60 protein-coding genes and 1 other RNA gene (2 of these 61 only partly in view) are annotated in these 55,226 nt (G+C 57.9%); 31 read left to right on the forward strand and 30 right to left on the reverse strand.

Features of this window, described 5'->3' with window-relative positions:
• From AC2FFE_RS15380 to AC2FFE_RS15425, 10 genes are all read right to left on the reverse strand, one after another.
• On the reverse strand, positions 1-596 hold the 5' portion of the coding sequence (locus AC2FFE_RS15380; protein ID WP_496819535.1) for a DUF4147 domain-containing protein. Its footprint begins 508 nt before the window's first position; the window shows 596 of its 1,104 coding nt (coding positions 1-596); it begins with the start codon at positions 594-596; its stop codon lies off the left edge, out of view.
• The gene (gene dtd, locus AC2FFE_RS15385) at positions 596-1,033 is read right to left on the reverse strand and encodes a D-aminoacyl-tRNA deacylase (RefSeq protein ID WP_496819534.1); all 438 of its coding nucleotides are present in this window, start codon (positions 1,031-1,033) and stop codon (positions 596-598) included. Before dtd ends, AC2FFE_RS15380 begins: the two co-directional genes overlap by 1 nt.
• A 27-nt stretch (positions 1,034-1,060) precedes the next feature.
• Entirely contained in the window at positions 1,061-1,729 is a 669-nt protein-coding gene (locus tag AC2FFE_RS15390) for a nitroreductase (RefSeq protein ID WP_496819533.1), read from the reverse strand.
• A 67-nt stretch (positions 1,730-1,796) separates the two neighbouring features.
• The gene (locus tag AC2FFE_RS15395; RefSeq protein ID WP_496819532.1) at positions 1,797-2,885 is read right to left on the reverse strand and encodes a TFIIB-type zinc finger domain-containing protein; all 1,089 of its coding nucleotides are present in this window, start codon (positions 2,883-2,885) and stop codon (positions 1,797-1,799) included.
• Complete coding sequence (locus AC2FFE_RS15400) at positions 2,882-3,421, reverse strand: hypothetical protein (protein ID WP_496819531.1); 540 nt, start codon at positions 3,419-3,421, stop codon at positions 2,882-2,884. Before AC2FFE_RS15400 ends, AC2FFE_RS15395 begins: the two co-directional genes overlap by 4 nt.
• A gap of 3 nt (positions 3,422-3,424) precedes the next feature.
• Complete coding sequence (locus AC2FFE_RS15405) at positions 3,425-4,573, reverse strand: SPFH domain-containing protein (RefSeq protein WP_496819530.1); 1,149 nt, start codon at positions 4,571-4,573, stop codon at positions 3,425-3,427.
• 25 nt (positions 4,574-4,598) lie between these two features.
• Positions 4,599-5,537: a DUF2927 domain-containing protein gene (locus AC2FFE_RS15410; RefSeq protein ID WP_496819562.1), complete on the reverse strand. Its 939-nt coding sequence runs from the start codon at positions 5,535-5,537 to the stop codon at positions 4,599-4,601.
• Between the two features lie 29 nt (positions 5,538-5,566).
• A complete protein-coding gene (locus AC2FFE_RS15415) occupies positions 5,567-6,757 on the reverse strand; it encodes a toxic anion resistance protein (RefSeq protein ID WP_496847055.1) in 1,191 nt (396 codons plus the stop codon).
• A gap of 30 nt (positions 6,758-6,787) precedes the next feature.
• Positions 6,788-7,702, reverse strand: coding sequence for a 5-bromo-4-chloroindolyl phosphate hydrolysis family protein (locus AC2FFE_RS15420; RefSeq protein ID WP_480827790.1), 915 nt, complete (start codon positions 7,700-7,702; stop codon positions 6,788-6,790).
• Between the two features lie 174 nt (positions 7,703-7,876).
• Complete coding sequence (locus tag AC2FFE_RS15425) at positions 7,877-8,692, reverse strand: pseudouridine synthase (RefSeq protein WP_496847056.1); 816 nt, start codon at positions 8,690-8,692, stop codon at positions 7,877-7,879.
• Positions 8,693-8,753: 61 nt separating this feature from the next.
• Here AC2FFE_RS15425 and AC2FFE_RS15430 point away from each other — a divergent pair, with 61 nt between their 5' ends.
• Positions 8,754-9,206, forward strand: coding sequence for a nucleoside deaminase (locus tag AC2FFE_RS15430; protein WP_496847057.1), 453 nt, complete (start codon positions 8,754-8,756; stop codon positions 9,204-9,206).
• Here AC2FFE_RS15430 and AC2FFE_RS15435 read toward each other — a convergent pair.
• Positions 9,203-10,369 carry a M24 family metallopeptidase gene (locus AC2FFE_RS15435; RefSeq protein ID WP_496819525.1) on the reverse strand — a complete coding sequence of 389 codons (1,167 nt, stop codon included), beginning with the start codon at positions 10,367-10,369 and terminating at the stop codon, positions 9,203-9,205. The genes AC2FFE_RS15430 and AC2FFE_RS15435 overlap by 4 nt on opposite strands.
• Entirely contained in the window at positions 10,369-11,061 is a 693-nt protein-coding gene (locus AC2FFE_RS15440) for a metal-dependent hydrolase (protein WP_496819524.1), read from the reverse strand. The genes AC2FFE_RS15435 and AC2FFE_RS15440 overlap by 1 nt, the downstream gene beginning before the upstream one ends.
• 59 nt (positions 11,062-11,120) lie before the next feature.
• On the opposite strand from AC2FFE_RS15440, the gene AC2FFE_RS15445 reads away from it, so the two are divergent.
• Positions 11,121-11,798: a ceramidase domain-containing protein gene (locus tag AC2FFE_RS15445; RefSeq protein WP_496819523.1), complete on the forward strand. Its 678-nt coding sequence runs from the start codon at positions 11,121-11,123 to the stop codon at positions 11,796-11,798.
• Here AC2FFE_RS15445 and AC2FFE_RS15450 read toward each other — a convergent pair.
• From AC2FFE_RS15450 to AC2FFE_RS15460, 3 genes are all read right to left on the reverse strand, one after another.
• Positions 11,779-12,408 carry an SGNH/GDSL hydrolase family protein gene (locus AC2FFE_RS15450; RefSeq protein WP_496819522.1) on the reverse strand — a complete coding sequence of 210 codons (630 nt, stop codon included), beginning with the start codon at positions 12,406-12,408 and terminating at the stop codon, positions 11,779-11,781. The two genes, AC2FFE_RS15445 and AC2FFE_RS15450, sit on opposite strands and share 20 nt — an antisense overlap.
• Positions 12,409-12,561: 153 nt before the next feature.
• Complete coding sequence (locus AC2FFE_RS15455; protein ID WP_496819521.1) at positions 12,562-13,125, reverse strand: DUF4202 domain-containing protein; 564 nt, start codon at positions 13,123-13,125, stop codon at positions 12,562-12,564.
• Between the two features lie 154 nt (positions 13,126-13,279).
• Entirely contained in the window at positions 13,280-13,438 is a 159-nt protein-coding gene (locus tag AC2FFE_RS15460) for a hypothetical protein (protein ID WP_170531829.1), read from the reverse strand.
• Between the two features lie 229 nt (positions 13,439-13,667).
• On the opposite strand from AC2FFE_RS15460, the gene gatC reads away from it, so the two are divergent.
• The 8 genes from gatC (at position 13,668) to AC2FFE_RS15500 (ending at position 19,215) form a co-directional block, all read left to right on the forward strand.
• On the forward strand, positions 13,668-13,955 hold the full coding sequence (gene gatC / locus AC2FFE_RS15465) for an Asp-tRNA(Asn)/Glu-tRNA(Gln) amidotransferase subunit GatC (protein WP_170325838.1): 288 nt from the start codon (positions 13,668-13,670) through the stop codon (positions 13,953-13,955).
• A gap of 3 nt (positions 13,956-13,958) precedes the next feature.
• Positions 13,959-15,446 (forward strand): Asp-tRNA(Asn)/Glu-tRNA(Gln) amidotransferase subunit GatA, encoded by a 1,488-nt coding sequence (gene gatA / locus AC2FFE_RS15470; RefSeq protein WP_496847058.1) that lies wholly within the window; start codon positions 13,959-13,961, stop codon positions 15,444-15,446.
• A gap of 38 nt (positions 15,447-15,484) precedes the next feature.
• Positions 15,485-16,189, forward strand: a complete 705-nt coding sequence (locus AC2FFE_RS15475) for a hypothetical protein (protein ID WP_496819519.1) — start codon at positions 15,485-15,487, stop codon at positions 16,187-16,189.
• Positions 16,173-16,859 (forward strand): N-acetylmuramoyl-L-alanine amidase, encoded by a 687-nt coding sequence (locus AC2FFE_RS15480; protein ID WP_496847059.1) that lies wholly within the window; start codon positions 16,173-16,175, stop codon positions 16,857-16,859. Before AC2FFE_RS15475 ends, AC2FFE_RS15480 begins: the two co-directional genes overlap by 17 nt.
• A 123-nt stretch (positions 16,860-16,982) precedes the next feature.
• Positions 16,983-17,382: RNase P RNA component class A (rnpB, locus tag AC2FFE_RS15485), an RNA gene on the forward strand.
• 118 nt (positions 17,383-17,500) lie between these two features.
• On the forward strand, positions 17,501-18,208 hold the full coding sequence (locus AC2FFE_RS15490) for a DUF533 domain-containing protein (protein WP_496819517.1): 708 nt from the start codon (positions 17,501-17,503) through the stop codon (positions 18,206-18,208).
• A 125-nt stretch (positions 18,209-18,333) separates the two neighbouring features.
• Positions 18,334-18,501, forward strand: a complete 168-nt coding sequence (gene rpmG / locus AC2FFE_RS15495) for a 50S ribosomal protein L33 (RefSeq protein WP_005630270.1) — start codon at positions 18,334-18,336, stop codon at positions 18,499-18,501.
• Positions 18,502-18,708: 207 nt separating this feature from the next.
• Positions 18,709-19,215, forward strand: a complete 507-nt coding sequence (locus tag AC2FFE_RS15500; protein ID WP_496819515.1) for a hypothetical protein — start codon at positions 18,709-18,711, stop codon at positions 19,213-19,215.
• Between the two features lie 130 nt (positions 19,216-19,345).
• Here AC2FFE_RS15500 and AC2FFE_RS15505 read toward each other — a convergent pair whose 3' ends face one another.
• Positions 19,346-20,125 (reverse strand): Bax inhibitor-1/YccA family protein, encoded by a 780-nt coding sequence (locus AC2FFE_RS15505; RefSeq protein ID WP_496819514.1) that lies wholly within the window; start codon positions 20,123-20,125, stop codon positions 19,346-19,348.
• 183 nt (positions 20,126-20,308) lie between these two features.
• Entirely contained in the window at positions 20,309-20,518 is a 210-nt protein-coding gene (locus AC2FFE_RS15510) for a DUF1127 domain-containing protein (protein WP_496847060.1), read from the reverse strand.
• A 127-nt stretch (positions 20,519-20,645) separates the two neighbouring features.
• Here AC2FFE_RS15510 and AC2FFE_RS15515 point away from each other — a divergent pair, with 127 nt between their 5' ends.
• Positions 20,646-21,527 (forward strand): LysR family transcriptional regulator, encoded by an 882-nt coding sequence (locus AC2FFE_RS15515; protein ID WP_496819512.1) that lies wholly within the window; start codon positions 20,646-20,648, stop codon positions 21,525-21,527.
• Between the two features lie 6 nt (positions 21,528-21,533).
• Here the strand turns inward: AC2FFE_RS15515 and AC2FFE_RS15520 are convergent, their stop codons facing one another.
• A complete protein-coding gene (locus AC2FFE_RS15520; protein ID WP_496847061.1) occupies positions 21,534-22,490 on the reverse strand; it encodes an NADPH:quinone oxidoreductase family protein in 957 nt (318 codons plus the stop codon).
• A gap of 320 nt (positions 22,491-22,810) precedes the next feature.
• Here AC2FFE_RS15520 and AC2FFE_RS15525 point away from each other — a divergent pair, with 320 nt between their 5' ends.
• From AC2FFE_RS15525 to AC2FFE_RS15535, 3 genes are all read left to right on the forward strand, one after another.
• The gene (locus AC2FFE_RS15525) at positions 22,811-23,182 is read left to right on the forward strand and encodes a helix-turn-helix domain-containing protein (protein ID WP_170531851.1); all 372 of its coding nucleotides are present in this window, start codon (positions 22,811-22,813) and stop codon (positions 23,180-23,182) included.
• A 50-nt stretch (positions 23,183-23,232) separates the two neighbouring features.
• Positions 23,233-24,024, forward strand: coding sequence for a histidinol-phosphatase (hisN, locus tag AC2FFE_RS15530; protein WP_496819510.1), 792 nt, complete (start codon positions 23,233-23,235; stop codon positions 24,022-24,024).
• A 112-nt stretch (positions 24,025-24,136) separates the two neighbouring features.
• Positions 24,137-25,471: an 8-oxoguanine deaminase gene (locus tag AC2FFE_RS15535; RefSeq protein ID WP_496847062.1), complete on the forward strand. Its 1,335-nt coding sequence runs from the start codon at positions 24,137-24,139 to the stop codon at positions 25,469-25,471.
• Between the two features lie 60 nt (positions 25,472-25,531).
• Here the strand turns inward: AC2FFE_RS15535 and guaD are convergent, their stop codons facing one another.
• The gene (gene guaD, locus AC2FFE_RS15540; RefSeq protein WP_496847063.1) at positions 25,532-26,821 is read right to left on the reverse strand and encodes a guanine deaminase; all 1,290 of its coding nucleotides are present in this window, start codon (positions 26,819-26,821) and stop codon (positions 25,532-25,534) included.
• A gap of 139 nt (positions 26,822-26,960) precedes the next feature.
• Here guaD and mgtE point away from each other — a divergent pair, with 139 nt between their 5' ends.
• Positions 26,961-28,355 (forward strand): magnesium transporter, encoded by a 1,395-nt coding sequence (gene mgtE / locus AC2FFE_RS15545; protein WP_496847084.1) that lies wholly within the window; start codon positions 26,961-26,963, stop codon positions 28,353-28,355.
• Positions 28,352-28,915 carry a 5-formyltetrahydrofolate cyclo-ligase gene (locus AC2FFE_RS15550; RefSeq protein WP_496847064.1) on the forward strand — a complete coding sequence of 188 codons (564 nt, stop codon included), beginning with the start codon at positions 28,352-28,354 and terminating at the stop codon, positions 28,913-28,915. Before mgtE ends, AC2FFE_RS15550 begins: the two co-directional genes overlap by 4 nt.
• Here AC2FFE_RS15550 and AC2FFE_RS15555 read toward each other — a convergent pair.
• Positions 28,912-29,139: a putative hemolysin gene (locus AC2FFE_RS15555; RefSeq protein WP_496847065.1), complete on the reverse strand. Its 228-nt coding sequence runs from the start codon at positions 29,137-29,139 to the stop codon at positions 28,912-28,914. The two genes, AC2FFE_RS15550 and AC2FFE_RS15555, sit on opposite strands and share 4 nt — an antisense overlap.
• A gap of 88 nt (positions 29,140-29,227) precedes the next feature.
• Here AC2FFE_RS15555 and AC2FFE_RS15560 point away from each other — a divergent pair, with 88 nt between their 5' ends.
• From AC2FFE_RS15560 to AC2FFE_RS15570, 3 genes are all read left to right on the forward strand, one after another.
• Positions 29,228-30,040, forward strand: coding sequence for a TIGR00282 family metallophosphoesterase (locus AC2FFE_RS15560; protein ID WP_496819504.1), 813 nt, complete (start codon positions 29,228-29,230; stop codon positions 30,038-30,040).
• Between the two features lie 76 nt (positions 30,041-30,116).
• A complete protein-coding gene (locus AC2FFE_RS15565) occupies positions 30,117-31,895 on the forward strand; it encodes an SLC13 family permease (RefSeq protein WP_496847066.1) in 1,779 nt (592 codons plus the stop codon).
• A 97-nt stretch (positions 31,896-31,992) separates the two neighbouring features.
• Positions 31,993-32,724, forward strand: coding sequence for a YbaY family lipoprotein (locus AC2FFE_RS15570; protein ID WP_496819502.1), 732 nt, complete (start codon positions 31,993-31,995; stop codon positions 32,722-32,724).
• Positions 32,725-32,730: 6 nt separating this feature from the next.
• Here AC2FFE_RS15570 and AC2FFE_RS15575 read toward each other — a convergent pair whose 3' ends face one another.
• From AC2FFE_RS15575 to AC2FFE_RS15590, 4 genes are all read right to left on the reverse strand, one after another.
• Positions 32,731-34,392, reverse strand: a complete 1,662-nt coding sequence (locus AC2FFE_RS15575) for an FAD-binding dehydrogenase (protein WP_496819501.1) — start codon at positions 34,390-34,392, stop codon at positions 32,731-32,733.
• A gap of 11 nt (positions 34,393-34,403) precedes the next feature.
• Positions 34,404-35,261, reverse strand: a complete 858-nt coding sequence (locus tag AC2FFE_RS15580; protein ID WP_496819500.1) for a bile acid:sodium symporter family protein — start codon at positions 35,259-35,261, stop codon at positions 34,404-34,406.
• A gap of 73 nt (positions 35,262-35,334) precedes the next feature.
• Positions 35,335-36,069 (reverse strand): glutamine amidotransferase, encoded by a 735-nt coding sequence (locus tag AC2FFE_RS15585; protein ID WP_496819499.1) that lies wholly within the window; start codon positions 36,067-36,069, stop codon positions 35,335-35,337.
• Between the two features lie 16 nt (positions 36,070-36,085).
• Positions 36,086-37,858: an SLC13 family permease gene (locus AC2FFE_RS15590; RefSeq protein WP_496819498.1), complete on the reverse strand. Its 1,773-nt coding sequence runs from the start codon at positions 37,856-37,858 to the stop codon at positions 36,086-36,088.
• 111 nt (positions 37,859-37,969) lie between these two features.
• Here AC2FFE_RS15590 and AC2FFE_RS15595 point away from each other — a divergent pair, with 111 nt between their 5' ends.
• Entirely contained in the window at positions 37,970-38,710 is a 741-nt protein-coding gene (locus AC2FFE_RS15595; RefSeq protein ID WP_496847067.1) for a YebC/PmpR family DNA-binding transcriptional regulator, read from the forward strand.
• 58 nt (positions 38,711-38,768) lie between these two features.
• On the opposite strand, the gene AC2FFE_RS15600 is transcribed toward AC2FFE_RS15595, so the two are convergent.
• On the reverse strand, positions 38,769-39,458 hold the full coding sequence (locus AC2FFE_RS15600; protein WP_496819497.1) for a nitroreductase family protein: 690 nt from the start codon (positions 39,456-39,458) through the stop codon (positions 38,769-38,771).
• Positions 39,459-39,462: 4 nt separating this feature from the next.
• A complete protein-coding gene (locus AC2FFE_RS15605) occupies positions 39,463-40,380 on the reverse strand; it encodes a LysR family transcriptional regulator ArgP (RefSeq protein WP_496819496.1) in 918 nt (305 codons plus the stop codon).
• A gap of 86 nt (positions 40,381-40,466) precedes the next feature.
• Here AC2FFE_RS15605 and AC2FFE_RS15610 point away from each other — a divergent pair, with 86 nt between their 5' ends.
• The 4 genes from AC2FFE_RS15610 (at position 40,467) to AC2FFE_RS15625 (ending at position 44,048) form a co-directional block, all read left to right on the forward strand.
• Positions 40,467-41,066, forward strand: a complete 600-nt coding sequence (locus AC2FFE_RS15610; protein WP_496847068.1) for a LysE/ArgO family amino acid transporter — start codon at positions 40,467-40,469, stop codon at positions 41,064-41,066.
• A gap of 40 nt (positions 41,067-41,106) precedes the next feature.
• Entirely contained in the window at positions 41,107-42,015 is a 909-nt protein-coding gene (locus AC2FFE_RS15615; RefSeq protein WP_496847069.1) for a DMT family transporter, read from the forward strand.
• A 171-nt stretch (positions 42,016-42,186) separates the two neighbouring features.
• The gene (betC, locus tag AC2FFE_RS15620) at positions 42,187-43,695 is read left to right on the forward strand and encodes a choline-sulfatase (protein ID WP_496847070.1); all 1,509 of its coding nucleotides are present in this window, start codon (positions 42,187-42,189) and stop codon (positions 43,693-43,695) included.
• Between the two features lie 113 nt (positions 43,696-43,808).
• A complete protein-coding gene (locus AC2FFE_RS15625) occupies positions 43,809-44,048 on the forward strand; it encodes an HP1242/YdcH family protein (protein WP_496847071.1) in 240 nt (79 codons plus the stop codon).
• Positions 44,049-44,121: 73 nt separating this feature from the next.
• Here the strand turns inward: AC2FFE_RS15625 and AC2FFE_RS15630 are convergent, their stop codons facing one another.
• Positions 44,122-45,522 carry a helix-turn-helix domain-containing protein gene (locus tag AC2FFE_RS15630; protein WP_496819491.1) on the reverse strand — a complete coding sequence of 467 codons (1,401 nt, stop codon included), beginning with the start codon at positions 45,520-45,522 and terminating at the stop codon, positions 44,122-44,124.
• A 65-nt stretch (positions 45,523-45,587) separates the two neighbouring features.
• Positions 45,588-46,793, reverse strand: coding sequence for a multidrug effflux MFS transporter (locus AC2FFE_RS15635; protein WP_496819490.1), 1,206 nt, complete (start codon positions 46,791-46,793; stop codon positions 45,588-45,590).
• A 183-nt stretch (positions 46,794-46,976) separates the two neighbouring features.
• Between AC2FFE_RS15635 and AC2FFE_RS15640 the strand changes: the two genes are divergently transcribed.
• The 4 genes from AC2FFE_RS15640 to AC2FFE_RS15655 all read left to right on the forward strand — a co-directional run bounded on the left by AC2FFE_RS15640 (position 46,977) and on the right by AC2FFE_RS15655 (position 49,593).
• On the forward strand, positions 46,977-48,509 hold the full coding sequence (locus tag AC2FFE_RS15640) for an acyl-CoA carboxylase subunit beta (protein ID WP_496819489.1): 1,533 nt from the start codon (positions 46,977-46,979) through the stop codon (positions 48,507-48,509).
• Between the two features lie 111 nt (positions 48,510-48,620).
• On the forward strand, positions 48,621-49,106 hold the full coding sequence (locus AC2FFE_RS15645) for a DUF6497 family protein (protein ID WP_480547458.1): 486 nt from the start codon (positions 48,621-48,623) through the stop codon (positions 49,104-49,106).
• Between the two features lie 2 nt (positions 49,107-49,108).
• Positions 49,109-49,249, forward strand: coding sequence for a hypothetical protein (locus AC2FFE_RS15650; RefSeq protein ID WP_480547460.1), 141 nt, complete (start codon positions 49,109-49,111; stop codon positions 49,247-49,249).
• A complete protein-coding gene (locus AC2FFE_RS15655) occupies positions 49,243-49,593 on the forward strand; it encodes a hypothetical protein (protein ID WP_496819488.1) in 351 nt (116 codons plus the stop codon). Before AC2FFE_RS15650 ends, AC2FFE_RS15655 begins: the two co-directional genes overlap by 7 nt.
• 71 nt (positions 49,594-49,664) lie before the next feature.
• Here AC2FFE_RS15655 and AC2FFE_RS15660 read toward each other — a convergent pair whose 3' ends face one another.
• Positions 49,665-50,822, reverse strand: coding sequence for a DcaP family trimeric outer membrane transporter (locus tag AC2FFE_RS15660; RefSeq protein ID WP_496819487.1), 1,158 nt, complete (start codon positions 50,820-50,822; stop codon positions 49,665-49,667).
• A 650-nt stretch (positions 50,823-51,472) separates the two neighbouring features.
• Here AC2FFE_RS15660 and AC2FFE_RS15665 point away from each other — a divergent pair.
• From AC2FFE_RS15665 to AC2FFE_RS15675, 3 genes are all read left to right on the forward strand, one after another.
• A complete protein-coding gene (locus AC2FFE_RS15665; RefSeq protein ID WP_496819486.1) occupies positions 51,473-51,676 on the forward strand; it encodes a hypothetical protein in 204 nt (67 codons plus the stop codon).
• Positions 51,677-51,792: 116 nt separating this feature from the next.
• A complete protein-coding gene (locus AC2FFE_RS15670) occupies positions 51,793-53,838 on the forward strand; it encodes an acetyl-CoA carboxylase biotin carboxylase subunit (protein WP_496847072.1) in 2,046 nt (681 codons plus the stop codon).
• Entirely contained in the window at positions 53,838-54,698 is an 861-nt protein-coding gene (locus tag AC2FFE_RS15675) for a hypothetical protein (protein WP_496847073.1), read from the forward strand. The genes AC2FFE_RS15670 and AC2FFE_RS15675 overlap by 1 nt, the downstream gene beginning before the upstream one ends.
• Before the next feature lie 151 nt (positions 54,699-54,849).
• Here AC2FFE_RS15675 and AC2FFE_RS15680 read toward each other — a convergent pair whose 3' ends face one another.
• Positions 54,850-55,226, reverse strand: the 3' portion of a protein-coding gene (locus tag AC2FFE_RS15680) for a DUF4174 domain-containing protein (protein ID WP_496819483.1). Its footprint extends 76 nt past the window's final position; the window shows 377 of its 453 coding nt (coding positions 77-453); its start codon lies off the right edge, out of view; its stop codon occupies positions 54,850-54,852.

Consider the following 55,226-nt stretch of genomic DNA (forward strand, 5'->3'; position numbering starts at 1 on the left):
GGCAGGGCGCCGATGCCTGACCCGATCACATTCAAATCGTCGCCGGGCACATCCGAAATCGCCAGCACTGTGGCCTTCGCGCCGTTGAAGTGAGACAGCAGCCCACCCCCTTTGACCCGCGACAATTTCCGCCGTTCAGCGTTCATCGCCACGATATCCAACCCTTGAGCCAGCAGTTGGCGGTTCAGAGCGGCAAGGTCTTCAAGTGATTTTCCCGGCACCAGATCTTCAGCCAGCGACGACGCGCCCCCCGACACCAGAAGCAATAGATGAGAACCGGGTTTCATCGCCTCAACCGCTTCGCGCAAGGCGCGGCCACCGTTCAGGCTGCGTTGATCCGGCACAGGATGCGAGGCTTCGATCACCTCGACATCTACTGGCAGATCGCGCCCATGATCATCTTTGGTGACGACAAGTGTCGGCACGCCGCCAAACTGGTCCAATGCCGCACGCGCCATTGCAGCGGCGGGTTTGCCAACGGCAAGGATGCGATCTGGTCGCGCGATACCGGGCAGGGCAGTCTTGGTGGCTGTGAAGCCATCAACCGCTGCGACACCTGACTTCCAAAACTCGATTGCTTGTTCAGTGCGCATCATCAGTTTTCCATCCAGATCGTAACCGGGCCGTCATTGACCAGTTCTACCGCCATATCCGCGCCAAACTGCCCGGTCTCGACGGCAACGCCGTGCGACGACAGGTATCGGGCGAAGGCAAGATACAGTCGCTCACCATCCTCGGGTGGGGCGGCGTTGGCAAAGCCCGGGCGATTGCCGCGCGATGTATCGGCGGCCAGCGTGAACTGACTAACCACCAAAGCGGACCCACCAGTATCAAGGATCGAGCGGTTCATTTTGCCCGCCTCATCCCTAAAGATACGCAGCTTGGCGATCTTTGCTGCCAACTTTTCCGCATGATCTTGGGTATCGCCCTGCATGGCGCAGACCAGAATCATCAGCCCCGGACCGGATTGTCCGACAACCGCACCGCCCACTGAGACGCGGGCCCGTGAAATGCGTTGTAGAAGCGCGCGCAAAGCGTCCTCCCCCGTTTTTCAGTGGGTTTAACCGCGCCAATCGACAATGTCACTCAAAGCTGCACGATCAGTCCGAAAACTGTTGGCCGGGTGGTCTGTGTCGGAATATCCGAATGAGAGCGCACACAGGATCAGGCGATCTTCGGGGATATCGAAATAGCGATGCAGGAACGGCGCGTAAGCGGCAACGGCTGCCTGAGGAATACTAGCAATTCCAAGCGCTTCGGCTGCCAGCGTGAAAGCAGTGACAAACCCGCCGCAATCCATTGCGCCATAGGAGCCAAGCTCGGCCGGGCTGGACAGGATCGCGCAATGGGGTGCGCCGAACAGCGAATAGTTTTCCATCATTTGACGGACGGATCCTTCCCGGTCGCCACGTTCGACGCCAACCGCCTCGTAAAGAGCCCAACCGCAGGCGCGGCGACGATCCTGATAAGGGCCTGAATACGAGGCCGGGAAGGGAAGATCGGGGGCGGGCGATCCTGTCGCGACCTCGTTTTGCAAGGCATGCCGGAAGCGGTCTGTCTCCTCACCGCGCGTGATCACCAAATGCCAGGGCTGCGCATTGCACCAGCTGGGCACGCGTAAGGCGCTGGCTACGATCTGCTCTATGTGCTCCGTAGGGACTGGGTTCGGGCGAAAGGCCCGGCAGGAATGTCGCTGCTCGAGCAAATTATTCAAAGCGGACAATGTCATAAACGTGTTCTCCCTGCAGAGTTGCGGCCGAAGATGACTGCAGCCCTGAGAAGGCGCAAGGGGGATCCTACTGCTGACCCGTTGCCACCAGATACCCAACACCAGCCGCGACGATCAGGCCCAAACCAACGGCAATCGCAATCTTGACCGCAGACCAGGGCCGTTCGCCCTGTACCCGTCCGGTGCGCCCGTTGACGACAAAACGATAGGTTTCACCCCGGTATTTATAGGCGGCCATCCAGACCGGCAGCAGGATATGCTTGAAAGTCACATCCCTGACATCAGTGTCAACCGAATGGATACGCTGGCGGTCACCGCCGATGTCAAAACGCACATCCCGTTCGATCACCCGCGACATATGTTGGCGCGCTTCGGCGTACCCATCTCGCAACTCAACCGTGTAGGCCTCGGCCCGGAATCCGGCCAGATATTCGGGTTGATACGGCTCCAGGGCGGGTAGGTCCCAGGGCTCTAACGCATCGGTGTAGGTCTTGGGTAGGGAATGAGACGCCAGCACCAGAACATCGTCAAAGAACCGCGCAACCCGCCCGGATTTCGGAGTCCAGCGGACCTTTGGCACCTGTTGCTGAACCCGTTTTCCATCGCGCATAACAGTGCGGGTTTCATAATAGACCACGCCCCGTTCACCGCGATAGTTGGACTTAGTATCCGCATCGAAGGTCCAGTAGGGCACATAAATACCCTGCATCTTGCGTCCTTTGCGGGCGTATTCCTGTAACCCGTTCGGCGCAAACCACAGCTTGCCCAGCCAATCATTCATGGCCTTCTGGGCGGTACGTTCATCCAACGCAAAGGGGAGCACACCCTTTGGTTTAATATGGCGGTTCACTCCGGTATCCGTGACCACGGGTGTCGCGCAGAACGGGCACTCGGCGGCATGGGTGTTCGGATCAAACTCGACCTGAGCAGCGCAGTTGGAACAGGTCAGAACCCGCGTTTCTTCGATCTCGCTGTCCGGCAGCCGATCCGCAATCGCGGCGTCAAAGTCCAGCTCACGCAGGCTTGCGCCGCCCCACGGCCCCGAGCCAATCGGCTCGGAATGCCCGCAGTGATCACAGGTTAACGTGCCATCGCCCGGACTGAACCGATAATCCGCGCCACATTGGGCGCAGGGGAAGCGGTGTTCTTCGGTCATTCGTTCGTCTCAACAACGGAATGGGTACCTGGCCCGATCTGCCAGCGCACTACAAGAGCAATGAGTATGCAGGCTAAGATAAATAGTCCTGAGTTCTGCGCTAAAATCCACCATCCATAGGATGTCAGGATACCGTCAACGGATTGAACCGATCCGATGCCCCCGCGTGTAGAATCGAAATTCGGGTTCTTTGATTGGAGCCATCCCAGAAACCGTCCGACCGAGATGCTCAAGGTCACTAGGCCAAAGCCGATACATGTGCCCCACTTGGCCGCACGCATATAGCTAATGCGCCGACGCATCACCGCGCGCAAAGCGGGGGACACAAAAAGCCATGCCACGAGGAAGGCGAACGGGACACCAAGTAGAACAAACAACATCAACCAAGATTTCAGCGATGCGTCGAAACCATTTGTGCGGACAGTCAAACCAAATGGCAGACAAATAACAATGATCCATCCAAGAAATGCACTCAGATTGACTGCTCGTCGTATATCTCGTTGTGAGTATGGGGCTGGTTCAGCTTCAACCACCATAGTTTATGCGCCCGGTGGAGGTGGCGGCAAAATGGTAAACAACTGCGCCAGTTCCTGAACCTCTCCGGCTTTCTTCCAGCCGTCCTGCCCGGCGGTCCAGACATGAGTGTCGCGCGTCAACTCGCCTTCGGCGGCCATGCGTCCCATCTTGGCCTTGGAAAACGGCCCGCTTGTCTGACCATCCAATGCAATATGCCACACATGCTCAACCGGGGGTGGGGGTGGCGGGGCCATCTGTGCCGCCGGTTGTGGGGCAGCGGGGGCGGACGATCCCCACGGGCCGCTCGGCTGGCCCGCTGCCATGTTTGCCATTTGCTGCGCCATAGCCATACCCATGCCCATGCCAAGACCAGCGCCCATGCCGCCGCCCTGACCGGGATTATGGGCCGCTGCCGTCATAGCCTCGGCTGCCGAATACTGGGTGAATTTACCCAGATCACCAGCCAACCCCATCGAGGTCCGCTTGTCCAACGCGGCTTCAACGGCAGGCGGCAGAGAGATGTTCTCAATGTAGAACTCAGGCATTTCCAACCCGTAGCTGTCCAGCACCGGAGACACTTCAGCCGCGATCAGCTTGCCCAGATCGGCGGTATTGGCGGCCATGTCCAGCACCGGTATGCCCGATCCTGCGATCACACGGCTGAATTCCTGCACGATGATGTTGCGGATCTGAAAGCTGATTTCATCCATGGTGAATTCACCATCGGTGCCGACGATCTCGACCAGAAACTTCGCCGGGTCCTTAACCCGCACCGTATAGGTGCCATAAGCCCGGATGCGCGTTGGCCCAAACTCGGGGTCGCGCAGCATGATCGGGTTTTTCGTACCCCACTTCAGGTCGTTGAACCGCGTTGTGTTGACGAAATAGACCTCGGACTTGAACGGAGATTGAAAGCCGTGATCCCAATGCTGAAGCGTTGTCAGGATCGGCATGTTGTTGGTTTCAAGCATGTAAAGGCCCGGCGTGAACACATCGGCCAATTGCCCCTCGTGCACAAACACGGCCGCTTGTCCTTCGCGCACGGTCAGCTTGGCACCGTATTTAATCTCGTGCCCCTCACGCTCGAACCGCCAGACCATCGTGTCGCGGGTGTCATCCACCCAATGGATGACATCAATGAACTCTCCGGTCAGAAAATCGAAAATTCCCATTTGGGGTCTCCTGTCTTTTTGGGGGTCAGAGCGGCTGACCCATCAGTTCACGCGCAATGATCCGCACCACGGGGCGGGCCTGATCGACCGACACACCGGGCTTGAGGCGCGGATCGTAAAGCATTTGCAGCAGTTTCTCATCATGACTTGTCAGCAGTGCGAACTCGTCATCGTCATTAAAGATCGACGGGCGCGCGGCGGGGCTGTCATTTGAAAGGCCCAGACCTTGCGCAATCTCTTCATGGATACAACTGAGCCGCACCAGATCGGGCAGCTCGGACCGTATCAGGGTAACCGCCCGCACATATTTGTTCGGCGATGACGTATTCGCCGAGGCAAAGACGAAACAATCGAAATTCGAACGCGGGTTCGCCACCAGATCAAGCGAGGCTTGACTGATATTCGGGATCAATTGCCTGAGGCGTGACACCACATAGGCGCTGTCATCCTTGCCAGCGAAGAATACGTGGAAATTGGGCTTGCGGGTGACGATCGAAATCGAATGCCCGGTGAGCCGCGCCAATCGCGCCGAATAAGATTGCACGTCTGCGGCATCTTTCTGGCGTGTGGCTGGCAGGATCGACGGTCCAAACTCGGTTTGAATGCGAACGGGGCCAACCCAACGGCTGAGCTGCCCGTCGGTCTGGCGCGATCCGATTGAAATACTGTGGTTTGGGTATTCGCTGTAGAATGCGATCGCCTCGAAGTTACGTTCCAGATCCCCTGCATCATACGGCGTATCGGGGCCACCCCCATCAGTTCGCAACAAGCCGCGTGCCAACAAGTCGCGCTCGATACGTTCATAGAAACGCGCAAGATCCTGACTGGCGGCAGACGGCGGCACATAGGCATTGGCTGCCGGCGGCGGGGGCACTGGGCGTGGTTCCGGCGCGGCCGAGGGCGCAAGAGTCTCTTCACACCCGACCAGTGCCAGCAGCGCAGCGACCCCGAGGCCCAGCTTCATATGGCTCAAAGGCCGCACCCCTGCCTGCCTTATCCTGGAACGGCCGTTCCGGCGTTGTCGCCGGTTCCATCGCGCCGGGCTTTGGCAGCAGCGAGCGTGTCGCGCAGTTCGGCTTCCATCTTTTTAAGTTCTTCCTCGGCTGCCGCGCGCTTGGCTTTGCCTTCATCGGCAATAGCAAGGCTTTCATTGATCGTTCCGATCAGATCGGCATTGGCCTGTTTGACGGCCTCGATATCAAAGACACCACGCTCCATCTCTTGGCGGATCATCTTGTTGCTTTCGCGCAGATTGGCGGCGTTTGCGGTCAGAAGCTCGTTGGTCAGATCATTGGCGTCCCGCACCGCAGCCGCAGCTTCGGCGCTGCGTTGAATGGTGACGGCCTGTGCCAACTGGGTTTCCCAGAGGGGGACGGTGTTCACCAAGGTCGAGTTGATCTTGGTGACCAGCGATTTGTCGTTCTCCTGAACCAAGCGGATCGATGGCAGCGACTGCATTGTCACCTGACGGGTCAGTTTCAGGTCATGTACCCGGCGTTCAAGATCGTCACGCGCGGCGCGCAGATCACGCAGTTCCTGCGCCTTCATCACCTGTTCGTCCTCGGGCGCGGCCTGAACCTCGGCTTCCTTTTCAGGAATGTCATGACTATCAAGCTCGGTCAGCTTCTCTTCACCCGCCGCGATGTAAAGGGCCAACTCGTCATAGAAATTCAGCGTCTTTTCATACAGCAGGTCCAGTGATTTGATGTCTTTGAGCAGCGTATGTTCGTGGCTCAGCAGATTGTCCGTAATGCGGTCGATCTGGCTTTGAACCTCTTCGTATTGTGCGGTGAACTTGGCAAAAGGCGCGGCCTTGCCCAGCAGTTTCTCCCACCAGCTGCGTTCGCGACGCACGTCCAGCTCGCTGACCGAGAAGCCCCGGATTGTGGTCACGATGTTGCGCAGGCTGTCCCCGGCGGGGCCCACATCCTTGTTGCGCACATCGGCCAGCATGGCCTGACTGATTTCCTGCAACTCTGCCTGTGCGGATGATCCGAAGGACACGATCGAGTTGGTGTCATCCATATCGATTTCGCCCATGCGTTTGCGAATCTCCGCGCCGACCGGTTCGTCGGCCTCTTCCAGCGAAACAAGCTCGGTCTTTGGTTCCGGCAGGGCCACGGCTGTGACTTCCTGTACCAGGGTTTCGGCTTCGACCGCCTTGCTCTTGATCTCATCGGACATGGGGATGTTCCTCGCTTACTGTGTGGCCGGTCAGTCCAACCGGACGCCTTCGCGCTGCAGCCTGTCGCGCAACACGTCAATTTCGACCGTCAGATCACTGCGGTCATCCAATAGCATTTTGCGCGTGCGCGCGGCGAAATTCTGTTCCAGATCATCCAGCAGAGCCGAATAGTCGGCCAGGGCCTGCCCGTCCCGCGTGCGGGCATAGACATCGGCAAACTTCACAGTCGCGTCGCGGGCACCTTGTAGATACACGGTCAGGTATTTGCGGGCACCAGCCAGATCGCGTGGGTCTTCTTCGACCGTGCGGAACAGATCGCGGGCGGTGTCCTGAAACCGTTCGACGCGGGCCTCGATCCGGCGATCACCGGCGCGTTTGATCGCATCGGTCATCTGGGTCAGGTGCTTTTCGGCATCATCAACCACGCGGGCCACGCGGTCTTGCTGAAATGTGTCGATGCCTTCCATGCCTTTGTTCTTCAGCGGATCAAAGCCAAAGGAGACTGAATGCAATACAGTGGCCGCCGTGCCGAACAACACGGGTGCCAGAAGGCTGGCATGGCCAACGGCCTCGGCATCCAGATACTCGCTCCGATAAGCGGCCAGCGCGGTGCCGAGACCGGTCAGTATGCTGGCAAAGATCTTGCGCGGAAAGGCGGGCCGGCGGGCGGTTTTGCGTGCGTTATAGGCGGCTTCGGCTCGCAGTCCTTCACGCAGAAAAAAAGCAGCAGCTGTCAACATACCGGCCGCCACAAGGCCCATGGTCATGCCAATTGCACCGTCATTCAGCGACAAAAAGACCAATGGGATTGCTGGAATGAACAGAACGTTGGCACGCGCACCCGCAGGTTCGACACGCGCGCCATCAAATTGGCCGCGCGGCGGTGAACCATCTGGCTCAGACCCGCCCTGCGGGCTATATTTGCCGCCAAACCGTTTGGCCATGGCTACAGCCCTCCCAGCAGCCCGGTGCAGACGCCGAACAACAGCACCAGAAGGGCCGCATAGGCCAGTTTTTGCACTCCGCTCCCGGACATTCAGCCCCCCAAATCGCAGCGTTCCCAGAAAATCTAGGGGATACGCAGGCTTGGCGCTAGGGGGAAGGTTGCTAAACCCGCATCACTTGCGGGGTTTCTTGCCGATTGCAGGCCGTTTGCGTTGCGGGCGAGCAGCGCGTTTGGCGGTGCCCTCGGGTTTAGCACCCCCATCCAGCCCCAGTTGGTCACGCATAACACGGCGGCGGACCTCTTCAACCTGGCCGGGTTTCAGGTCACCCAGCTGGAAGGGGCCATAAGAGACGCGGAGCAGGCGGTTTACAGTGAAACCGATATCCTCGATTGCGCGGCGAATCTCTCGGTTCTTGCCTTCGCGCAGACCGATGGTCAGCCAGGCATTCGCACCTTGCTGGCGATCCAGCGACACGGTCATGGGCTGGAACCGCTCTCCGTCGATCACGAGCCCCTTGCGTAGGGGGGCAAAATCTTCTTCCTTGGGGCGTCCGTTGACCCGCACGCGGTATTTGCGCAGCCACCCGGTTGAAGGCAGTTCCAGCTTGCGCTTGATGCCGCCGTCATTGGTCAGCAGCAACAGGCCTTCCGAGTTCAGGTCCAGTCGACCCACGGACATCACACGCGGCATATCCTCGGGCAGTTCATCAAAGATCGTCGCGCGGCCTTTTTCGTCCTTGGTCGTTGTCACCAGGCCGGTCGGCTTGTGATAGAGCCACAGGCGGGAAGGTTCGGGTTCAGAAACCGGTTTGCCGTCGACAATAATCTTGTCTTTGGCGGTCACATTCAGGGCGGGACTGTCGATCACCTTGCCATTGACCGCAACGCGGCCTGCTTCGATCATGCGTTCAGCCTCGCGCCGCGAGGCGACGCCTGCACGGGCCAGCACTTTGGCGATCCGGTCGCCGGGAGGGGGGGGATTGTTCATGGTCCGGCCATACCTCATCGCGTTCGCTTGCGAAAGGCAGGTTTCTGAGGCAGTCAGGGGCATGGTGTTCAAATCACATATGGACATGGCGCTGGACGAGGCGCGCGCAGCCGCCGAACGGGGCGAGGTTCCGGTTGGGGCCGTCATCGTCTCGCCCGATGGTCAGGTTGTTGCTGCGGCAGGCAACCGAACGCGAGAGTTGAACGACCCGACTGCCCATGCCGAAATACTGGCCTTGCGCGCAGCCTGCGCCGAATCTGGGTCAGAACGGCTGTCAGGGCATGATCTTTATGTCACGCTGGAACCCTGCGCCATGTGTGCTGCCGCATTGGCCGCGGCCCGTATCCGGCGCATTTATTATGGCGCGTCCGATCCGAAATCAGGTGGCGTTGCCCACGGTGCGCGCATATTTTCGCATCCGCAGGCCCATCACCAGCCCGAAATCTATGACGGCATCGCCGCTGAAGAGGCTGCCGAATTGCTGAGAAGCTTCTTCGCGGCTCAACGCGGCTAAGGCTTCACCACCATCTCGCGCGGGATATCAGCCAGTGATTGCCCGCCATTTGGGGTCACGACAAAACTTTCGGTAATCGCCAAACCCCAATCTGGTGTCCATAGACCTGGCATCAAGTGAAACGTCATGTTTTCCTTCAGTTCCGTTGTATCGCCGGGTCGTAGACTCATGGTGCGTTCGCCCCAATCCGGCGGATAGCTGAGCCCGATGGGATAGCCGGTGCGGTTGCCCTTCTCATATCCGGCACGGGCAAAGCTGTCATAGACACAGGCGGCGATTTCCTCGCATGTGGCACCGGGGCGTGCGGCGGACAAAGTGGTATCGATTGCGGTCAGAACCGCCGCTTCGGCCCTGCGAATATCGTCTGGCGGGTTACCCAGAAACAGGCTACGGCTGGCCGGGCAATGGTAACGGCGATAGCAGCCAGAGATTTCGAAATAGGTTGCCTCGCCACGTGCCAAAGGCCTGTCGTTCCAGGTGATATGCGAGGCCGAGGCTTCGCGACCCGACGGCGCAATTGGCACAATCGCGGGGTAGTCCCCAGCCAAACCGGGCAGCCCGGCAATGCCTGCCGCTTGAACTTCGGCAACCAGTTGGTGTTTGGGTAGACCTTCGCGAAACGCCGCGCGTAGTACTTCGTGCATATGCGCCGTCAACTGACCTGCCTTGCGCATCATCGAGATTTCGGCGTCACTTTTGACCGCGCGCTGCCAGTTCACAAGGCTGGTGGCGTCGATCAGTTCGCCAAAGGCGCGTTCAAGAATGCAGTGGCTGGCGGCCGAGTAGTAGTAGTTGTCCATCTCAACCCCCAGCCCGGTGGTCCACCCCCGTTCGCGCAGCGCTAGAACAAGCGCGTCGACTGGATGGTGTTCGGGATGCTGCACATGTTCTTCGGGCCAGTCCAACAGATCAGCCGGGTCCAGCCATGTGGTCTGGGCTGCCCCCGCCTTGTCCTGTGTGCGTCCCCACCAAAGGGGCGCACCTTTTGCAGGCAGAACCACCATTTGGGGCACATAAAAGCTCCACCCGTCATAGCCAGTCAGCCAAGCCATGTTCGATGGATCAGTGATCAGCAAGGTCTCAATCCCGCGCTGCGCCATCGCTGCGCGGGTCTTGGTCAAACGGTCCGCATATTCCTGCGCGCTGAAATCTGAGGCCGGCATCAGAGAACGATCGCCTGCATAACCTCGGGTTCGATCACATCGACCCCGGGCAACCCGTCCACAAGCACTTGCGCGGATTGTTCCAGGATCGGGAAGGTCTTGTAGTGGCAGGGGATCACCGTCTTGAAGTTGAAATACCGCTTGGCGGCGTAAGCGGTCGCCTTCATGTCCATTGTAAAATGCCCTCCTGCCGACATGATACCGATATCGGGTTTGTAGTAATCGCCCATCCAGTCCATGTCCGCCATGATGTCTGTATCGCCCGAAACATAAAGCATGTGTCCTTCAGCGGCGATCATAAAGCCAACCTCGCTGCCGCCGGTCCGCAGGCCGTCAGGCGTGGAGAACGTGGAACTGTGCGAGGCGGGAACCATGGTGACCTTTACCCCGTTCAGGTTGACGGTTCCGCCTTTGTTGAACCCGATGGTTTCGATCCCTTCGGCTTCGGCCCAATAGCCCATCAAATCATACTGGCCGACCACCGGGGCGTTCAGGTGTTTGGCCAGGGGCAACACGTCCGCCACATGGTCGAAATGCGTGTGGGTCAGCAGGATATGCGTCGCCCCGTCCAGAGCGGCATCGTGTTGATCCTCAGCCAAGATCGGGTTGCCCGTTAGCCAAGGATCGATCAGCAGCACCTGACCGCCGATTTCGATGCGAAAACTACCATGTCCCAACCAAATGATGTTCATGCTAAAATCCTCCAATGATGCCTATTGGCATCAGCCTAGCATCCGCTATGTAAAATTCTATGGATTGGATGCAGGAAATCGACAGCTATTGTGAAAGACTGTCAGCCGCTTATTGGGCCGAGCCGATCAATGCGATCACCAATGCGGCCTTTCTGATCTCGGCCTTTATCATGTGGCGGCGGGTGCGCGGCCAGGACATGCCGCTTGCTATGGGGCTGATTCTGGTGCTTGGGGTTATCGGGGTCGGCAGCTATTTGTTTCATACCCATGCGCAGGTCTGGGCGGCCGTTGCCGATGTCACGCCGATCCTGCTGTTCATCTTGATCTATATCTTTGCCGTAAACAAAAACATTTGGCACATGCCATGGGGATATGCGCTGGGCGGGACCATTCTGTTTGTCCCCTACGCAGCGGCGACGATCCCTGTGTTCCGGTGGGTGCCCGGTCTTGGCAGTTCTGCAGCTTATGCGCCGGTGCCCATGTTGATCCTGATCTACGCGTATCTTTTGCGCGACCGGCAACCACAGTTTGCCAGAGATATGACAATTGGCGCATGCATTCTGATCCTATCGATTACGTTCCGCTCTTTGGATCAGCCGGTCTGTTCACAATTCCCGACAGGTACGCATTTTATGTGGCATATCCTGAACGCCACCATGCTCGGCTGGATGATTGAGGCCTATCGCAGGGTTTTGATCCGCATGCGAGCGGGCGCCATCAAATACCCTGCGCTTTGATAACGGCTGCAATGCGCTGACCGATGATCCGGCTGGATTTGCGCGATGGGTGAATCAGGTCAAATGAGAAATATGAGGCATCGCCGGGCTGCGCCACATCCTGGGATGAGACGAAAGTGATGCCCTCATCCCGCTGCGCCAGTTTGGCAATACGAGCCTCAAACTCATCCCCTTCGGCTTTGCAATGTTCGATCGGGGTGATCAAATTGGGGCTGCGCAGGTAACCGACATAAACCACGCGGGTGCCGGTCGCCCGAATCTGGCGCAGGAACTGCGGGATTTGACCATGCTGACCATCAGCAGAGATCATGTTATCCAGCACCCCATCACAGCGTGTGCATCCGCACCCCAGCATCAGGTCGTTACCGCCGCCATTTACAACAGCCCAGGACCAGTCCCCTTCGACATATTGTGCCTGAACTCCGGATTCAGGTTCGCCATCCGGGTCAAATTGTGTTTGCAGCCAAGCCGCAGACACCGTGCGGTCAACGACCGGGGCACCAATCGTTTCTTCGATAACATCGGGGATTGATGAGCCCGAGGGAGAGTTCCACGCCATCAGCGAATCGCCGACGGCGATGATTTTGGCGTCAGGTTTGCTGGCAGGCATTTCCTGGCATCCGACCAAAGAAAACAGGACGCCGATGACAAGACACAGATTTCTGGACATTTCTGACCCGGAGTTTGAATTTCGCCAGGGACTATTGGGCCCCCATTTGGTTAACGCACCATTAATCAGACTAGAAACATCGAAATGCCCGTATCAAACCTGAAAAGCGGCGGCCAGATGCTCGGGCAGGTCAAACTCAACTAAAACCCGGGCGCGCCCTTCGGGTGACATTTTGCGCGCGGTCTTTTCGACAATGCTCTGGATTTTGTCCGGGGAGTGCTTGCCTGCGAATGGCTGGAAGTACCATTTTAGAAAGACAAAGCATATCACATCTTCCAGTGCCTGCACTTCGGCATCGCGTTTGATGCCCTGCTTGCGCAACATGCGGCCTGCGGCGTCAACCTCTGCTTCGCCGTACCCGCCTTGGGTCATCAGAGCCATCACCACATCCGCATGGTGTGCACCTTGCGCCTTGCGCCAGGCCAGATATCCGGCGCGACCCTCTGGATATTCGCTTCGGGCCAGTTTCCAGCGTTCGATATGCTGACCGCGCGCTGCAATCTGAAGCGCGTCCGAGGCGTCAGGAAACAGCCGCTCCATCTCGGCACTCATGCGTTTGCCATACAGCAAAGCTTCGGGCTGGCCATCTTTGATATTGGGATCATGTGCATTGGCCGCGTCAATGGCATCCAGAACCGCTTGTTTGCGCGCGCTCATGTTTTACTCCGTTGGCTTTTGCGGATCTTGGCGATCCACACCGTGTTGATAAGCCACCGTAGCGAGATGCCACAATATATGCAGCACCCAATTCTGTCATGGCCGGGTCAGATGAGGGGGGAATTCTGACCCGGCAGAGGGGCAGGTGATCTGCTTACTTGCCCGGTTTGACCTGATCTTGAGTGACCGGCTCGGTGATAGGGGTGGGGAAGGTCAGATCACGAGTCAGGTTCAGTGAACTGATGCCCATCGCCATGGCCGGTGCGGCCAGAAGAGAGGCGGACAACGTAACGGCAGTGATGAGGCTTTTCATGTTCTGTCTCCAGGTTTGTGTCGTTTCACAAAGGATAAAATGAACAGTACAGTTTAGTATTTCAAGGCGCGAAGTGAACTAACTAGTTTACTTTTGTGCATACCGGCTATTCACCAGCGAATGGGTGGTGAAATCTGGCACCGCAAACTTGTTTCATACATGTGCCACTGGCCTTGCGACTGCGGCGACAGACAGGTAAATGCCCCCCTAACGCATATGAGGTTTTCCGATGTCGATTGACCAAAGCACCGCCGCCAAGGTGGCGAAACTGGCCCGTATCAAGGTCGAGGATGACGCGCTGCCTGCGCTGGCATCCGAGTTCAACACCATCCTTGGGTTCATCGAACAACTGAACGAAGTGGATGTCGAAGGCGTCGAGCCGATGGTTTCGGTCGAGCCGATGCGCCTGAAACGTCGTGAGGATGTGGTCACCGATGGAAACCAGCAGGACAAGGTTCTGGCCAACGCGCCTGATGCCCGTGAAGGGTTCTTCGCAGTCCCCAAAGTGGTGGAGTAAGTCATGAGCGATCTGAACAAACTGGGCCTTGCCGATGCCCGTGACGCGCTGCGCAAGGGTGATGTGACCTCGGTGGAGCTGACCGAATCCTGCCTAAAGGCCATTGATGAGGCTGGTGCGCTGAACGCCTTTGTCCACAAAACCCCCGAGATCGCGCTGGAACGCGCCAAGGCGGCGGATGAGCGGATTAAGGGCGGCGACGCACCAGCCATGTGTGGCTTGCCGATTGGTATTAAGGACCTGTTCTGCACCAAAGGCGTGCCCTCGCAGGCGGCCTCAAGAATTCTGGACGGGTTCAAGCCGGAATACGAATCCACCGTATCGCAGCAACTGGCCGACGCCGGAGCCGTGATGCTGGGCAAGCTGAACATGGATGAATTCGCCATGGGCTCATCCAACGAAACGTCCATTTACGGCAATGCAGTCAGCCCCTGGCGGCGCGGCAACGACGACGCGCAGTTGACACCGGGGGGGTCATCCGGTGGCTCGGCGTCCGCCGTTTCTGCGGACCTGTGTTTGGCCGCAACCGGCACAGATACCGGCGGCTCGATCCGCCAGCCCGCCGCCTTTGTTGGCATCACAGGTATCAAACCGACCTATGGGCGCTGCTCGCGCTGGGGCGTCGTTGCGTTTGCGTCCTCTCTGGATCAGGCCGGACCGATGACCAAGAATGTGCGCGATGCGGCGATCATGCTTGAGGCGATGTGCGGCCACGACCCGAAGGATTCGACCAGCGCTGAGCTGGCCGTTCCAAATTTCGAGGCCATGCTGACCGGCGACATCAAAGGCAAGAAGATCGGCATCCCGAAAGAATACCGCATGGAGGGTATGCCCGCCGAAATCGAAAAGCTGTGGGCCGACGGTGCGGCGATGCTGAAAGATGCAGGAGCCGAGATCGTCGACATCTCGCTACCTCACACCAAATACGCGCTGCCTGCCTATTATGTGATTGCCCCGGCCGAGGCGTCCTCGAACCTCGCCCGTTACGATGGTGTCCGCTATGGCCGCCGCGCGCAGCTGGCACAGGGCGACGGCATCACCGAAATGTACGAAAAAACCCGCGCCGAAGGCTTCGGCCCCGAGGTTCAGCGCCGCGTGATGATCGGAACCTATGTTCTGTCGGCTGGCTTCTACGACGCCTATTACAACCGCGCCCGCAAGGTCCGTACCCTGATCAAGAAAGACTTCGAGGATGTGTTCGCCGCAGGCATCGACGCAATCCTGACCCCGGCCACCCCATCCGCCTCCTTCGGTCTGGGCGAGATGACCGAGGCCGATCCTGTTCAAATGTACTTGAACGACGTCTTTACCGTGACCGTGAACCTTGCCGGTCTGCCAGGCATCTCAGTGCCCGCAGGGCTTGACAAACAAGGGCTTCCGCTGGGGCTGCAATTGATCGGTCGGCCTTGGGATGAAGGCGACCTGCTCAACACCGCCTATGCGCTGGAAAACGCCGCCGGGTTTGTGGCAAAGCCCGCGAAATGGTGGTAAGTCTCGGGCTGTCTGATCACAAGTAACGGAGCGGTTGAATGCGTGTTTTTGCTTTGGTTCCTGTCATCGCCCTTATCGCGGGTTGCGATACGGTCGCGCCGGTGCAGGGAACGGGATTTAACACGCCAGCCTATCAGGCCCAGCGTGAGGCGCAGTTGGCCGGGCAGGGGGCTGTCGGCAACCCGTTGCTTGCCCCGGCCGATGTCTCACAACAGCCCTTAGGCGCTCCGGGTTCGGCTTTACCGCAATCGGCCGCTACGGGCGCAAATGCGGATATCGCCAATCAGGCCGCCGCTGCGCTGGCCACCACCTCTGGCCAGGCAACACAGCTCGCCCCGACACCCGGCAATCCGGCGATCTCAGATGAGCAGGATTTTGCAGCCGTCTCGGGCCGTCGCAGCATTGAATCTGACGCCGCACGGATTGAGCAAAACCGCGAGACCTATGAGGTCGTTGCGCCAACCGCAGTGCCCGAACGCGGCGCAGATGGCCAACCCAATATCGTGCAATACGCGCTCAGCACTACGAACCCTGTTGGAACCCAGCTATACAGCCGGGCGGGCTTTAACCTGCAAGCCAAGGCGCAACGCAATTGCGCCGGGTTCCCGTCGGCAGATCAGGCACAGATCGAATTCCTGACCAGTGGTGGCCCACAGCGCGACCGCAAGGGGCTGGACCCGGACGGGGATGGCTTTGCCTGCAACTGGGATCCCAGCCCGTTCCGCAGTGCCGTCAGCAACTGATTCACAAACGCCGATCTGGCACCCGTCGCCGAATTTCGGTGCCCGCCGGGATGGGCTGAACCCAACTCTGATCGTCTTGCACTATACCGCGATGGACAGCGCAGAAGCTGCGCTGGAACGGCTCTGTGACCCCAGCACTGAGGTCTCGGCGCATTACCTGATCGGCAATGACGGGGCGCTTTGGCAACTGGTACGTGAAGAAGAACGCGCGTGGCATGCCGGGGCAGGAGAGTGGCACGGGCAAGATGACATCAATTCGCGGTCCATCGGGATTGAACTGGATAACACCGGCTCACACCCATTTTCCAACCCTCAGATGAGTGCGCTGGAAAGCCTGATGAGGGGCATCCTGACCCGCTGGCCGATCCGGCCTGAGGGAGTCATTGGCCATTCTGACATGGCCCCGGGCCGAAAAATTGACCCTGGCCCCCGGTTCGATTGGCTGCGACTGGAACGGCAATATCTTGCGGCGCGACGTGGACGTGATCCGGGACCCGCAGATGCGCCTGCCGAGATCTTCCGAGATCTGGCGCGCAGTGCCGGTTTCACTGCAGATGTTGACGACGAAACCCTCCTCGCTGCCATTCGTCTCAGGTATAGACCCTGGGGAAAAGGCCCGCTTTGCCCAGCAGATTTCACGCCGCTTGGTCATGCCGCGCTCTGGACCTGATCTACTCTTCATCTGGCCAAAATTATCCCGGGGATGAATTGGCTGCAGACCAAGAAGGGGCTGGCCCCTTCACTGCCTATCCACCCTTGACGCCGCTGGGCCCACGGCCTACCCAGCCCAAGCGCGGAGGGCCGGATGGCCGCTGGGGTCGCAAGGCCCGAGAGGAAAGTCCGGACTCCACAAGACAACGGTGCCGGGTAACGCCCGGGCGGGGCAACCCGACGGAAAGCGCCACAGAAATCAGACCGCCTGCGGCTTCGGTCAAAGGTAAGGGTGAAACGGTGGGGTAAGAGCCCACCGCGCCCCTGGCAACAGGGGCGGCACGGCAAGCCCCACCGGGAGCAATGCCAAATAGGGTCCCCGCGCGGGCCGGTCGGCGCAAGCCGATACCGCCGCTAAGCACGTCTTGGCCCAGAGGGACCGGGTTGGCAGCTTGAGCCGTGCAGCAATGCGCGGCCTAGAGGAATGGTCATCGAAGGGGGCAACCCCGGAACAAGATCCGGCTTACAGGCCCTCCGCGCGTATCTCGAATTACCCGACAGCTAAGTAGCGATCCGCCCACAGCCACACAGCCAGTATTTTTGGAACCCGTCTGCTGCTATCCTGTCGCACATAGATTTTGTGAACCCGGGAGGAGCGGTATGAGTTTCCTAAAAACACTGGCATCTGTAGCGGTTGGTTTTGCGGCGGCAAAGGGCATGGAAAAATACAAGGAAATGGGCGGCATGGCCGGCCTGCAAAATATGATGCAAGGCACTGGCGGTGGTTTTGGCATGGATCAGCTTGGCAAAATGGCCGAGCAGTTTGGCATGCCGGGCGGCGCATCGGGGCTGCAGGACATGATTGGCAAGATGGGCCTTGGTGGCGGTGCGGCCGGGGCTGCGGGCTTAGGCGGTTTGCTCAACGCGATGCAGGGCGCAGCTAAAACCAGCGGCCAGCAAACTGCCACTATGATGGAAACAGTGCTCAGCGGCACGCCGGCCGGGGCTGCGATGGAGGAGCAGGCCAAACTAATGCTGCGCGCCATGATCCAGGCCGCCAAAGCAGACGGAGAGCTTGACGAGCAGGAGAAGCAAACAATCATCGGCGAATTGGGTGATGACATCAGCGACGAGGAACGCGCCTTTGTCCTTGACCAGATGGAAGCGCCGATTGATGTCATGGGACTTGCTGCAGATGTGGGGGCGCCACTCAAGGCTCAGATCTACGCGACCTCTTTGGCCGCGATTCGTTTGGATAACGAACGTGAGGCATCCTACCTGCTTCAATTGGCAACCGCATTGGGCCTGTCAGATGCAGAACGGGATCAAATTCACACCTATATGGGCGCACCGACCTTGCCTCGTTAGGTCAGCAACGAAACCTGCGCATTGCAGGTGTGATTGGTCTTGACATGGGCGGTGCACAGCGTAAAAGCGCACGCTCATAGGAATTCAACCGAAGGGCCCTGCCTTTTCGGACGCAGGAGATAACCATGGCGAAGCCGACGACAATCAAGATCCGTCTGAACTCGACCGCGGGCACGGGCCACTTCTACGTGACCAAGAAAAACGCGCGCACCATGACCGAGAAAATGACCGTGCGTAAATACGACCCGGTCGCTCGCAAGCATGTCGAGTACAAGGAAGGCAAGATCAAGTAATCTGCCGTTCTATTAAGACTTTCGGGAAAGGCTCTGCATTGGCAGAGCCTTTTTTCTTGCCAGGTGACGAGCAATACTGCGATCCGGTCGGTCAACGGGCCGTTGCAGCGACGCATCAGGCTTGGGGCCAATCGTTTTGCCTGCGGCTTGCTTTTTACCAAACCCTGCAAGTACGGTTCAGCAAACCGCCACAAAATGTTGAGCGCCATGAAAAAAATCTTGTTATCCACAACCGTCGTTCTGGCCCTTGCGGCCTGCGAAGATCCCTTTAACCGCCAAGGTGTTGGGTTTACTGGAATCGATGGTGAGCCCCGCACCATCTCTGACGTTCCCGGTGCGGTCGCCTTTGTCCCGCCTGCGACGAATGTTCCGGCTGAGCTGGCCGAACTGCCAACCATCGCTGTGATCAGCGATCAGGTTGACCCCATCAAAAAGGCGCGGGTGGCCATCGACAATGCGGGGACGAATCCCGGTAACGCGGTGCAATTGTCCGGCAGCGATACCGATCTTTTCCTCAGCACGGTTGATGTGAACGGCACCGTCTATGGTGTTCTACGTACCCGCAACAGCGCGACACGGGTGGACAATTCGATCGGTGCAGTCTTTGGCAACGAGACTGAACGCTTCACAGGCTGCCTGGCCGCCGGTGATGTTTTCGGCAAAGGATCGTCTAGCCGCAGTTCTGGATTCGCCGTTCCACTGAACTGCAGCTAACACAGCTCATAATCTGCTATCCCAAACCCCCGCTACTTTGCGGGGGTTTTATTTTGGGAAGCGGGCTTTGGACAAAAGAAAAGGGCCGGTCATATGACCGGCCCATCTGTATGTGTTTTTCTGCGGAGCTCTATTCCTGTTGTCCCATGAACATCAGCAGGAACTGGAACATGTTCAGGAACGAGATATACAGGCTCAGCGCCCCATCAAAGGCGGCTTTGTCCAGCCATTCCTGATCACCATGTGCAGCATGTGCGACATAAGTGTTCTTGATGTCCTGCGTGTAGAACGCGGTCAGACCAGCGAAGATCAGGATGCCGATGGCCGAGATTGCCAGCATCATCACACCCGATTGCAGGAACATATTGATGACCATTGCCACGATCAGGCCGATCACACCCATCATCAGGAAGGTGCCCATGCCGCTGAGGTTCCGCTTGGTGGTGTAGCCATAGAGGCTAAGACCTGCAAACGCGATCGCGGTAACCAAGAAGGTCTGGGTGATCGAATAGGGTGTATAGATCATGAAGATCGAGCTCATCGATACGCCCATCACGGCCGCAAAGATGAAGAAGCCCAGCTGAACTGCCGCAGCAGAACCTCGACGCATAAGGGCGCCCCAGCCAAAGAACAGGAAGGCCAGCGGTGCAAACATGACCACCCATTTCAGCGGTGACAGGAACAGAGTTCCGCCCAGGCTGGTCAGGTAACGGTCAGCGCCGATTTGTGCCACAGCATTTGATGGGTCGCTGGTAACCGCAAGCCCGGCAATCGCCCAGGCGGCCAATGCCGTGATCAGCATGCCCACGGACATTGTTCCGTAGACTTTGTTCATGTGGGCGCGCAGGCCCTGATCAATCTCGGCGGCGCGCGCGCCGGATACCGTCCGGACCGTGTCGAATTGTGCCATCAAAGGGTCTCCCTTAAGCTCGTGTTACTACGCCCCGACTAGGCGGGGCGGTTTCCCATCAAATATCGGCAACTAGGGGCTGTAATTCAAGAGTTTCCGGCGGAAAACCGACTAAAACACGCAACAAAAAAGGCGATAGGCAACCCAGTGTCACCTATCGCCTTAAAAACATGAGCATGCGAGTCATCTTTTCCAGTAGTTCGGGGCATCCCAAAAGTAGCGGCGCGCTTCTTCCATGGCTTCTTCACGTGTAATCCCGATGTCTTGCAGCGCGGCATTGTCCAGCTTAGCAAGCCTGCGGCGCTGACGCGTTACGGCAAACATGTTCCAGATCAGCGATGTCAGAGGGCGATTGGTGGTATGACAGGTTTGTTTGAGTGCAATTTGGGTCATATCCATTGTCCTTTCTGTGTTTCTCGATGGTTTTCGTGAAATCAATCAACTTCCTTGATGAATATGGCAAAACATGTCATATTATAAAAACGAATATTTTTGATGAGATGCATAAGGGATCGTGAAGATGCGAAATCTGGACATTACCACCCTGCGTTCGTTCATGGCGGTTGCGGATCAGGGCGGCGTTACCCGCGCAGCTGGTTTTTTGCATCTGACCCAATCTGCGGTTTCGATGCAGCTGAAGCGGCTGGAGGAACTGCTGGATCTTGAATTGCTGGATCGCAGTGGGCGCACGATCGCGCTTACTGCCTCGGGCGAACAGTTACTGACCTATGCGCGTCGCATGATCGCGCTGAATGACGAGGTGATCTCGAAACTGACCGATCAGGCGTTCGAGGGTGAAGTGGTGCTGGGCGTGCCGCACGACATTGTCTACCCAGCTATTCCGCGTGTTCTACAGCGGTTCAACACCGACTTCCCGCGTGTTCGGGTGCAACTGGTGTCGTCCTATTCCTTACAGTTAAAGGATATGCTCAAGCGCGGCGAATGTGACGTGATCCTGACGACCGAGCCCACACCCGTTGATGGGTCCGAGACGATTGCAGAATTGCCGCTGCGCTGGATCGGCGCGCAGGGCGGCTCTGCCTGGCGAAAGCGTCCGCTGCCTTTGGCGCTGGGTCGCCGCTGCTTGTTCCGTCCGCAAGTGATCGCGGCGCTGGACGCGGCAGGCATCCCGTGGGAATTGTCGGTGGAAACCGAGAATGACCGAACCATCGAAGCCACCGTCAGCGCCGATTTGGCCGTTCACGCAATGCTCGACGGGACCGAGGCTGCACATCTGGAACAGATCGAGTCGGGTGGCGTACTTCCGGAACTGCCTGCTCATATGATCAACCTCTATGGCGGCAATGAAGGGCGTGACCCGGTTGTCGACGCTCTGGCGCATCTGGTCCGTCAGAATTTCCGCCTGCTCGGGGGCAGCCCGCTGCGCGCGGTCGCCGGGTAGGGGCGCTCAAATTGTGATCACGATCTTGCCGGTGGATTTGCGCTCTTTCAGCAGTTGCATTCCATGGGCAACCTCGGACAAGGGCAAGATGTGGCTGATATGAGGCTTGATCTTGCCTTCGCCGTGCCAGCGAAACAGCGTGTTGAAACTGTCCCTTACGATCTCGGGTCGGAAGGCCAGATAACCGCCAATATAGAAACCAATCACTGTCAGGTTCTTGACCAGAAGATGATTGGCGGGGATTTGCGAAACCTCTCCACCAGCAAACCCGATGGGCAGCAAACGCCCTTCGGGGTTCGTAGCCCGAAAGGCCGCTTTGAATACGTCGCCGCCAATTGCGTCATAGACGACATCCGCGCCACCCAGCGCTTTGACCGCGTCCCGTAGATCTTCTGAGGCGTCGATGAGGTGATCTGCACCCGCAGCTTTGGCAACGGCCAGTTTCTCGGTCCCGCGAGCCTGCGCGATCACGGTCGCCCCCATCAGCTTGCCGATCTCGACCGCCGTCAGGCCAACCCCACCGGCCGCGCCGGTAACCAGTAAGGTTTCACCCGGCTGCAACCTGGCGCGATGATCCAGTGCGAGATGGCTGGTTCCATACGCGATCTGTATCGCCGCCGCCTCTTCGAAGTTGATCGTTTCAGGCAATGATATCACCCGTGCAGCATCGAAAACCCCGAATTCAGCCAGCCCGTCTTGACCTGAATAGACGGCCACGCGGTCACCAATGCTGATGCCGCTTACATCGGCCCCCACGGCATCGATGATGCCCGCAACCTCCATCCCCAATGTGAACGGGGGGGTAGGCGTGTCCTGATACGTCCCTTTCTGCATCAGAAGGTCGGCAAAATTCAGCCCGCAGGCCTTGATCGCAACGCGTACCTGACCCGAGGAGGGATTCGGTATGTTGATCCGACACAGCTTGGCCTGCTCACCTGCGGATTGAATATGAAATGCCTGCATGGTCTGATCATCCCCTTGTGCGGGGCATAGGTGCGTTTTGCGCAGGGCTTGTCAATGATATTGGGCACCTGGCTTACCCCGGAAAGTGACGCGGTGTTCGCGGCTTGGGCTAATCAGTGGCACAACCATAAACCATCGTTCCGATTACGTGACTCAACCATCTTGAAAAATGATCAAAAAAAAGCAATAAAGGCAGCTAGTGCTGTAATCGGGGGAGGCACGATCCGCATTAGGGAATGGTTAAATTCCGTTCTCTAGCTTTGCGATATCGGACGTCGCGCAATCCCGAACAGATGTTTGTGTACTAGAGGAGAATACCAATGACTCATCACGTCGATGTCCATGTGGGCAAGCGCGTTCGGCATCGCCGCTGGCTGATTGGGATGACCCAACAGCAATTGGCGCAGCAAGTTGGTATCAAGTTTCAACAGATCCAAAAATACGAAACCGGTGCCAACCGAATCAGTGCTTCCCGCCTTTGGGACATTGCCGAGGCATTGGATGTTCCCGTCAGCTTTTTCTTTGAAGGGTTGGAAGAGGTTCAGAAAAGCGCAGATGAAAAGAAATCTGTGCCTGCGGACCTGATGGGGGACAAGGAAGCGCTGGATCTGGTGCGCTCTTACTATGCAATCCCGGAAAATCAGCGCCGCCGTCTGTTCGAATTGGCACGGGTTCTGAGCGACGTTGCGTGATCTGATCGCGCGCGCTTGACTTTGACGGGCGTTGGCCGCACCAGTGGCCCATGCACCAGACCCATCTGACCGATATGGATGTTGCCGAAGAAATGGCCGACGCGGCACGCGCGGCCATTCTTCCGCATTTTCGCCAACACGATCTTGAAACCGATAACAAGCTGGAAGGCGGCTTTGATCCCGTGACCATCGCAGATCGCGCGGCTGAAAAAGCAATGCGCGAGGTGTTGCAGCGCCTTCGCCCGGATGACGGTATTCTGGGCGAAGAATACGGACAGACCGAAGGTCAAAGCGGTCGCGTTTGGGTTCTGGACCCAATCGACGGAACGCGTGGATTTGTCAGCGGCACACCGACCTGGGGCGTTTTGATCGCGCTCAGCACCTCAGAAGGCCCGGAGCTGGGGGTGATCGATCAACCCTATATCGGCGAAAGGTTCAGAGGATCGTCCGAGATTGCGCAGTTGACCGGCCCCTTGGGCATATCCAAGTTGGCGACACGCTCAGTAAAAACGCTCGACCAGGCCACCCTGTTCACAACCTTCCCCGAGGTCGGCACCTCGGAAGATCGCGCCGGGTTCGAAGCTGTGTCAAAACAGGTTCAACTGACGCGCTATGGCATGGATTGCTATGCCTACGCGCTGCTCGCGGCAGGGCAGGCGGATCTGGTGATCGAGGCCGGGTTGAATTCCTATGACATTCAGGCCCCTATTGCAGTGATTGAGGCCGCCGGCGGCATTGTAACGGATTGGCAGGGCGGGCCCGCGCATAATGGCGGACGTGCCCTTGCAGCTGCCAATGCAGAGATTCACGCAGCCGCACTGAGCATTCTGCGCAACTACTAAACCATTGCCCAAATGGCGCCCTGCCGCTAAACTGGTGTCGGCCGGTTCTTACGCCTGTTTTCCACCGGCAACGCATTCCTTGCATGAGACAGGCAGTTGCAGGAGTGTGGATATGACTGAATTTCTTATCAAAAATGCCGATACCATCCTGACGATGGATGATGACCGTCGCGAGCTAAACGAGGCGGACATTCTGATCCGCAATGGCCAGATCGCACAGCTTGGTCACGGGCTGACAACAATGGGTGAGGTGCATGATGCCAAGGGCTGTGTCATCACCCCGGGCTTGGTGAACACGCACCATCATCTCTATCAAACCCTGACCCGCGCGGTTCCGGGCGGGCAGGACGCGCTGCTCTTTGGCTGGTTGCAAACGCTCTATCCCATTTGGGCGCGGTTCGGGCCCGAGGAGATGTTTGCCTCGGCCCAGATCGGATTGGCCGAGCTGGCGCTATCCGGCTGCACCCTCAGTGCGGATCACCTGTATCTGTATCCCAATGGCGCGCGGTTGGAGGATACGATCGTTGCCGCTTCCGAGCTAGGCCTGCGGTTTCACCCAACCCGCGGCGCGATGAGCATCGGCGAAAGTGATGGCGGCCTGCCACCGGATAGTCTGGTTGAGGCTGAAGGGGACATCCTGAACGACATGATCCGCGTTGTGGATGCGTTTCATGATCCCAGCGACGGGTCGATGTGCCGCGTCGGCCTCGCACCCTGTTCGCCCTTCTCGGTCAGCCGCGATCTGATGCGTGATGCCGCTTTGCTGGCGCGTGACAAGGGCGTCATGCTTCACACCCATCTGGCTGAGAATGACGAGGATATCGCCTATTCAGAAGCGCAATTCGGTTGCCGACCAGGGCAATATGCCGAAGAGTTGGGCTGGACCGGCCCGGATGTCTGGCACGCCCATTGCGTCAAGTTGGACGGGGCCGAGATTGACCTGTTCTCGAGAACAGGAACCGGAGTGGCCCATTGCCCCTGTTCAAATTGTCGTCTTGGCTCGGGCATCGCGCCGGTGCGCAGCATGCGTGATCAGGGCGTGAAAGTTGGGCTTGGCGCGGATGGCTCGGCCAGCAATGATAACGGCAACCTGATACTCGAAGCGCGGCAGGCGATGCTTTTGCAACGCGTCTCAAATGGGGCCGACGCCATGTCCGCCCGCGAAGCGCTGGAGATTGCGACCCGAGGCGGTGCGGATGTGCTGGGGCGGCCCGATTGCGGGCGGTTGATGCCGGGCAAACGGGCCGACATTGCCGTGTGGGACACGAATTGCATTGAAAGCGCGGGTAGCTGGGATCCAGCAGCTCTGTTGCTGGCCGGGCCCATGCAAGTCAAACACTTGTTTGTCGAAGGGCGTCAGATCGTGCGGGATGGTCACATCACGACGATTGACCTGCCACGTGCCATCGAAGCCCAAAACCGCCTGGCGCGCGCGTTGGCGCAATAGCAGAATCCGTCCTTCATCTGGCTAAAATATCCCCGCCGGCGGCATGCGCCAAAGGCGCATTCAGCAGGCCACCTGCCTCCCTCCGATCCAGACCTCGGCAATGGCGCGGTCATCGCCCATCATGATGGTTGGGAACACTGCCTCCCACAGATCATCCGCATGGGCCTCTCGCTGGGCAATCGCCGCGGTTGAGGCGAGGTCGATGACAACTAGATCCGCCTCCACTCCGGGTGCGATATTGCCGATGCAATCCTCCATCCTCAGTGCCCGGGCCGATCCGACCGTGCCCAGCCACAACAATTGCGCCGGGTGCAGCGGGCGGCCGCGCAGCTGACCGATCTCATAGGCGGCCGCCATCGTGCGCAGCATCGAGAAGCTCGACCCGCCGCCGGTATCGGTGGCCAACCCGACTCGGTGACCCGCATGGATCAGCCCGTTCATGTCAAACAGGCCCGAGCCGATGAACGTGTTCGAGGTTGGACAATGCACCAACGCTGCATCTACTTCGCGCAACCTGTCGCGTTCGCGGTCTTCCAGATGGATGACATGACCATAAAGACCATTTCGACCCAGCAGACCGAATTTCTCATAGGTATCCAGATAGTCCCGTGCATTCGGGAACAGGGATCGGACCCATTCGATCTCATCCGTCTGCTCGCTCAGATGAGTTTGCATCAGGCAATGCGGGTGTTCGGCCCAAAGCGCGCCCAATGCCTCAAGCTGTTCAGGTGTCGAGGTGGGTGAAAATCGAGGCGTGATCGCGTAAGATAAACGATCCACGTGATGCCATTTCTCAAGCAGCGCTTCGGATTGGTCATACGCTGTTTGCGCAGTGTCCAGCAAACCCTCGGGCGCGTTGCGATCCATGCAGGTTTTGCCGGCAACAACCCGCTGTCCGCGTTGCTGCGCGACCGAAAAGAACGCATCGACGCTTTCGGGATGGATGGTGCAGAAACTGCACATGGTGGTGGTGCCATGCGCCGTTGTCAGATCGAGATAGCGGTTCGCAATCTCGGTCGCATAGTTGATGTCGCCGAACTTCATTTCTTCGGGAAAAGTATAGGTGTTCAGCCAGTCGATCAGCCGTTTGCCCCAGCTTGCGATCATTGCGGTCTGCGGGTAGTGAACATGGGGGTCAACAAACCCCGCCATGATCAGATGGTTGCCATAGTCTCGGGTTTCGGCGCCCGGGTGAGCGGCGGTCAAGGCGTCCAGCGCACCGACGGCCTGCACACGCCCATCTTCGATCACCACGGCCTCATCCAGCCGGGTTGCGTCGGTTGGCTCCCCGTCAAACGGCGACCCGTCAAAACTTAGAACGCGCCCTTTCAAAAGCGTCTTTTGCGCCATTCGCCCTGTTCCCTAGCTGTTTGAGGCCACGGATAAGCATATGCGGGCGAAAGATGCGGGTAAATCGGCGTATTGTCATTGTTTTCCGGTAGCTGCTTCTTCTAATTAGGGATCAATGACCGAGGAAACGGGGGCAGATATGACGACAGGCTTTGATGAACCCGTAAGTGACTCGACCTCTGACGAGGATGTCTATGTGCTGGACCGCCGGACTGTCGCGGCCATTCTCTATGCCGTGGATGTGGATGATCGGGCCAAGCTGATCGAGCTGATGGAGCCGCTGCACGCCGCCGACATCGCCGACCTTCTGGAACAGATCAACCCATATGACCGTGCCCGGCTGATCCGTCTGTATGACAGGGAATTTGACGGCGATATCCTCTCAGAATTGGATGAATCGGTCCGGGAAGAGGTCATCAGCGTCCTGAACCCCGATGTTCTGGCCGAAGCGGTTCGGGACATGGAAAGCGACGATGTCGTTGACCTGCTGGAGGACCTTGAAGAACCACAGCAGGAAACCATCCTGGACGCGCTGGAGGATTCTGAGCGGGTTGCGGCGGAGCAGGCGCTTGCATATCCGGAAAACTCGGCCGGTCGCCTTATGCAGCGTGAGGTGGTCATGGCCCCCGAGCATTGGACTGTTGGGCAAGCTATCGATTTCATGCGCGCCAATGACGACTTGCCTGAACAATTTTACCATGTCGTTCTGGTTGATCCGCGTTTGAAACCTGTGGCGCAGGTCACACTGGGCAAGCTGATGGCAACCCGGCGCGAGGTCCCCCTGCATGATCTGACAGAAGAGGAATTCCATGTCATTCCCGTTGATCAGGACGAAGAGGATGTGGCTTATGCGTTCAACCAGTATCACCTGATCTCTGCCCCGGTTGTGGATGCCGATGGCCGTCTGGTCGGCGTAATCACCATTGACGATGCTATGGTGGTGCTCGACGAGGAACACGAGGAAGATATTCTGCGCCTTGCCGGTGTCAGCGACGAAAGCTCGCTGTCGGACAGCGTAGCGGCGACCAGCCGTCGGCGTTTGCCCTGGCTGGCTGTGAACCTGTGCACGGCGATCTGTGCTTCGCTGGTGATTTCACAATTCGAGGCGGCGATCGATCAGTTGGTGGCGCTGGCGATCCTGATGCCGATTGTGGCCTCGATGGGGGGTAATGCAGGGACGCAATCACTGACCGTCGCGGTGCGGGCACTGGCGACGCGCGACCTGACTGCCGCCAACGTCATGCGTGTGATCCGGCGTGAGTTGCTGGTGGGCATGCTTAACGGGCTGTGCTTTGCCATTGTTTTGGGGACAGTAGGAATGCTGTGGTTTGACTCTCCGCTGCTGGGTGTCGTGATTGGATCAGCCTTGGTCGTGAACATGATCATTGCTGGCTTTGCGGGTACGGTAGTACCTGTGGTGCTGGACCGGCTGGGTGTTGACCCCGCTCTGGCTTCAGGGACTTTTGTGACGACCACAACGGATGTCATGGGGTTCTTCATCTTCTTGGGACTGGCCAGCGTGGTGCTTTTGTGACGGATCTGACTGAAATCAAGGCTGCGGCGCGCAAAGCGGCTTTCGCCCGTCGTAAAGCTGCGTTTGACGCGCGCCTGCCCGGCGCTGCGGGACGCCTGTCCGAGGTGCTGGCGGGGTATCGCGGCGTGCCCCTGTCTGGCTACATGCCGATCCGAACCGAGATCAACCCGTTGCCTACCATGGCCGAGGCCTCGGCCTATGGTCCGGTCGGTGTGCCTGTGATTCAAGCCGCCGGTCAGGCGCTCAAGTTCTCGCGCTGGACGCCTGAAGGGGCGTTGAAAGACGGTCCCTTTGGCGCAAAGGTGCCTGAGGTTGACGACTACTTCGACCCCGAAATCCTGATTGTTCCGCTGGTGGCCTTCGATGCGCAGGGCGGGCGCCTGGGCTATGGTGGCGGATTCTATGACCGTACGCTGGACGGGCTGCGCGCCAAGCGTCCGACGCTGGCCATCGGTTTTGCCTTTGATGCGCAAGAGGCCGAGGGGCTACCACTGGAATCCACCGATCAGCCCTTGGATGTGGTTGTCACCGAAAGCCGAGTTCTGAGCTTCAATACCTAACCCATATTCTCGGCCCGGAAATACTCCCATGCATCCTGCGTTGAACCATCGGGCAGCGTGCATGTCCCGGTTTGGCCATCCTCGCCATCCACTATCTGGTACTGCGCGCCTTTCTCAGCGCAGAAGGTTGCTGCCGGATTGGCCAGCCCAGTCGCTGGTTCCGAAGGCTGATCGCAGGCGGCAAGAGGGGCAAGCAGGACGGCGTAAATCAGGTGGCGGGTCATGAACGTCTCCGATCCAATGCGGTTTTGTGCTCTATGGCCTTAGTTTAATCGCTTGTGCTTGGCATTGACCACACTTAGGACGGTTGGAATGAGGATACTTTTTCTGGGTGACGTCATGGGCCGCGCGGGACGCACGGCTATCCAGCAGCATCTGCCGCGTCTGCGCGACGACTGGCGGCTGGATTTCGTTGTGGTCAATGGCGAGAATGCGTCAAACGGGATGGGCCTGACCGGCGATCATGCCAAGCTGTTGCTGGATACGGGTGCAGATTGTCTGACGCTGGGCGATCATGCCTTCGACCAGAAAGATATGCTGCAGTTCATCGAGAAAGAACCGCGCATCGTGCGCCCGGTGAACTTTGCCAAAGGCGCGCCGGGGCGGGGGCATCGCCTGTTCAACGCGCCCGGAGGGCGCAAGGTGCTGGTGGTTCAGGTGCTGGGGCAGGTGTTCATGAAACGGCCTTTTGACGATCCGTTCTCGGCCATAGAACCGATCCTGAAATCCCACCCGCGCGGCGGGCAGGCGAACGCCATCATCGTCGACATGCATTGCGAGGCCACGTCCGAGAAGATGGCGATGGGCCATTATTGCGACAAACGCGCCAGCCTTGTGGTGGGCACGCATACGCATGTGCCGACGGCGGATTCACAGATACTGCCCGGTGGCACGGCCTATCTGACGGATGCGGGGATGTGCGGTGACTATGACTCGGTCATTGGCATGGACAAGGTCGAGCCGCTGCGCCGGTTCATCACCGGTATGCCAAAGGCCCGGTTCACCCCTGCGAATGGCGAAGCAACGCTCAGCGGTGTGTTTGTCGAGACCAATGATCAGGACGGCAGTGCAAAAACCGTGCGCATGGTGCGCGTCGGTGGGCGGCTAGAGCAGGCGGCTCCGTAAAGGCTTGCTCTGCCTCGCGCAATGCGGGAAACTACCCATCAGGCGCTTGGGCCAGGGTTCGGACAGAATACCACGAATGCACTTCCTTTCACTGACAGACACCGGCAGCGCAGTTCTGGCGCTTTTGATTGTTGCGGGCATGTTCGTCATGTTCCTGCGCGAGGTTTACCCGACCGAAGTTGTCGCCATCGGTGGTGTTGCTTTGATGCTGGTGACGGGAATACTGCCCTATCAAAGCGCGCTGGCTGTGCTGTCAAACCCCGCCCCGTGGACCATTGCGGCGATGTTCATCATCATGGGGGCGCTGGTGCGTACAGGGGCACTGGATGCCTTCACCTCGACCGCGCAGAAACAGGCGCAAGTGAACCCGAAGATCGCCATCGCCCTGCTTATGGCATTTGTGGTTCTGGCCTCGGCGGTGGTCTCTAACACGCCCGTTGTTGTTGTGATGATCCCGGTCTTTGTCCAGATTGCGCGCACGCTGAATGTGCCAGCCTCAAAACTGCTGATTCCGCTGAGTTATGCGGCCATTCTGGGTGGAACGCTGACCCTGATCGGAACCTCGACCAACCTGCTGGTGGATGGTGTTGCCCGCACGCAGGGCATGCAACCCTTCACAATTTTCGAGGTCACCCCGCTGGGGATCGCGCTCGTCATCTATGGCATGGTCTACCTGCGTTTTATCGCGCCCCGACTGCTGCCGGATCGGGATAGCATGGCATCGCTGTTGAGTGATCGGTCCAAGATGAAGTTCTTTACCGAGGCCGTCATCCCGCCCGACAGTAACCTGATCGGGCGCGAAGTAACCGGCGTGCAGTTGTTCAAACGCCCCGGTGTACGACTGATCGACGTTGTGCGTGGCGATGAATCGTTACGACGCAATCTGCAAGGCGTGACGCTCAATGTGGGTGATCGGGTTGTTCTGCGCACCGAGATGACCGAACTTCTGAGCCTGCAACGCAACAAAGAGCTAAAGCGGGTTGATCAGGTGTCGGCGATTGAGACCAAAACGGTCGAGGTTCTGATCACTCCGGGCTGCCGTATGGTCGGACGCACGCTTGAGGCGCTCAGGCTGCGACGGCGCTATGGTGTCTACGTTCTGGCGGTTCATCGTCGGAACCAGAATATCGGCCGACAGTTGGATGATCTGGTCGTGCGCGTGGGCGATACACTGTTGTTGGAAGGCTCACCCGCCGACATTCAGAAACTGGCCGCAGATATGGACATGGTCGATGTGACCCAACCTTCGGCGCGTGCATTCCGTCGTAGCCATGCGCCTATTGCTATTGGTGCGTTGGTTGGGATTGTTGCTCTGGCAGCGTTTGGCATAGCACCTATCCTGTTGCTGTCGATTTTGGCGGTCGCAGCTGTCTTGGTCACGCGTTGCATCGACGCGGACGAGGCCTTTTCCTTTGTCGAGGGCCGCCTGCTGGCACTGATCTTCGCTATGCTTGCCATCGGAGCCGCTCTCGATGCTTCGGGTGCAGTGTCGCTGATCGTCGAGGCCATCGCGCCTTCGCTTGGGCTATTGCCACCCTTCCTGATCATATGGGCGGTATATCTGCTGACTTCGGTCTTAACCGAATTGGTGTCGAACAATGCGGTTGCAGTTGTGGTTACACCTATCGCTATAGGGTTGGCACAGGCGGTCGGGTTGGATCCACGCCCCTTGGTTGTCGCCGTCATGGTTGCGGCTTCGGCGTCTTTTGCAACGCCCATTGGATACCAGACCAATATGATGGTCTATGGTCCGGGCGGGTACAGGTTCACTGATTTCATGAAGGTGGGTATACCGCTCAACCTGACGGTTGGGCTGCTGGCGTCGCTACTGATCCCGTTGATCTGGCCTCTGTAAAATCGGCGCAAGCTTGCCGCCGCGCTGCGGTTGCCCTTGTAAAATCACGCGAACATACAAAGTTTTGTGCATGTGATTGTGCAGAGGGAATTGGATCATGTCTGCGAGAGTAACCGCAATTTGTACTGCAGCAGCTTTGATGCTGGGAATGGGTCAGGCGGGTATCGCCGGAACCGTCGCAGGATCAGCCACCTATCGTGAACGGATCGCTGTGCCGCCAGATGCCACCTTGTTTGTCGAACTTCAGGATGTCTCGCTGGCGGACGCGCCTGCTGTGACCTTGGCCGCTCAACGCTATGCACTGACAGGTGTTCCTGCACAGTTTAAGCTGACCTATGACGATTCACTGATCCGGGATGGGCACAGCTACATTGTTCGTGCGTCGATTTCGCAGGGTCAAAGGCTGCTGTTCACCACCGATACCAGTTATCCGGTTCTGACGAACGGTGCCGATGATGCGGTCGATCTGATCTTGATTCAGCTGCAGAGCGAACCTTCACTGGACAATACAGACTGGATTGTTGGAACGCTGAACGGCGCTCCGGTTGAGACTGAACGGCGGCCAGAACTGAACTTTGTACAGAACGGTGCATTCTCCGGTACTGGCGGGTGCAATCGGTTCACGGGTCAGGCCGGGATAACCGGCAACCAGATCGACTTTCCGGACAATATGGCCGCTACCCTGATGGCGTGCCCACCTCCGTTGGATGAGGTCGAACGTGAGTTTCTGAAAACGCTGCAAACCATTACGAGTTTTGCGCGGCAAGGGGATACATTGGCGCTGCTGGATGGGGCGGGTGAGCCGGTCATCCAACTGGCACGCAAGTAATCCAGATCAGGCCACCGCGCGCGACCGGCCCGCATTTCGGCCCGAGAAGATACAACCACCAAGAAACGTGCCCTCAAGCGCGTTGTACCCGTGATAGCCGCCGCCGCCAAAACCTGCGACCTCTCCGGCGGCGAACAGGCCGGGCACCATTTGCCCGTCAGCACCGATCATCTGGCTATCCAGATTGGTCTGCAATCCGCCCAGTGTTTTGCGGGTCAGCACATGCAGTTTGACCGCAATCAGCGGGCCGTTCGAGGGGTCAAGGAACTTGTGCGGCTTGGCGGTGCGGATCAGTTTGTCTCCGCGATAGTTGCGCGCAGCAAGGATCGCCGTCATCTGCGCATCTTTCGAGAACGGATTGTCGACTTGGGAGTCCCTTGCCTCAATTTGTGCCCGCAGATGCGCCTCGTCAATCAATCCGCCGCCCAACTGGTTCATGCCGCTGACCAGTTCCGTCAAAGTATTGGCGACGACAAAATCCTCACCCTTTTCCTTGAAAGCCTCGACCGGTGCGGTGGCTTTTGAACCGGACAAGATGCGCTGCCGGATGACCTCTTTCCAACTGCCCGATGTGAAATCGGGGTTTTGTTCTGATCCCGACAAAGCGAATTCTTTTTTGATCACCTTCTGCGTCAGTACAAACCAGCTGTAATCGTATCCGGTTTTCAGGATCTCGCGCAGGGTCCCCAACGTGTCGAAGCCTGGCAGACAAGGAGGTTCCATCCGGTTGCCAGTCGCGTCGAACCACATTGAACTTGGTCCGGGCAGGATACGAATGCCATGAGCAGGCCAGATCGGATCCCAGTTTTTGACACCTTCGGTATAGTGCCACATGCGATCGCCGTTGATCACATGCCCCCCCGCCTTTTCGCTGATGGCGATCATGCGGCCATCTACGTGAAACGGCACGCCGGCGACCATGTCTGTGGGTGGCTTGCCCAGGCGATCTTGTGGCCAGTTCTTGCGGACCATTTCGAAATTGCCGCCAATCCCGCCGGATGTGACGATCACCGACGGTGCGTAGCACTCGAATTCCCCAATCTCTTCACGGTTGGTCTTGCCGCCGCGCTGGGCGGTGTCATCGGCCAAAACCTCACCCGATACACCTTTGGCGGTGCCGTTTTGCATAATGATGTGGCTGACCTGATGGCGGAACTTCAGCTCGATCAAACCTGCGCTGACATGGTCTTTGACGCGGCGAATGAAATGCTCCAGAACGCCCGGGCCCGTGCCCCAGGTGATATGAAACCGTGGGACCGAGTTGCCATGCCCATTGGCGAATGACCCACCCCTTTCGGCCCAACCGACAACCGGGAACCAGCGAAGACCCATCTCATGCAGCCATGGCCGCATTTCTCCGGCCGCAAACTCTACATAGGCTTCGGCCCATTTGCGCGGCCAGGTATCTTCGTCGCGGTCGAACTGGGCGCTGCCCATCCAGTCGCGCAGGGCCAAATCATGGCTGTCCTTGATCCCCATCCGGCGTTGTTCCGGCGTGTCGACCATGAACAGGCCACCCAGGCTCCAGAACGCCTGACCACCCAGAAAGCTTTCGGGTTCCTGATCAACCATGATCACCTTTTTGCCGCGGTCGCCCAGCTCGGCTGCTGCGGCCAGCCCAGCCAAACCGCTACCAACGACAATTGCATCTGCGGTGGTATTGGTCATGAGCGGTCCTTTCAGCGTTTGCGGAACCAGATGAGAAATGGCAGCACGACCGCATACATCGTGATCCCGTAGACGGCAGATGGCAGGGCTAACGGGCTGAACCCGCTGTCGGTACTGGTGATCAGGGCCGCCAGCGTGATCCCCAGCGTCGAGTTCTGGATGCCCGTATCGATTGAGATGCTTTTACACTCGGCCCATGACAGGTTTGCGGCACGCGCGATCCCCAGCCCGATCAGCAAAAGCGCGATATTCAAGGAAATCAAGCCCGTGCCCATAATGCCCAGATTATTGACAAAAGTTTGCCAGTTTCCGGCCAGCGCCGCCACGACGATCAGAACGAACAGGATGGAGGCGAGCATCGACAAGCCGCCTTCGACGCGGTTTGCAAACTCCGTTGCAAACTTACGAATACTGACGCCGATGGCGACGGGAAGGGTTGTGATCAGGAACATGGCAATAGCCAAACCGGTGATCGACACTTCGGGCGCGTTTTCTCCCATAAAATAGGTGATGGACCACGCAGCCAGAACCGGAACTGTTAGGATCGACAGAATGCTGATTACCGCGGTCAGGCTGACCGATAAGGCCACATCGCCCTTGGCCAATTTGGTCAGGATGTTGCTGGTTACGCCGCCGGGGCAGAAGCTGAGCAACATAAAGCCAACCGCGATCTCAGGGGGAAACCCAAACAAGGTAACAGTTGCGAATGCGGAGATGGGCAGCAGGATCACCTGACAGACCGCACCGATGGCAAAGGGGATTTTGCGGCTTAGCACGCGTCGGAAATCCGCGATCTCAAGCCCGATACCCAGCGATAGCATGATGATGGCCAGCGAGATCGGCAGGCCGACATTAATAAGCAAATCCAAGAACAACTCCTTCCCAGGGTGTTTCGGATCAGCCTACGCGAGCTTGAAAGCCGCAGGCAATACCGCCGTTAGGTCACTTGTAGCGCTGGACAAACCGGCGCAGGATTTCACCGGGCTGGGTGACATCTGCGGCGTTGCAGATATCGATCAGGATTTGTGCGTCTTCAGGTGGGAAATAGCCGTGATGCTTGTAGATATTGATGCGCTGTTCAAAGTCTTTTGCGTCCGCCTCAGGGTGAAACTGCGTTGCATAGACGTTCTGGCCCCAGCGGATCATTTGAAACGGACAAGGATCTGAGGTAACGAGGTGCACGCATCCGTCGGGCAGGGCCTGCACGGCTTCCTTATGGCCGACAAAAGCGTCGAATTCTGGCTTCAATCCCGCCGTCAGCGGGTCAGTCGCGCCATCGTTTGTCAGACGGCAGGCCGAGGGGCCGACCGGTTCCCCAAACTGGGCCTTGCTGACATCCCCGCCGAGATGAGCCGCCAGAACACCCAAGCCATAGCAGCAGCCCATGAACGGATGATCATGGGCGGTGATCTGAGGCATAAGCTCCATCACCGCACCTTCGATCTTTGCGTCAAGCGCTGATTTCGTGTTGGGATCGTCACTGACGCAGCCGGGGCCTCCGCCGACGATGACACCCGCGTAATCTGTGACATTCAGCCCCTCTGGCAGGTCCTCGCAATCCAGCCGAATGCGGTGCGTCTGCGCAGGCGATAGGCCGGTTTTGTCCAAAATCGAGGCATATTCGGCATCCGAAGCATCTGCCTCGGGGCGGAGTTGCAAGATCAGGAAGCGTTTCATAAGCGGCCTTTACCTGTCACAGCGGCCAGAAGACAAGGATTGAGGGGATCGAGACCGCGATGATCAGGATCTCCAGCGGCAATCCCATACGCCAGTAGTCGCCGAACCTGTAGCCACCGGGACCCAGAACCAGTGTATTGTTTTTGTGTCCGATGGGGGTGAGGAATGCAGCCGAGGCCGCCACCGCAACCGTCATCAGGAATGGATCGGGTGAAACTTCCAAAGTACGTGCCATCTGGATGCCCACAGGGGCGGCGACAATGGCTGTGGCGGTGTTGTTCAACACATCCGACAGGGTCATGGTCACGACCATCAGCACCGTTAGAATAGCCCAAGCGGGCAAGCCATTAGTCAGTTGAATCAAGGCGTTCGCGATGAGTTCAGTCCCGCCGGAGGTCTCCAACGCACTGCCTAAAGGGATCATTGACCCTAACAATACGACGACGGGCCATTCGATGTGATTGTAGATGTCGCTGATCGGCATGATCTTGGTCAACACATAGGCGATGACAACCAATCCCAACGCAATAGGCAGATAGATCAGGCCGACGCTAGCCGCCAGAACGGCCGCCGCAAACAGGCCAATGGCGAGCCAGGCTTTTTCATTTGCGGTTACGTTCAACCCGCGTTGTGCCAGTGGCAAACAGCCCAGCCATTCGGTCACATCCGCACCTCTATCGCGGGGGCAGAGCAGCAGGAGGATATCGCCTGCTTCCACCTCGGTCTTGCGGACCTGCTCGGTGATCTGGCGACCTTGGCGTGAGATACCCATCAGAACCGTACTCTGCCGCCACGCCAGCCCCAACCCCTGAGCGGTGCGACCTGCAATGCGGGCGCTTTCGGTGGCGACGACCTCGATCACTTCAAGCCCTTCGCCCTCGGCGGTCAGAACCTCCTGTCGCCGGGTGTCCGAGAAATCCAGCTTCAGGGCAGCGCGAAATTCGTCCAACGCTTCGGGGCGGGCCTCCAGCACCAGCGCGTCGCCTTCTTTCAGCGTAGCGTGGGAGGATCGGCCATAGCGTCGTTTGCCGTCGCGGATCAGGCCAATGATGGCGACATCAGATTTCTCGGCATCCTCATAAAGCTCGCTGACACGCTTACCGATATGCGGGGAGTCAGGAGGCAGGGTCAGTTCAGCGATGTATTCAGCAAGAGCTTCAGAAGCTTCTTGTTGCTGGCTCCGGTTCGGGATCAACCGCCAGCCAATGAGGGACACAAAGGCCAGCCCGGCAATGGCGGCAATACCGCCAACCGGAGCAAAATCGAACATCTTGAAGGGCTCGCCTAACGTTTCTGCGCGGATTGAGGCGATGATGATATTCGGCGGTGTGCCGATCAATGTGGCCATGCCACCCAGAATGGTCGCAAAACTCAGCGGCATCAGCGACAGTCCCACCGATCGCCCGGCCTTGCGCGCGGTCTGAATGTCCACCGGCATCAGCAGGGCCAGCGCGGCGACGTTGTTCATGAAGGCTGACAGAACCGCGCCGATCCCGCCCATCAGCGCGATATGGGCGCCCAAACCGCGTGAGGCATCAACCAGTGTGCGGGTGATCAGGAACACCGCCCCGGACCGGACCAGCCCGGCAGAGACGACCAGAACCAACGCAACGATGATCGTTGCAGGATGACCAAACCCGGCGAAGGCATTGTCCACCGATACAACACCCAGCACGACACCGATCATCAGGGCGGCGAAAGCCACGAGGTCATAGCGGAACCGGCCCCATAGCAGCATTCCAAAAACAGCAGCAAAAAGTGTGAAAAGAATGATTTGTTCTGTCGTCATGCCGCCACCATACCTGCATGGGGGCGTCTCGCAAGCCGATCCCTTGATCCCGCCCCCCGCAAACGTCTATATGAGCGCCGAACACGCAATTACGAATGACGAGGACGCACCATGGCAGGCCATTCCAAATGGGCCAACATCCAGCACCGCAAGGGACGTCAGGACGCCGCGCGGTCCAAACTGTTTTCTAAACTGTCGAAAGAGATCACCGTGGCCGCCAAGATGGGCGATCCTGATCCCGACAAGAACCCGCGCCTGCGTCTGGCGGTGAAAGAGGCCAAGTCGAACTCGGTCCCCAAGGACGTGATCGACCGCGCGATCAAGAAATCGGTTGCGGGTGAAGGCGACGAATACGAAGAAATCCGGTACGAGGGCTACGGCCCCAACGGTGTGGCCGTGATCGTTGAGACCATGACCGACAACCGCAACCGGACGGCTTCGACCGTTCGTTCCACGTTCTCGAAGAACGGCGGCAATCTGGGCGAGACCGGCTCGGTCGGGTTCATGTTCGATCGCAAAGGTGAGGTCATTTACCCGGCAGATGCGGGTGATGCGGACACGATTTTCGAAGCCGCGATTGAAGCAGGTGCCGAAGATGTCGAAAGTTCGGAAGACGGGCATATCATCTGGTGCGCGGATACCGATCTTAACGATGTCTCAAACGCTCTGGAAGGGGCGCTGGGCGAGTCGGAATCGACCAAGCTGATCTGGAAGCCCACCACCACAACCGAGTTGGACCTAGAGGATATGCAAAAGCTGATGAAACTGGTTGATGCGCTTGAAGACGACGACGACGTTCAGCGCGTTACAACCAACTTCGAAGCCACTGACGAGGTCATGGCGCAGCTTTGAGGCCCGCCTTTCTTCGAACTTACGAACCCGGCCGTTAGGCCGGGTTTTTCGTTTGGCATCAGAAGAACGACGCGATTTCGTCCAAAGGTTTCTTCAGCTTGGCAACGGCTGGAACTGTTGCAGTTTCTGAAGGGTGTCCAACCGCGATGATCATTGTGGGTTTTTCAGAGGCTGGCCTCTTTAGGGCTGCGTTCAGAAACTTCATCGGATTGGGTGTGTGTGTCAGCGTTGACAAACCGGCGTGATGCAGCGCCGCTAGCAGGAACCCGGTGGCGATATTCACGCTTTCGGGGACGTAGTAGTTCTTGTAGCGCGTGCCGTCCTCGAACTCGCCCCAGCGCTGGGCGAAAACTACGATCAGCCAGGGGGCAATGGTCAGGTGATCCTTCACCGCGTTGGTGCCAATTGGTTCCAGTGCCTTGATCCATTCGTCCCCGGCACCACCCTCATAGAACCGGCGTTCCTCTTCTTCGGCCTCTTCGCGGATTTGCTGTTTCAGCGCGGCATCTGTAATGGCTGCAAAATGCCACGGCTGATGATTGGCGCCCGATGGGGCCGTGCCAGCCGTGCGCAGGCAGGTTTCGATCACCGCTTTCTCGACTGGGCGGGCCGAGAAATCGCGCACCGTATGGCGCTGCCGCATCTTGTCGTGGAAGGCCAGTGCAGCCTGCTGCATCTGATCGTCGCTGATCTCGCACCGGTCGGGCAGGGGGATCGGATCATAGCTGAGGGCGTCGCGTGAAAACATAAGGTTACTCCGAAGGTTTGCCTCTTATCCGCTTGCGCGCGCCGGGGATCAAGACTTTGGCGGCAGCCGCTTTGACCGCTTTGGTTAGCGGGGCCAGGGCTGGGGACAGGACGCGACCGACTTGCCAGGTCAATGCAACATCCAGATGTGCGCCGGGGATGAGGGGCTGCAACGTCCCTTCGGTTATGGGCTTGCGCACCAACGGTTCCGGGTTCATCCCCCACCCGACCCCTGCAATGGCGGCGTCAACGAAGCCGTGAGAGGATGGTAGAAAATGCGTTGGAGGTGTGATGCGACCACCCGCCTGAGCCTCAAACCACGTCTTTTGCAGGCCGTCTTTGCGGTTGAAAACAAGGCAGGGGGCGGCGCTGAGGGTGGATTTGTTTATACCTTCCAAAAACCAACGCCGCATGAAATCCGGGCTGGCCGTTGGCAAATACCTCAGGGTTCCAAGTTCAGTTGCATCACAGCCCGTCACCGGTTGACCATCCACGGTGATCGCCGCACTGACTTCGCCCCGGCGCAGCCATTCAGCCGAATGGTCCTGATCATCAATAACCAGATCAAACAACAGGCCGGATGCAGTGGCCATAACGTCAATAAACAGGGTCGCCAGTATATCCGCCGGAATGGCCACACGCACGCGGGCGGTTTCGTCGGTTTGATCTAGCGATAGCTCACGCGAGAGCTGCGCTTCGAGCAAACCGATATCTTCTGCATATTGCGCAATGCGCAAACCGGCGGGTGTTGCGGTGCAGGGGCTTCCGCGATTGATCAAGGTCGCGCCGACGCGATCCTCCAGCGCTTTGATCCGCTGAGAGACTGCAGAAGGCGTGACAGCCAATGTACTTGCGGCCGCATCAAAACTGCCGTGGCGCAAAATTGCGGACAGCGCTGACAGGTGATGAGGGTCGAGAAGCATTAGCCAAACTTAATTGAGTTTATCATCATTAATTTGGTAGTTCATGTGGATGACGATAGTCAACGCCTCGAACAGTAGGAGGCATCATGTTCACAACCTTTATCGCCGGTTTTGCGCTTAGCTTCAGCCTGATCCTAGCCATCGGGGCCCAAAACGCCTTTATCCTGCGACAGGGGTTGTGCCGCGAACATGTATTTGCGCTGTGTCTGACCTGTGGGCTGTCTGACGCGATCCTGATTGCCGCCGGGGTTGCGGGATTTGGAACATTGGCGCAGGCCTTGCCGTGGTTTGAAACTGTGATGCGGTATGGTGGTGCCGCTTTCCTGATCTGGTACGCTTTTCACAGCTTCATTTCAGCGTGGAAGGGGGGCGCGGCCCTCAAGGCTGGGAACGGCGATGCAACCAGCCTGCGGGCGGCCATGCTGACCGTTATGGCCTTCACCTGGTTGAACCCGCATGTCTATTTGGACACGGTTGTTCTGATCGGTTCAATCTCGGCGCAATATGAGGACCGGCTGAGCTTTGCGATTGGCGCGATGTTGGCCAGTTTCGTGTTCTTCTTCACTCTTGGCTACGGGGCTAGGATCTTGTCACCGTTCTTCGCGCGGCCAAGGGCCTGGCAGGTGTTGGATGTGATCATTGGCATCGTCATGCTGGGTATTGCTTTGAAACTTGTTATCATGTGAAGGGTTGCCCGTCCTGATGTTTCGGTGTTCAACCTAGCGCATGAATTCCCAAGCTGTTTCCTCGCGCCCGATCGCTGGCATGTTCTGGATGTTTGCCGCCGGGTTGAGCTTTGTTGTCATGACAGCTCTGGTCAAGTCTTTGGGCACGACCATGGACCCGATACAGGCGGCATTCCTGCGCTATGTTCTGGGCCTTGTTTTCCTGCTGCCTGCATTGAAGTCGATCCTGGCGACCCATCTCAGCAAGCGTGATCTTGCGTTGTTTGGACTGCGCGGCGTGATCCATGGCGGCGCGGTCATGCTGTGGTTCTACGCGATGACGCAGATCCCATTGGCCGAGGTGACGGCGATGAACTACATGACCCCGGTTTATGTCACGCTGGGCGCGGCGTTGTTTCTGGGTGAGAAGCTGGCCTTTCGCCGGATTGCCGCCATTCTGGTCGCGCTTATCGGGGTTCTGATCATCTTGCGACCGGGGTTCCGAGACGTGTCGCCTGGTCATGTTGCCATGCTTGGCACCGCGCTGACCCTCGGTGGGTCTTATCTGCTTGCCAAGCTGCTGGTGCGCGATATCCCACCTTCGGTCGTTGTGGCACATCTGTCGATCTGGGTCACACTTGTGTTGATACCGTTCGCCATCGCGGTCTGGAGCCCACCCAGCCTGCGCGATATTGGTGTCCTTTTCCTTGTGGCCAGCTTCGCTACAGCCGGGCATTATTTCATGACGCTGGCATTGCAGGCCGCACCGGTGGCGGTTACGCAGCCGGTCACCTTCCTGCAATTGATCTGGGCCACCGTGTTGGGGGCGCTGGTCTTCAACGAGCCCATTGATATCTGGGTGGTGGCTGGTGGTACACTGATCCTGGCGGCGGTCAGCTTTATTTCCTGGCGCGAGGCCGTGCTGAACCGGCGCGCACTGACACCACCCACCATCGCGACAAAGCTGTGATTTTGTATCGCGGAATGTTTGTTGATTGACGAGTCAACGTCTGCGCCCTAGCGTTTGCAGGCTGCGCCAGAGCAGGGTGAGGATCTTTCCCGTGCGATGAGATCATCGGCCATCGTGCGAGGTCCTGAAAGCCAACTCTTTGGCCGTTACTTTTTGATTGGGACCCGACAAATGACCAAGCCGAATATTCTGATCCTTATGGTGGATCAGCTGAATGGAACCCTCTTTCCCGATGGCCCCGCAGACTGGCTGCATGCGCCCAATCTGAAGAAGCTGGCAGCGCGCTCGACGCGCTTTGCAAATGCCTATACCGCGTCGCCCCTATGCGCGCCGGGCCGGGCGAGTTTTATGTCGGGTCAATTGCCCTCGCGTACCGGAGTTTATGACAACGCAGCCGAGTTTCGCAGCGATATCCCGACCTATGCGCATCATCTGCGCCGTGCCGGATACTACACCTGCCTGTCCGGTAAAATGCACTTTGTCGGACCGGATCAACTGCACGGGTTTGAAGACCGGCTGACAACCGACATTTATCCCGCCGATTTCGGTTGGACCCCGGACTATCGCAAACCCGGTGAGCGGATTGATTGGTGGTATCACAATATGGGTTCAGTCACCGGCGCCGGTGTGGCCGAGATTTCCAACCAGATGGAATATGATGACGAAGTCGCTTACCACGCCAAGACCAAGATTTACGATCTGGCCCGGGGTCAGGATGACCGCCCGTGGTGCCTGACCGTCAGCTTTACGCATCCACACGACCCTTATGTTGCACGCCGCAAGTATTGGGACCTGTATGAGGATTGCGAGCATCTGTTGCCTGATGTCGCGGACCTTGGCTATGACAACCAGGACCCGCATTCGCAACGGATTTTCGATGCCAATGACTGGCGCAGCTTTGATATCTCCGAAGACGACATACGCAAATCCCGCCGGGCCTATTTTGCCAATATCTCGTATCTGGACGACAAGATTGGTGAGATCTTTGAGGTGCTTGAAACCACCCGGCAGGAGGCAATCATTCTGTTTGTCTCGGATCACGGCGACATGCTGGGTGAACGCGGGTTGTGGTTCAAGATGACGTTCTTTGAGGGCTCGTCGCGTGTGCCATTGATGATCTCCGCCCCTGATTTGCCTGCGGGCCTGATCGAAACGCCTGTGTCCACAATTGACGTGACCCCGACTCTCGGCGCACTAGCGGGTGTTGATATGGCCGAGATCGCCCCGTGGACGGATGGTGAGGACCTATGCCCATTGGCAAAAGGGGCTGAACGGACGGCGCCCGTGGCGATGGAATACGCGGCCGAAGCGTCTTATGCGCCGCTTGTGTCCCTTCGATATGGCAAGTGGAAGTATAACCGGTGTGCCCTTGATCCTGATCAGCTGTTTGATATTGAGAAGGACCCGCAGGAACTGACCAATCTGGCCGATAATCCAGACCATGCGGGCACGCTGGAAAGCCTGCGCGTGAAATCGCAGGCGCGGTGGGATCTGGATCAGTTCGATGCAGATGTGCGGGCCAGTCAGGCGCGCCGTTGGGTGGTTTATGAGGCGTTGCGGCAGGGCGGCTATTACCCTTGGGATTATCAGCCACTGCAAAAAGCCTCGGAACGCTATATGCGCAATCACATGGATCTGAATGATGTTGAAGAAAAACAGCGTTTCCCACGCGGCGAATAGTCTTGCGCTTGGGTTTGGTGGGATGAACCTGACTAGTTTGATCCGCGTCAAAGTAGCGGCGGTTGTGGGTTGCTAGACAGACCTCACACAATCATGTTTTAGGAGCGAACAGCATGTCTCACACCCCGCACGAACTGGCCGAAGAGTTTCCGGACAAGGTCGAACTGATGAGCCAGCTCAAGCAATCGGACGCGCATTTTGCGCGACTGGCCGATGAATATCATGAAATCAACCGGCAGGTGCACCGGGCCGAGACAAATATCGAACCCGTGGAAGAACTGGCCGAAGGTGAGATGCGCAAGAAACGCGCGGCGCTGAAAGATGAAATCTGGGGGATGCTGTCGAAGACCTGAGGGTTTGAGCGGGGGCTCTGCCCCCGTCACGGCAGGCCGCGACTCCCCCGAGATATTTACAGCCAGGTGAAGATCAGGTCACTTTGTAGGGCAGGGTGCCGCGCGTATGGGTGTCGATGCTCAGGCGGCGTTCCAACGGAGGGACCGAACGTTGGTGGCAGGTTTGCCGTTCGCAAATCCGGCAGGAAATACCGATAGGTTCGTAGGCGCTGGCGTTGTTGATGTCGAGATTGTCCGCATAGACAAGGGCTTGTGCGTGGCGTACCTCGCATCCTAGGGCGATGGCATAGCGGCGGACGGGCGCGCCGTAGGAACCGCCTGATTTCGAGATATCGCGTGCCAGCGAGATGTATTTGACCCCGTCCGGTGTTTCCGCAAGTTGCAGCAGGAAGTGCCCGGGTGTTTCGAATGCGCGGTGCACGTTCCAAAGCGGGCAGGCGCCTCCGAACCGGGCGAATTGCAACCGTGTTGCGGAATGGCGTTTGGTGATGGTTCCGGCTTGATCGACGCGGACGAAGAAGAACGGGATGCCCTTGGCACCCGGTCGTTGCAGCGTGGAGAGGCGGTGCGCGATCTGTTCGATTGATGCGCCGAAACGGGTACTGAGCAACTCTAGATCATGGCGGGTTTCCTGTGCCGCAGCCAAAAAACTGGCGTAGGGCATCAGCGACGCACCGGCGAAGTAGTTGGCCAATCCGATCTTGGCGATGGATCGCGCCTCATCGCTCTGGAACTTGGCGAAGTCCAGTGTGGCTTCCAACAGTTTGTCCTGGCTGATAAGGGCGACCTGCAGCAACAACTGGAAGACCTGAGTTTGCGGCGCCGCGCGGGATGACAGGCGCAAAGTTTTGCTTTCAGAATCATAGGCGCGCAGGGTTTCGATGTCTGAGAACACAACTTGAATGCCACGTTCGGCCAGACCGTTCAGTGCGGCCTCACGGATGCCCCCCGGCGTTTCGGCCCGATTTGCAAACAGTTCGGCGGCGCGGTCGACGGCATCGATGTAGTTATCGCAATAGTGAAAGAAGTCTCGCACCTCCTCCCAAGGGCTGGCTTGTGTGCGTGAATCTTCGCGTCCCAATGCCTCATCCAATGAGGCGAGGCGTTCATGGGTTTGGCGGTAGGTGCGGTGAAGTTCAATAAAGGCGCGCGCCAGGGCGGGGGCGTTCGATGCGGTCAATCGCAAATCGGCCAAGGGTGGAATGGTATCCGCAAAAACCGGATCGGCGAGCGCTTCGCGCATATCAGAGACCAGACGTTCGCTGTCACCTGTGCTGAGCTCGGTGACATCCATTCCGAACTCCTGCGCCAATGCCAGTACGACCGTGGTCGAGATCGGACGGTTGTTGTTCTCCATCTGATTGAGGTAAGGCAGCGAAACGCCAAGCTTTGCGGCAAATTCTTTTTGAGTGAGGGATAAACGGGTGCGCATCTCGCGCAGTTTTGCGCCCGCGTAGAGTTTTTGGGTGGCCATGGCGTGCCTTTGCAAGTTTACCTATTGAGGAGGCTAACTTTGCAAACTCTGGAAGGCAAGCGGGCTTACAGGCCCAATTGCCGTTCGCGCCGGATCACAGAGTGGATCGAACCAATTGCCAGAACTGCAGTGGTCAGCATCAGCCAGAGCAGTGGCATGGCGCCGGTCTCGACTGTCAGTAGGGCTCCGGCCAATGCGCTGAGCCCTGCGCCGCCGCCCAACATTATGGCCCCGCTTAGGCCTGCTGCGGTGGCGGCCAGATGCGGGCGGACCGATAGCGCACCGGATGTCGCGTTGGGGATGGTCATGCCATTGCCGATGCCCACAAAGGTCATGAAACCGAAAAAGCTGAGCGCACCGCCTGCCCCGATCAGGAACAGCGCAGCCGAGATCGCCACGCCTGCGGCGTTTAGGACGCTACCCCAAAGAACCATACGGTTGATCCCAAAGCGTGTGGAATAGCGCCCGCTCAGGAAGTTTCCGAGAAAATATCCGACGGCTGGCGCGCCAAAGTAGAACCCGACCTCGGCTGCGCTGAGCCCGAATAGCTCGGTTCCAATGAAGGGTGCGCCGCCCAGATAGGCGAAGAACGCGCCGGACGAGAAGGCAGATGACAGTGAATAGCCCCAAAAGCGTGGGGATTTCAGAAGTTCGGGATATTCCCTGAACTGCTGGATCAGGGTTTTGCCGCTTTTTGCAGAGGTTTCACCGAAGTCCCAATAGGTTAGGACGAGTACCAGCGCGCCTAGCGCGAATGGCAGCCAGAAATTGGCTTTCCAGCCAAAACTTTCTTCTAGGATGCCGCCGATCGCGGGGCCAATCATCGGGACCACTGCCATCCCCATGGTGACATAGCCAATCATGGATGCGGCTTGATCCTGGTCATACATGTCCCGGACCGCCGCGCGGCTAAGAACCATACCGACAACGATCGCCGCCTGGCACATGCGGAAGATCAGAAAAACTTCGGCGGTGGGGGCGTAGATGCATCCTAGCGTTGCCAGCAGAAACAGCGACAACCCCCACAGCAGCACCGGCCTGCGCCCGGCTTTGTCCGCGATGGGGCCGATCAGAATCTGCAGCACCGCATTGACCAGCAGATACAGCGCAATCGACAATTGCATGACCTTGTAGTCCGTTGCGAAATACAGCGCCATGTTGGGTAGGCTAGGCAAAAACAAATTCATGCTCAGTGCCGCAAGGCCGGACAGCAAAACAAGGGTGCTGATTGTAGGTGGTGTGCGGCGAACCGCAGTCGATCTGAACTGCATAGTTCACATGTATAGTAGCGGTTTTCGGGAATGCCAGATCAGTATTGGGTTAGTCTGGAAAATTAGCAATTTTACAATTTATCAAAATATGGTTTTCAAATATTTGCAAATTTGCGGGAAAGACCTTTAGCCGACGCTTGGCAGCGGGTAGTGTCCGCTTAAATTTTATAGGGGATATGCGCCATGAAAGACATCCTTTCCGAGCTTGAAAATCGTCGTGAGGCGGCGCGTTTGGGCGGCGGGCAAAAGCGAATTGATGCCCAGCACGGTCGCGGCAAACTAACCGCGCGCGAGCGGATCGAGCTGCTGTTGGACGAAGGCAGTTTTGAAGAATTTGACATGTTTGTCAGTCATCGCTGCACCGATTTCGGCATGGAAAAACAACAACCTGCCGGGGATGGTGTGGTGACCGGATGGGGCACGATCAATGGACGTATGGTCTATGTCTTCAGCCAGGATTTCACGGTCTTTGGCGGCTCGCTTTCGGAAACACATGCGCAGAAGATCTGCAAGGTCATGGATATGGCGGTTCAGAACGGAGCGCCTATCATCGGGATCAACGACTCGGGCGGGGCGCGTATCCAAGAAGGTGTGGCGTCACTTGCGGGATATGCCGAGGTGTTCCAGCGCAACATCACCGCCTCGGGCGTGGTGCCGCAGATCAGCGTGATCATGGGCCCCTGCGCGGGTGGCGCGGTGTACAGCCCGGCGATGACGGACTTTATCTTCATGGTCAAGGACTCGTCCTATATGTTCGTGACCGGTCCCGACGTGGTCAAGACCGTTACAAACGAAGTGGTTACGGCCGAAGAGCTTGGCGGTGCGTCGACCCACACCAAAAAATCATCCGTTGCGGATGGCGCGTTCGAAAACGATGTCGAAGCACTGGCCGAGGTGCGCCGCCTTGTCGACTTCCTGCCGCTGAATAACCGCGAGAAACCTCCGGTCCGTCCGTTCTTTGATGATCCGGATCGCGTGGAGAAATCCCTGGATACGCTGGTGCCGGACAATCCGAACACGCCGTATGACATGAAGGAACTGATCACGAAGATCGCAGACGAAGGCGATTTCTACGAGATCCAGGAAGACTTTGCCAAGAACATCATCACCGGTTTCATCCGGCTTGAAGGGCAGACAGTTGGCGTTGTGGCGAACCAGCCGATGGTTCTGGCAGGGTGTTTGGACATCGATAGTTCGCGCAAAGCGGCGCGGTTCGTTCGCTTCTGTGACTGTTTCGAGATCCCGATCCTGACGCTGGTTGACGTGCCGGGCTTCCTGCCGGGAACGCAGCAGGAATATAGCGGTGTGATCAAGCATGGTGCCAAGCTGCTGTATGCCTATGGCGAAGCGACCGTGCCGAAGGTCACGGTTATCACCCGCAAGGCCTATGGCGGTGCTTATGTTGTTATGGCGTCCAAGCATCTGCGCGGCGATTTCAACTATGCCTGGCCCACGGCCGAGATCGCGGTGATGGGTGCGAAAGGCGCGACCGAGATCATCCACCGTGCTGATCTGAAAGATGCCGAGAAAACTGCGCAACACGTGGCCGACTATGAAGATCGCTTTGCGAATCCATTTGTGGCGGCTGAACGTGGCTTTGTGGATGAGGTGATCATGCCCCATTCAACCCGCCGCCGTGTCTCGCGTGCTTTTGCCAGCTTGCGGGGCAAGCAGCTGAAGAACCCCTGGAAAAAACACGACAATATCCCGTTGTAAGGTACTCAGGGCGGAGAACCCGCCCTGCGCCTTGGACCACGCTGAACATAAGGATGGTTTAGAATCTGCCGCCAAATAAGGCAGGTTTGACAAAATCTGCTAAATAGTTGAATGATCCTCCCCAGCAATCATAGAACTGCGCAGGCCACAAGCACTGCGCGCGCGACCCCGGAAGGAGGAGCTTGCCGTTGGCGGGTCCGGGGCCGCGCCAAAGTTTTGCTGGCCAGCCTGTTTGCGACCCCGGCTTTCCCACAATCGGACATTCCGCTGCCTGTTCCATCTGGCCAGCCCGTGCATCTGAACAATGTTCTGTTGGACAATAATCCGGGTGAGCTTTGGGTTCGGTTTCGGTTCATTGCCCCAAAGATCGGAGCAACCGTGGGTCGGATCGGCTATGATGTGGCCTCAAAAGACATGACGCATTTGTGCCAGACCCTGGCCATTGCTTATGTCGCCCAGCATGAATTGGACCCGGCGCTTGTGATCATCTCGCTGGCGGACCGGCCTATCGAATTCGGCGACAGTGCGCCGGATGCCACACAGTTCTTTGAAGCCTATCGGTTGGAACCGTCCGGGTGTATCTGGGAGGGGCTTTGACCATGATCACCGAATTTCATGCGCTCACAGCGTCTCAGACCAATGATGCGGCTTTGGAGGTGCGCACTATGACCTCATCCCGAAACGGATGTGAATTTCCCGGTTTCAAACACGACGTCATGTCAGAGGTGCCGACATGCTGAAACATCGCGGATTTCCCGGGCGTCTGGCTGGTACCGATTTTCAGTTCACCATTCGCCGGGCCAACCCAAAAGGTGTAACCCCGATCACCCGCCGTGAACGGTTTCGGGATCGCAAACCCGCCGACCGCAGGGCCGATGCGGGGTTTCTAGAGGCGCTATGGCAGGCTTTTGGCGATCAGCCGTTTGAGCGCGGCAATCTGGATGCGGGTCGGCTGAGTTGGCTGTTTGGGCGCGAAGTCATTCCGGCAGAAGATCCGTTCGACCCGGAAAGCTATGATGCATTGCTGGTAATTGATCTGGACGCCGCGCGCGCGTCGTTTCCCGATTTGTTCGGCGCGGGTTGATCATGTTGAACTTCATGCCGCCTTTAGCAAGAGAGACCCCGCCCAGTGTCGGGCTGGGTCCGATAGGCGCATCAGAAGTTCAACTGGGCGGCAAGCTGAATCCGATTGCCGTCGAAGTTCTGACCGGAATTCACGTCGTTCCGCTCGCCATAGATGTATTCGGCGCTCAGCGTCAGATTGTCGGTCGCCTTGTAGAAGGCGTTGACATGGATGGTCTCCAACTCGGTGAACGCCAGCGTTCCGGTCGACGTGGCCAGATCATATTCCTCGCGTCCGTAGGCGATGCCGACGTTCCACTTGTCACTCAGGTCCTGGCGGAATTCGACCGTGTAGCCATCGACATCGTTGGCTTCACCCCCGACAATCGCATCGCCCAGGCCAATCAGGTATGGGCCAAGTGCCTGACCGTGGACATAGTTGACCTGAAACAGGCCGCCCGCCCAAGGCCGGATCGAGCCAGACAGGGTCACGCCCCACTGATCGGCCTCGGTCGTACCGTCGCTTGTTTGTGCGTTGCCATAGAGCGCCGCGGCACGCGCTATATATGTGCCGTTGTTATACTCGGCTGCAGCCGTAAGAACCGGATCATCCGAGTTCGATCCGCCGACATTTTCTTCGATCGAGGTGCTGAACACGGTGTTCGTGCCCAGATTGGCAGTGTAACGAACCTGCGGCACACGGGCAAAGGCGATACCAACGGGGCCGTTGAACTCAACCGAGGTCGGATAGGTATCCAGCGGCATGAAGTTCGTCCAGGTCTGGCCGATCAACCAGTTGTCACCAATGGTGATATTGGCATGACGCAGGCGCAGTTCAGCGGTACCGTTCGAGGCGAAAAGGTCCAGTTCCAACTGTCCGCCGATTTCACCGATGCCGCTTGGGGTACTTGTGCGCAATCCGATCCGCGACTGACGGACTGTCGCACCAAAGGTTCCGTCGGTTGCAGCCGACGGCTCTCCAATATCGTTTACAAATGCCGTATCCCCCTGATCGAATTCGAAATCGTAGAAGAAATCGGCTTTGACATAGCCGTAGACATCCAGAGTGGTGTTTCCGATTCTGAAATCGCCATTGGCAGGTCCCGCGCGATTGGCCTCAAGCGCTTCTACCCTGGCGCGCAGCGCGTCCAGTTCGGCCTGCGTTTGGGCATCCTCAGCCAAAACAATCGTACCGGTTGCACAGAGAGCAGAGGCAGCGAGCAGGATTGCCTTTTTCCGTATTATGGTCATGTGGGTGTTTCCTTGTGTGCAAAAATGCAATCGCAGCGTTCCACGCGATTGACAGCTTCGGAAATCACGAGATTGGGACGAAAAAGCCTAAATTTCTCAAGGGAATGTGCGTCTTGGGGCCAATCAATTCACGGCAGGGTGAGCGGCTCTGCCAAGCGCATGAATGTGAACATGTTTTCACGCAGAGTGATCGCATCAACATGTGATGCTGCGTCCGCAAAAAGATCGGTTTGGATCGGGGAATGTAACGATATTGTGACAGATGCTATTTGCTGCATGCCCGGAACGCCGGAAAAAGAGATCGGCGCAATTTTGCGCGGAAATACGCCGTATGGGCAGATTCCAGCCGGAATCTACGCCGGAAACAATACTTTGTTTGCCGCATGCATTGTGGAGTGCAAGCTGATCGGGCCGTGCGGCTCTACTTTGCCTGCGCCGCACATGCACCTACTATTCCGTACCCCTTCCTTCCGCGGGCAGGCTTGTGTTTCCCACAATGTCCTGTCCGCGTTTTTCTTTGTGCATCCTGCAGGTAACAAGCGGCATAAATCTGCGCAAAATGTGGATTTGCTGTGTTTGATATTGAATAACAGGGCCCAAACCCAGCATCTGACCTCAAGGATATCAAATCGAGCAAGAGGGCAGACAACATGCAAATCTCACGTTTCATTCTGGTTGCAGCAACCTGCGCGGGCCTGTCGGCCTGTGGCGACACGACCGGCGAACAGGCATTGCTGGGTGGTGGCGCAGGCGCGGTCGGGGCGGCCGTCCTCAGCGCGGACCCGCTGTTTGGCGCGGCCGTTGGTGCGGCGGGCAACGTCCTTTACTGCAAAACACAAAACAACTGTAACTAACGCTAATTCCTTGGGGCGTGCTTCGTCCCATCCGTCATCGCGTGATACGCCGTTGCGGGGATCATTCCCTGCGGCGGCGTTTTGCGTTTCCAGCACACCAAATCAAAGGACATCGTATGTTCAATAAGATCCTGATCGCCAACCGGGGCGAAATCGCCTGCCGGGTCATCAAGACCGCCCGTAAGATGGGTATCGGCACCGTTGCCATTTACTCGGACGCGGACAGGAACGCGCTGCATGTCTCGATGGCGGATGAGGCGGTGCATATTGGCCCGCCGCCTGCGAACCAGTCTTACATCGTGATTGATAAGGTCATGGACGCGATCCGCCAAAGCGGCGCGCAGGCGGTTCATCCCGGTTATGGCTTCCTGTCTGAAAACGCCAAGTTTGCCGAGGCGCTTGAGGCAGAAGGCGTCGCCTTTGTTGGCCCGCCGAAAGGCGCGATTGAGGCGATGGGGGACAAGATCACCTCAAAAAAGATCGCTCAGGAGGCGGGTGTTTCAACCGTACCCGGCTATATGGGCCTGATTGAGGACGCGGAAGAGGCGGTCAAGATTTCGAACCAGATCGGTTATCCCGTGATGATTAAGGCCAGCGCCGGTGGTGGCGGTAAAGGCATGCGGATTGCCTGGAATGACGAGGAGGCGCGTGAAGGTTTCCAGTCTTCCAAGAACGAGGCGGCGAACTCGTTTGGCGATGACCGGATTTTCATCGAGAAATTTGTGACACAGCCGCGCCATATCGAGATTCAGGTTCTGTGCGACAGCCACGGCAACGGCATCTATCTGGGTGAGCGCGAATGCTCGATCCAGCGTCGGAACCAGAAAGTGGTAGAGGAAGCGCCGTCGCCCTTCCTGGATGAAGCGACGCGCAAGGCAATGGGGGAACAGGCCGTCGCCTTGGCAAAGGCCGTGGGCTATTCCAGCGCGGGCACGGTGGAGTTTATCGTCGACGGTCAGAAGAACTTCTACTTCCTCGAAATGAACACCCGCCTGCAGGTGGAACACCCGGTCACCGAGTTGATCACTGGCGTCGATCTGGTTGAGCAGATGATCCGCGTGGCCAATGGTGAGCCCTTGTCGATCACGCAGGACGACGTGACGCTGACCGGTTGGGCCATTGAAAACCGTCTGTATGCGGAAGACCCATATCGCAACTTCTTGCCTTCGATTGGCCGGCTGACTCGTTACCGCCCGCCGCAAGAGGTTGCCGCCGGCCCGATGCTGATCAATGGCAAGTGGCAGGGCGAGGCACCCGAAGGTGGGGCTGCAGTGCGCAACGACACCGGTGTCTACGAGGGGGGCGAGATCAGCATGTATTACGATCCGATGATCGCCAAACTGTGCACCTGGGCCCCGACTCGCGAGGCCGCAATTGAGGCGATGCGTGTTGCGCTGGACAGCTTTGAAGTCGAGGGCATCGGCCACAATCTACCGTTCCTGTCGGCGGTGATGGATCACCCCAAATTCATCAGCGGTGATATGACGACAGCCTTCATCGCCGAAGAGTATCCGGATGGGTTTGAAGGTGTCACCTTACCTGAAGGTGATCTGCGCCGGATCGCGGCCTCCTGCGCTGCGATGCACCGTGTGGCCGAAATTAGGCGTACACGCGTATCGGGCCGGATGGACAACCACGAACGCAAGGTTGGCAAGCGCTGGGTTGTAGCAGTGGAAGGTCATGAACTGCCGGTTCAGGTCAATGCCGACAAAGAAGGCGCGACGGTCAAGTTCGAGGACGGATCAAGCATCCGCGTGTCCTCGGACTGGACACCGGGTGATCAACTGGCTGTGCTGGATGTTAATGGCAGCCCGCTTGTTTTGAAGGTGGGCAAGGTTACAGGCGGGTTCCGGGTGCGCAACCGTGGCGCGGACCTGAAAGTACTGGTACGCCGACCACGTCAGGCCGAACTTGCCAAGCTGATGCCCGAGAAACTGCCGCCGGATACCTCGAAAATGCTGCTCTGCCCGATGCCGGGACTGGTCGTGAAGGTCGATGTCGAAGTAGGGCAGGAGGTTCAGGAAGGTCAGGCGCTTTGCACGATCGAGGCGATGAAGATGGAAAACATCCTGCGTGCCGAAAAGAAAGGCACCGTCTCCAAGATCAACGCGGGCGCAGGTGACAGTTTGGCTGTGGATGATGTGATCATGGAATTCGAGTGATGTTCAGCGGGCATCGCAAGATAGACTTTTGCGTGCTCGCTTTCCTGACCTCGGCAATGCTTGGCGGTGTGGTTTTGACCTATCTGAGACATGAAATCGGCGATTTGACCCTGATCCTGATCGGGTCTGCTCTGTTGCTCGGGTTTTATAGCTGGGCCATTCCACCGCTTCTGCGTCGCAGTTTCCTTCGAATCCTCGTGGTTTTGCCCCCGTTTCTTCTGCTGGGGGTGATTGGAGGGATAGTCGTCTGGGAATACGTACCGGACGCTGCAAGGGACAAGGTCTACCCGGCTTTGGTAACCGGCTCGGTTATCGTTCTTGGGTGGTTCGTGACGTTTCTGTTTTCGTCTTACGCCGAGGCGCAGAAATTCCATCTTCAGCGGAGGGATACGCTGATTGCGTTGAGAAATGAGATTTTCGCATTGGTGGATAAACTGGATAACCAGCCTATCGCGGCCCATGCGGAGAAGGTTCAGAAACGCATTCTGAGCGGTGACGGCACGGATGCGAACGGGAACCCGATCGAGTATTTCCCGTTTTCAACCATGGAAAGCGAACCCATCGTATTTGAGGCGATTTCATCGTCTATCCCAGCGCTTGGCGAAGATACCGTTGCAAGTGTCGTCCGCTTTTATGCCGAATACACCGATTTGCGACGCATGGTCGAGGATTCTCGGAATGAGCAGACGCAGAACTTATCTCGCAAACGCCGTGTCGCGTTTCATAAACAATTGACGAACCGCAGAATTAGCACGCTACGCTGGGGCTTGCGCGCGTTGGTTGCCATCAATGTCGAGATGGAGCACGAAAATCCCGAGGGAATTAATCGTTCTGGTGAGAATGAGGATGTAAACCCTTGATCCTATTGTGCGAAATAGGGCCCTGCAGGCGATCAGATGTCGCCGCTGATCGGCTTTTCCGGAGATTTCTCTGGTTGGTCACTGCTATAAAGCATGATCTTATCCTCACCTTCTATGCCTTCAACATAGTATCTATTGGTGAATATTTCAATTACGGTTTCGCCGCATCCCGCCGCTCGCGAATTTCGCGTTCGCGCAGGGGGGTCTTGTCGATGGACCGTCCAATCTCGCGCACACTCCACGGGCTGGGTTTACGCAGTTTGACCACGCCGTCCTTGTCAACGAACACCATCTGGAACCCGCGCGGGCGCAGCTTTGACCGGATCGGAGACCGCGCCGACGGATCGGTGTCGGTCAGGACCACCACGTCCCGATCCCGCATCTCCTCTTCACCGTCTAGCAACAAGTCAATCTGCTGTTGGAACCGGGGGTCGGCAGGTGTGTCTGCAAAGACGATGATGGGTCGGTTGATCCATAGAAACTCGCTGAGGTCGCTATCGCCTGCCGGGCGAACGAAATCATCATCGG

This window comes from Ruegeria sp. YTSA168 (assembly GCF_059610045.1).

Bases quoted from the DNA above. Each gene is read 5' to 3' on its own strand.
- AC2FFE_RS15595 (WP_496847067.1), top strand. From the start codon at position 37,970: ATGGCAGGCCATTCCAAATGGGCCAACATCCAGCACCGCAAGGGACGT.
- AC2FFE_RS15510 (WP_496847060.1), bottom strand. From the start codon at position 20,518: ATGACCCAAATTGCACTCAAACAAACCTGTCATACCACCAATCGCCCT.
- AC2FFE_RS15445 (WP_496819523.1), top strand. From the start codon at position 11,121: ATGGATTGGATGCAGGAAATCGACAGCTATTGTGAAAGACTGTCAGCC.
- AC2FFE_RS15420 (WP_480827790.1), bottom strand. From the start codon at position 7,702: ATGGCCAAACGGTTTGGCGGCAAATATAGCCCGCAGGGCGGGTCTGAG.
- gatA (WP_496847058.1), top strand. From the start codon at position 13,959: ATGAGCGATCTGAACAAACTGGGCCTTGCCGATGCCCGTGACGCGCTG.
- guaD (WP_496847063.1), bottom strand. From the start codon at position 26,821: ATGGCGCAAAAGACGCTTTTGAAAGGGCGCGTTCTAAGTTTTGACGGG.
- AC2FFE_RS15625 (WP_496847071.1), top strand. From the start codon at position 43,809: ATGTCTCACACCCCGCACGAACTGGCCGAAGAGTTTCCGGACAAGGTC.
- AC2FFE_RS15390 (WP_496819533.1), bottom strand. From the start codon at position 1,729: ATGACATTGTCCGCTTTGAATAATTTGCTCGAGCAGCGACATTCCTGC.
- AC2FFE_RS15650 (WP_480547460.1), top strand. From the start codon at position 49,109: ATGATCACCGAATTTCATGCGCTCACAGCGTCTCAGACCAATGATGCG.
- AC2FFE_RS15585 (WP_496819499.1), bottom strand. From the start codon at position 36,069: ATGAAACGCTTCCTGATCTTGCAACTCCGCCCCGAGGCAGATGCTTCG.
- AC2FFE_RS15565 (WP_496847066.1), top strand. From the start codon at position 30,117: ATGCACTTCCTTTCACTGACAGACACCGGCAGCGCAGTTCTGGCGCTT.
- AC2FFE_RS15410 (WP_496819562.1), bottom strand. From the start codon at position 5,537: ATGAAGCTGGGCCTCGGGGTCGCTGCGCTGCTGGCACTGGTCGGGTGT.
- AC2FFE_RS15645 (WP_480547458.1), top strand. From the start codon at position 48,621: ATGATCCTCCCCAGCAATCATAGAACTGCGCAGGCCACAAGCACTGCG.
- AC2FFE_RS15395 (WP_496819532.1), bottom strand. From the start codon at position 2,885: ATGACCGAAGAACACCGCTTCCCCTGCGCCCAATGTGGCGCGGATTAT.
- AC2FFE_RS15460 (WP_170531829.1), bottom strand. From the start codon at position 13,438: ATGAAAAGCCTCATCACTGCCGTTACGTTGTCCGCCTCTCTTCTGGCC.
- AC2FFE_RS15415 (WP_496847055.1), bottom strand. From the start codon at position 6,757: ATGTCCGATGAGATCAAGAGCAAGGCGGTCGAAGCCGAAACCCTGGTA.
- AC2FFE_RS15455 (WP_496819521.1), bottom strand. From the start codon at position 13,125: ATGAGCGCGCGCAAACAAGCGGTTCTGGATGCCATTGACGCGGCCAAT.
- AC2FFE_RS15675 (WP_496847073.1), top strand. From the start codon at position 53,838: ATGTTCAGCGGGCATCGCAAGATAGACTTTTGCGTGCTCGCTTTCCTG.
- AC2FFE_RS15450 (WP_496819522.1), bottom strand. From the start codon at position 12,408: ATGCCTGCCAGCAAACCTGACGCCAAAATCATCGCCGTCGGCGATTCG.
- AC2FFE_RS15630 (WP_496819491.1), bottom strand. From the start codon at position 45,522: ATGGCCACCCAAAAACTCTACGCGGGCGCAAAACTGCGCGAGATGCGC.
- AC2FFE_RS15615 (WP_496847069.1), top strand. From the start codon at position 41,107: ATGAATTCCCAAGCTGTTTCCTCGCGCCCGATCGCTGGCATGTTCTGG.
- rpmG (WP_005630270.1), top strand. From the start codon at position 18,334: ATGGCGAAGCCGACGACAATCAAGATCCGTCTGAACTCGACCGCGGGC.
- AC2FFE_RS15660 (WP_496819487.1), bottom strand. From the start codon at position 50,822: ATGACCATAATACGGAAAAAGGCAATCCTGCTCGCTGCCTCTGCTCTC.
- AC2FFE_RS15475 (WP_496819519.1), top strand. From the start codon at position 15,485: ATGCGTGTTTTTGCTTTGGTTCCTGTCATCGCCCTTATCGCGGGTTGC.
- AC2FFE_RS15435 (WP_496819525.1), bottom strand. From the start codon at position 10,369: ATGCCGGCCTCAGATTTCAGCGCGCAGGAATATGCGGACCGTTTGACC.
- betC (WP_496847070.1), top strand. From the start codon at position 42,187: ATGACCAAGCCGAATATTCTGATCCTTATGGTGGATCAGCTGAATGGA.
- AC2FFE_RS15425 (WP_496847056.1), bottom strand. From the start codon at position 8,692: ATGAACAATCCCCCCCCTCCCGGCGACCGGATCGCCAAAGTGCTGGCC.
- AC2FFE_RS15590 (WP_496819498.1), bottom strand. From the start codon at position 37,858: ATGACGACAGAACAAATCATTCTTTTCACACTTTTTGCTGCTGTTTTT.
- AC2FFE_RS15520 (WP_496847061.1), bottom strand. From the start codon at position 22,490: ATGCAGGCATTTCATATTCAATCCGCAGGTGAGCAGGCCAAGCTGTGT.
- AC2FFE_RS15575 (WP_496819501.1), bottom strand. From the start codon at position 34,392: ATGACCAATACCACCGCAGATGCAATTGTCGTTGGTAGCGGTTTGGCT.
- AC2FFE_RS15670 (WP_496847072.1), top strand. From the start codon at position 51,793: ATGTTCAATAAGATCCTGATCGCCAACCGGGGCGAAATCGCCTGCCGG.
- AC2FFE_RS15430 (WP_496847057.1), top strand. From the start codon at position 8,754: ATGGTGTTCAAATCACATATGGACATGGCGCTGGACGAGGCGCGCGCA.
- gatC (WP_170325838.1), top strand. From the start codon at position 13,668: ATGTCGATTGACCAAAGCACCGCCGCCAAGGTGGCGAAACTGGCCCGT.
- AC2FFE_RS15610 (WP_496847068.1), top strand. From the start codon at position 40,467: ATGTTCACAACCTTTATCGCCGGTTTTGCGCTTAGCTTCAGCCTGATC.
- AC2FFE_RS15570 (WP_496819502.1), top strand. From the start codon at position 31,993: ATGTCTGCGAGAGTAACCGCAATTTGTACTGCAGCAGCTTTGATGCTG.
- mgtE (WP_496847084.1), top strand. From the start codon at position 26,961: ATGACGACAGGCTTTGATGAACCCGTAAGTGACTCGACCTCTGACGAG.
- AC2FFE_RS15665 (WP_496819486.1), top strand. From the start codon at position 51,473: ATGCAAATCTCACGTTTCATTCTGGTTGCAGCAACCTGCGCGGGCCTG.
- AC2FFE_RS15525 (WP_170531851.1), top strand. From the start codon at position 22,811: ATGACTCATCACGTCGATGTCCATGTGGGCAAGCGCGTTCGGCATCGC.
- AC2FFE_RS15640 (WP_496819489.1), top strand. From the start codon at position 46,977: ATGAAAGACATCCTTTCCGAGCTTGAAAATCGTCGTGAGGCGGCGCGT.
- AC2FFE_RS15440 (WP_496819524.1), bottom strand. From the start codon at position 11,061: ATGAACATCATTTGGTTGGGACATGGTAGTTTTCGCATCGAAATCGGC.
- AC2FFE_RS15635 (WP_496819490.1), bottom strand. From the start codon at position 46,793: ATGCAGTTCAGATCGACTGCGGTTCGCCGCACACCACCTACAATCAGC.
- AC2FFE_RS15600 (WP_496819497.1), bottom strand. From the start codon at position 39,458: ATGTTTTCACGCGACGCCCTCAGCTATGATCCGATCCCCCTGCCCGAC.
- AC2FFE_RS15515 (WP_496819512.1), top strand. From the start codon at position 20,646: ATGCGAAATCTGGACATTACCACCCTGCGTTCGTTCATGGCGGTTGCG.
- AC2FFE_RS15605 (WP_496819496.1), bottom strand. From the start codon at position 40,380: ATGCTTCTCGACCCTCATCACCTGTCAGCGCTGTCCGCAATTTTGCGC.
- AC2FFE_RS15400 (WP_496819531.1), bottom strand. From the start codon at position 3,421: ATGGTGGTTGAAGCTGAACCAGCCCCATACTCACAACGAGATATACGA.
- hisN (WP_496819510.1), top strand. From the start codon at position 23,233: ATGCACCAGACCCATCTGACCGATATGGATGTTGCCGAAGAAATGGCC.
- AC2FFE_RS15500 (WP_496819515.1), top strand. From the start codon at position 18,709: ATGAAAAAAATCTTGTTATCCACAACCGTCGTTCTGGCCCTTGCGGCC.
- AC2FFE_RS15405 (WP_496819530.1), bottom strand. From the start codon at position 4,573: ATGGGAATTTTCGATTTTCTGACCGGAGAGTTCATTGATGTCATCCAT.
- AC2FFE_RS15655 (WP_496819488.1), top strand. From the start codon at position 49,243: ATGCTGAAACATCGCGGATTTCCCGGGCGTCTGGCTGGTACCGATTTT.
- AC2FFE_RS15555 (WP_496847065.1), bottom strand. From the start codon at position 29,139: ATGACCCGCCACCTGATTTACGCCGTCCTGCTTGCCCCTCTTGCCGCC.
- AC2FFE_RS15560 (WP_496819504.1), top strand. From the start codon at position 29,228: ATGAGGATACTTTTTCTGGGTGACGTCATGGGCCGCGCGGGACGCACG.
- AC2FFE_RS15505 (WP_496819514.1), bottom strand. From the start codon at position 20,125: ATGGCACAATTCGACACGGTCCGGACGGTATCCGGCGCGCGCGCCGCC.
- AC2FFE_RS15535 (WP_496847062.1), top strand. From the start codon at position 24,137: ATGACTGAATTTCTTATCAAAAATGCCGATACCATCCTGACGATGGAT.
- AC2FFE_RS15490 (WP_496819517.1), top strand. From the start codon at position 17,501: ATGAGTTTCCTAAAAACACTGGCATCTGTAGCGGTTGGTTTTGCGGCG.